General features: G+C 37.9%; 44 protein-coding genes (1 of these 44 running past the window's edge). 26 read left to right on the forward strand and 18 right to left on the reverse strand.

From position 1 onward, the window contains the following. Positions 1–599: 599 nt before the first annotated feature. The 7 genes from J4051_RS08640 (at position 600) to J4051_RS08670 (ending at position 10,858) form a co-directional block, all read left to right on the forward strand. Positions 600–1,622, forward strand: coding sequence for a type IV toxin-antitoxin system AbiEi family antitoxin (locus J4051_RS08640; RefSeq protein WP_208233476.1), 1,023 nt, complete (start codon positions 600–602; stop codon positions 1,620–1,622). Next, on the forward strand, positions 1,573–2,424 hold the full coding sequence (locus tag J4051_RS08645) for a nucleotidyl transferase AbiEii/AbiGii toxin family protein (RefSeq protein WP_208233477.1): 852 nt from the start codon (positions 1,573–1,575) through the stop codon (positions 2,422–2,424). The genes J4051_RS08640 and J4051_RS08645 overlap by 50 nt, the downstream gene beginning before the upstream one ends. A gap of 501 nt (positions 2,425–2,925) precedes the next feature. Beyond that, positions 2,926–5,994, forward strand: coding sequence for a type I restriction endonuclease subunit R (locus J4051_RS08650; protein WP_208233478.1), 3,069 nt, complete (start codon positions 2,926–2,928; stop codon positions 5,992–5,994). Between the two features lie 36 nt (positions 5,995–6,030). Next, positions 6,031–7,020 (forward strand): virulence protein RhuM/Fic/DOC family protein, encoded by a 990-nt coding sequence (gene rhuM, locus J4051_RS08655; RefSeq protein ID WP_208233479.1) that lies wholly within the window; start codon positions 6,031–6,033, stop codon positions 7,018–7,020. A gap of 19 nt (positions 7,021–7,039) precedes the next feature. After that, positions 7,040–8,665 carry an HsdM family class I SAM-dependent methyltransferase gene (locus J4051_RS08660; protein ID WP_208233480.1) on the forward strand — a complete coding sequence of 542 codons (1,626 nt, stop codon included), beginning with the start codon at positions 7,040–7,042 and terminating at the stop codon, positions 8,663–8,665. Next, positions 8,658–9,992: a restriction endonuclease subunit S gene (locus J4051_RS08665; RefSeq protein WP_208233481.1), complete on the forward strand. Its 1,335-nt coding sequence runs from the start codon at positions 8,658–8,660 to the stop codon at positions 9,990–9,992. The genes J4051_RS08660 and J4051_RS08665 overlap by 8 nt, the downstream gene beginning before the upstream one ends. Positions 9,993–10,216: 224 nt before the next feature. After that, the gene (locus J4051_RS08670) at positions 10,217–10,858 is read left to right on the forward strand and encodes a YczE/YyaS/YitT family protein (protein WP_208233482.1); all 642 of its coding nucleotides are present in this window, start codon (positions 10,217–10,219) and stop codon (positions 10,856–10,858) included. 261 nt (positions 10,859–11,119) lie between these two features. Here J4051_RS08670 and J4051_RS08675 read toward each other — a convergent pair whose 3' ends face one another. Both J4051_RS08675 and J4051_RS08680 read right to left on the reverse strand, forming a co-directional pair. Continuing rightward, entirely contained in the window at positions 11,120–12,262 is a 1,143-nt protein-coding gene (locus J4051_RS08675) for a PepSY-associated TM helix domain-containing protein (protein ID WP_208233483.1), read from the reverse strand. A gap of 60 nt (positions 12,263–12,322) precedes the next feature. After that, positions 12,323–14,677 carry a TonB-dependent siderophore receptor gene (locus tag J4051_RS08680; RefSeq protein ID WP_317192706.1) on the reverse strand — a complete coding sequence of 785 codons (2,355 nt, stop codon included), beginning with the start codon at positions 14,675–14,677 and terminating at the stop codon, positions 12,323–12,325. Positions 14,678–15,006: 329 nt separating this feature from the next. Here J4051_RS08680 and J4051_RS08685 point away from each other — a divergent pair, with 329 nt between their 5' ends. Beyond that, on the forward strand, positions 15,007–16,005 hold the full coding sequence (locus J4051_RS08685) for a helix-turn-helix transcriptional regulator (protein WP_208233485.1): 999 nt from the start codon (positions 15,007–15,009) through the stop codon (positions 16,003–16,005). Positions 16,006–16,143: 138 nt separating this feature from the next. Here J4051_RS08685 and J4051_RS08690 read toward each other — a convergent pair whose 3' ends face one another. From J4051_RS08690 to J4051_RS08705, 4 genes are all read right to left on the reverse strand, one after another. Next, entirely contained in the window at positions 16,144–16,911 is a 768-nt protein-coding gene (locus J4051_RS08690; protein WP_208233486.1) for a LytR/AlgR family response regulator transcription factor, read from the reverse strand. Beyond that, positions 16,908–18,056, reverse strand: coding sequence for a sensor histidine kinase (locus J4051_RS08695; RefSeq protein ID WP_208233487.1), 1,149 nt, complete (start codon positions 18,054–18,056; stop codon positions 16,908–16,910). The genes J4051_RS08690 and J4051_RS08695 overlap by 4 nt, the downstream gene beginning before the upstream one ends. Beyond that, complete coding sequence (locus tag J4051_RS08700; protein WP_208233488.1) at positions 18,013–18,651, reverse strand: hypothetical protein; 639 nt, start codon at positions 18,649–18,651, stop codon at positions 18,013–18,015. Before J4051_RS08700 ends, J4051_RS08695 begins: the two co-directional genes overlap by 44 nt. 163 nt (positions 18,652–18,814) lie before the next feature. Then, complete coding sequence (locus J4051_RS08705; RefSeq protein WP_208233489.1) at positions 18,815–19,609, reverse strand: endonuclease/exonuclease/phosphatase family protein; 795 nt, start codon at positions 19,607–19,609, stop codon at positions 18,815–18,817. 360 nt (positions 19,610–19,969) lie between these two features. Here J4051_RS08705 and J4051_RS08710 point away from each other — a divergent pair, with 360 nt between their 5' ends. The 5 genes from J4051_RS08710 to J4051_RS08730 all read left to right on the forward strand — a co-directional run bounded on the left by J4051_RS08710 (position 19,970) and on the right by J4051_RS08730 (position 26,050). Then, on the forward strand, positions 19,970–20,362 hold the full coding sequence (locus tag J4051_RS08710) for a hypothetical protein (protein WP_208233490.1): 393 nt from the start codon (positions 19,970–19,972) through the stop codon (positions 20,360–20,362). Positions 20,363–20,454: 92 nt separating this feature from the next. After that, on the forward strand, positions 20,455–21,132 hold the full coding sequence (locus tag J4051_RS08715) for a class I SAM-dependent methyltransferase (RefSeq protein WP_208233491.1): 678 nt from the start codon (positions 20,455–20,457) through the stop codon (positions 21,130–21,132). A gap of 553 nt (positions 21,133–21,685) precedes the next feature. Next, entirely contained in the window at positions 21,686–23,359 is a 1,674-nt protein-coding gene (locus J4051_RS08720; protein ID WP_208233492.1) for a trypsin-like peptidase domain-containing protein, read from the forward strand. Positions 23,360–23,513: 154 nt separating this feature from the next. Continuing rightward, positions 23,514–24,323, forward strand: coding sequence for a PP2C family protein-serine/threonine phosphatase (locus J4051_RS08725; RefSeq protein ID WP_208233493.1), 810 nt, complete (start codon positions 23,514–23,516; stop codon positions 24,321–24,323). Continuing rightward, positions 24,323–26,050, forward strand: coding sequence for a serine/threonine protein kinase (locus tag J4051_RS08730; RefSeq protein ID WP_208233494.1), 1,728 nt, complete (start codon positions 24,323–24,325; stop codon positions 26,048–26,050). The genes J4051_RS08725 and J4051_RS08730 overlap by 1 nt, the downstream gene beginning before the upstream one ends. A gap of 352 nt (positions 26,051–26,402) precedes the next feature. Here the strand turns inward: J4051_RS08730 and J4051_RS08735 are convergent, their stop codons facing one another. From J4051_RS08735 to J4051_RS08745, 3 genes are all read right to left on the reverse strand, one after another. Continuing rightward, entirely contained in the window at positions 26,403–27,146 is a 744-nt protein-coding gene (locus J4051_RS08735) for an outer membrane beta-barrel protein (protein WP_208233495.1), read from the reverse strand. Positions 27,147–27,310: 164 nt separating this feature from the next. Further along, positions 27,311–28,018: an FISUMP domain-containing protein gene (locus J4051_RS08740; RefSeq protein WP_208233496.1), complete on the reverse strand. Its 708-nt coding sequence runs from the start codon at positions 28,016–28,018 to the stop codon at positions 27,311–27,313. Between the two features lie 202 nt (positions 28,019–28,220). Then, positions 28,221–29,435, reverse strand: coding sequence for a hypothetical protein (locus J4051_RS08745; protein WP_208233497.1), 1,215 nt, complete (start codon positions 29,433–29,435; stop codon positions 28,221–28,223). A 344-nt stretch (positions 29,436–29,779) separates the two neighbouring features. On the opposite strand from J4051_RS08745, the gene J4051_RS08750 reads away from it, so the two are divergent. Next, positions 29,780–31,447, forward strand: a complete 1,668-nt coding sequence (locus J4051_RS08750; protein ID WP_208233498.1) for a formate--tetrahydrofolate ligase — start codon at positions 29,780–29,782, stop codon at positions 31,445–31,447. A 73-nt stretch (positions 31,448–31,520) separates the two neighbouring features. Here the strand turns inward: J4051_RS08750 and J4051_RS08755 are convergent, their stop codons facing one another. The 3 genes from J4051_RS08755 to J4051_RS08765 all read right to left on the reverse strand — a co-directional run bounded on the left by J4051_RS08755 (position 31,521) and on the right by J4051_RS08765 (position 33,593). Then, positions 31,521–32,648: a serine hydrolase domain-containing protein gene (locus tag J4051_RS08755; RefSeq protein ID WP_208233499.1), complete on the reverse strand. Its 1,128-nt coding sequence runs from the start codon at positions 32,646–32,648 to the stop codon at positions 31,521–31,523. Between the two features lie 132 nt (positions 32,649–32,780). After that, complete coding sequence (locus tag J4051_RS08760; RefSeq protein WP_208233500.1) at positions 32,781–32,936, reverse strand: hypothetical protein; 156 nt, start codon at positions 32,934–32,936, stop codon at positions 32,781–32,783. A 105-nt stretch (positions 32,937–33,041) separates the two neighbouring features. Then, positions 33,042–33,593 carry a hypothetical protein gene (locus J4051_RS08765; RefSeq protein WP_208233501.1) on the reverse strand — a complete coding sequence of 184 codons (552 nt, stop codon included), beginning with the start codon at positions 33,591–33,593 and terminating at the stop codon, positions 33,042–33,044. Positions 33,594–34,171: 578 nt separating this feature from the next. Between J4051_RS08765 and J4051_RS08770 the strand changes: the two genes are divergently transcribed. The 8 genes from J4051_RS08770 to J4051_RS08805 all read left to right on the forward strand — a co-directional run bounded on the left by J4051_RS08770 (position 34,172) and on the right by J4051_RS08805 (position 46,232). Beyond that, positions 34,172–34,825 (forward strand): TetR/AcrR family transcriptional regulator, encoded by a 654-nt coding sequence (locus tag J4051_RS08770; RefSeq protein WP_208233502.1) that lies wholly within the window; start codon positions 34,172–34,174, stop codon positions 34,823–34,825. Beyond that, positions 34,826–36,034: a cytochrome c peroxidase gene (locus J4051_RS08775; RefSeq protein ID WP_208233503.1), complete on the forward strand. Its 1,209-nt coding sequence runs from the start codon at positions 34,826–34,828 to the stop codon at positions 36,032–36,034. A gap of 4 nt (positions 36,035–36,038) precedes the next feature. Further along, entirely contained in the window at positions 36,039–37,541 is a 1,503-nt protein-coding gene (locus J4051_RS08780) for a parallel beta-helix domain-containing protein (RefSeq protein WP_208233504.1), read from the forward strand. Positions 37,542–37,575: 34 nt separating this feature from the next. Beyond that, a complete protein-coding gene (locus J4051_RS08785; protein WP_208233505.1) occupies positions 37,576–40,656 on the forward strand; it encodes a SusC/RagA family TonB-linked outer membrane protein in 3,081 nt (1,026 codons plus the stop codon). 32 nt (positions 40,657–40,688) lie between these two features. Continuing rightward, positions 40,689–42,140, forward strand: coding sequence for a SusD/RagB family nutrient-binding outer membrane lipoprotein (locus tag J4051_RS08790; RefSeq protein WP_208233506.1), 1,452 nt, complete (start codon positions 40,689–40,691; stop codon positions 42,138–42,140). Positions 42,141–42,184: 44 nt separating this feature from the next. Beyond that, the gene (locus J4051_RS08795) at positions 42,185–43,075 is read left to right on the forward strand and encodes a PKD domain-containing protein (protein ID WP_208233507.1); all 891 of its coding nucleotides are present in this window, start codon (positions 42,185–42,187) and stop codon (positions 43,073–43,075) included. A gap of 169 nt (positions 43,076–43,244) precedes the next feature. Next, on the forward strand, positions 43,245–44,615 hold the full coding sequence (locus tag J4051_RS08800) for an aldehyde dehydrogenase (RefSeq protein ID WP_208233508.1): 1,371 nt from the start codon (positions 43,245–43,247) through the stop codon (positions 44,613–44,615). A 36-nt stretch (positions 44,616–44,651) separates the two neighbouring features. Further along, positions 44,652–46,232 (forward strand): cellulase family glycosylhydrolase, encoded by a 1,581-nt coding sequence (locus J4051_RS08805; RefSeq protein ID WP_208233509.1) that lies wholly within the window; start codon positions 44,652–44,654, stop codon positions 46,230–46,232. Positions 46,233–46,815: 583 nt separating this feature from the next. On the opposite strand, the gene J4051_RS08810 is transcribed toward J4051_RS08805, so the two are convergent. From J4051_RS08810 to J4051_RS08820, 3 genes are all read right to left on the reverse strand, one after another. Beyond that, a complete protein-coding gene (locus tag J4051_RS08810; RefSeq protein WP_208233510.1) occupies positions 46,816–47,640 on the reverse strand; it encodes a 3-keto-disaccharide hydrolase in 825 nt (274 codons plus the stop codon). Between the two features lie 77 nt (positions 47,641–47,717). Continuing rightward, complete coding sequence (locus J4051_RS08815) at positions 47,718–48,320, reverse strand: gluconate 2-dehydrogenase subunit 3 family protein (RefSeq protein ID WP_208233511.1); 603 nt, start codon at positions 48,318–48,320, stop codon at positions 47,718–47,720. A 2-nt stretch (positions 48,321–48,322) separates the two neighbouring features. Next, positions 48,323–50,014 (reverse strand): GMC oxidoreductase, encoded by a 1,692-nt coding sequence (locus tag J4051_RS08820; protein ID WP_208233512.1) that lies wholly within the window; start codon positions 50,012–50,014, stop codon positions 48,323–48,325. A gap of 178 nt (positions 50,015–50,192) precedes the next feature. On the opposite strand from J4051_RS08820, the gene J4051_RS08825 reads away from it, so the two are divergent. The 4 genes from J4051_RS08825 to J4051_RS08840 all read left to right on the forward strand — a co-directional run bounded on the left by J4051_RS08825 (position 50,193) and on the right by J4051_RS08840 (position 54,841). After that, entirely contained in the window at positions 50,193–51,164 is a 972-nt protein-coding gene (locus J4051_RS08825) for a sugar phosphate isomerase/epimerase family protein (protein ID WP_208233513.1), read from the forward strand. Between the two features lie 33 nt (positions 51,165–51,197). Further along, positions 51,198–52,712 carry a Gfo/Idh/MocA family protein gene (locus J4051_RS08830; RefSeq protein ID WP_208233514.1) on the forward strand — a complete coding sequence of 505 codons (1,515 nt, stop codon included), beginning with the start codon at positions 51,198–51,200 and terminating at the stop codon, positions 52,710–52,712. 47 nt (positions 52,713–52,759) lie between these two features. After that, positions 52,760–53,524: a 3-keto-disaccharide hydrolase gene (locus J4051_RS08835; protein WP_208233515.1), complete on the forward strand. Its 765-nt coding sequence runs from the start codon at positions 52,760–52,762 to the stop codon at positions 53,522–53,524. A gap of 171 nt (positions 53,525–53,695) precedes the next feature. Next, positions 53,696–54,841, forward strand: coding sequence for a Gfo/Idh/MocA family protein (locus J4051_RS08840; protein ID WP_208233516.1), 1,146 nt, complete (start codon positions 53,696–53,698; stop codon positions 54,839–54,841). A gap of 86 nt (positions 54,842–54,927) precedes the next feature. Here J4051_RS08840 and J4051_RS08845 read toward each other — a convergent pair whose 3' ends face one another. From J4051_RS08845 to J4051_RS08855, 3 genes are all read right to left on the reverse strand, one after another. Continuing rightward, on the reverse strand, positions 54,928–55,320 hold the full coding sequence (locus tag J4051_RS08845; protein WP_208233517.1) for a hypothetical protein: 393 nt from the start codon (positions 55,318–55,320) through the stop codon (positions 54,928–54,930). Between the two features lie 101 nt (positions 55,321–55,421). Further along, positions 55,422–57,149 (reverse strand): thiamine pyrophosphate-binding protein, encoded by a 1,728-nt coding sequence (locus tag J4051_RS08850; protein ID WP_208233518.1) that lies wholly within the window; start codon positions 57,147–57,149, stop codon positions 55,422–55,424. A 15-nt stretch (positions 57,150–57,164) separates the two neighbouring features. Further along, positions 57,165–57,671, reverse strand: the end of a protein-coding gene (locus J4051_RS08855) for an FAD-binding protein (RefSeq protein WP_208233519.1). The gene runs 1,113 nt beyond the window's last position; only the last 507 of its 1,620 coding nucleotides appear in the window; its start codon lies off the right edge, out of view — the gene reads right to left on this strand; it ends in the stop codon at positions 57,165–57,167.

A 57,671-nucleotide genomic window follows, 5' to 3' on the forward strand; every position in this document is an offset into this window, starting at 1 on the left:
GGGTTGGACGATCAAGTTCAGGCCTTGGCATGTCATCCATGTAGAATTTTACACCACAAAAAAGGATGCTAAAAACCGAGAGGACTTTCTCAAGATCGGAAGAGGAAGGGAATGGATGGATCTTAACCTTGACATGGATGGTTAATGTGCGGGGCTCATATCCGCCGCGGCGGACACAGGTTCGAGTCCTGTTCCCGCTACTAAGCAAGACGCATCACTAGAAATAGTCGATGCGTTTTTTTTGGGCTCATATCCGCCGCGGCGGACACAGGTTCGAGTCTTCGCCTGGGCGAACTACTAACAAAGACAAGCCTTTCAAGAAATTGGGAGGCTTTTTTTATGGCCATGGGTACAGAATAGGTGCAGAATAATGATATTTTCAAAGAATGATGGATTTATTTTGAAAAAGGCAACGCATTGCAGAAAAATATTATAGAAAATTTCGAAAAATCTTAAAACCTGTTCATTATTAATTGATGTTCATGTAAACTGAACAGTTGTTTAAGTTGAACAAAAGGGAGATAATTCAGTAAAAATCAAAATATGTTCATTATATTTGATTGTTCATGTAGCATGAACAAAGTTAAAAATTGAACAAAATGGAATTTGTTAAGTTAAAAGATTGGTTTCAGAATTTGGATTTTGAGGTGGCTATCAAAAAGATCCAATCGCATGACGACGTTGTGGACTTAGTGATAAGCCTTAATGACGAAAAGGTATATGCCGAAGTGAAAAGGGAAGTACGGCCACAGCACCTTGCTGTTTTTGAAGGGATGGCCGAGCAGAGATCGCCTTTTTTGGTCGCTGCCGATTATATTACGCCCAATGCCAAATCACATTTAAAAGCTAAGAAAATCAATTATATTGATAGTTTTGGCAATGCCTATATCAACTTAACCCATCTTAAAGTATATATTGAAAAAGACAATGCAAGACCTATTGGCAGTGAGCACTCCAATGTTTTCACACCCACAGCAGGACAAGTCATTTTTCAGCTTCTTAAAAATCCAGAACGGATCAATGCCACCCAAAGACAGTTGTCACATATTAGCAATGTTTCCTTAGGTAGTGTCAGCAAATGTCTGCAAGGTTTGATTGATGAAGGCTATGTGGTAAAGTGGAGTCAAGATCAAAAATATCAGTTGGTAAGAAAAGAGGAATTATTGGACAAATGGATCATTTTATTGAATGAAAAGATTCTTCCAGCTCACAAAATCGGGACCTATAAGTTTTCTAAAAGCCATGCAGTACGTTGGAATGAACAGTTTATAAATAGCGACGTACTTTGGGCAGGAGAACCTGCCGCAGCATTATTGACCAACTATCTGAATCCTGAAAAGTTTTCATTATTCACTAACACCAGAAAACATAATATTACAAAGGATTTAAGGTTGCTTCCCGATGCCAATGGCGATATAAACATTTATAGACCTTTTTGGGTGGATGATGAAAAGATAGGGCAACCTAAAAATTATATGAGTCACGAAAACGTGGTCCATCCATTGATTATATATGCCCAATTAGTATACAGCGGTAATAACAGAAATATAGAAACAGCACAACTACTATTTAATGAGTACATCCAACCCAACTTACAAGGACTATTCCTTTCAAAACCATAGTGAAGTCTATAAACTTTTGGAGCAGATATTCTCCAATTACGGTATCACGTATTATCTCATTGGTGCCAACGCCAGAGATGTGCATTTGTATAAAAGCGGCATCAAACCTATACGCGCCACGGCGGATATAGATTTCGCAATCATGGTACCAGATTTTGTTAGTTACAGTGCCTTAATAACAGAATTGTGTACGATGGGGTTTAGTCACGTGGTCGAACCTTATCGGATCGTTTATGATAAAACAAACACCATATTGGATTTAATGCCTTATGGCGAAATTGAAGAGGCATATACTGTTAACTTCACGGAAAGAGCGGTGTCTCTATCGGTTTTGGGCTTTAAAGAAGTAGGGGAGTATATCCAGTATATTGACATCCCTGAAGAAGGTTATTCATTACCAGTAACACCTATTGAAGGCATGTTTATATTAAAATTATTGGCTTGGAACGATAAACCAAGTTTTAGGACAAAGGATCTTGATGATTTGTCTTTTTTATTAAAACATGCTTGGGATATCTATGAAGAGGAAGCTTATGCCGAACATTTGGGAGTTTTCGATGATGAACAGTTTGATACACAAACCGCAGCGGCAAAAATAATTGGCAAAAAAATGGGGCTTATATTAGCTGAAAATGAAATTTTAAACCAAACCATCGTAGCCATCCTTAAGGAAGCAATAAAAGACGATGACAAAGCCAAGAATCCAGAGTTGGCTGTGGCCCAATATTTAGATATCAGCATTGAAAAAGCTAAAAATATATTAACCTACCTACTTGCGGGTATCAATCAAAACAGAATATAATGCCGAAAAATCGGAAAATATATAAACTTAAAGACATCACATCCAAAATAAATAATGGCTCTACGCTAAGATGAGGGAAGTAAGCGTATCAACAATTAGGTATTTCATTAATTAGGAGTCAGAATGTATTGGATTTTAAATTTTAAGTGGACGGTCTTGCTTTTATTAACGATCAGGCAGCGAAGTTAAACAACGTTATTTTAGAAGAAAATGATATTTTGCTGAAAATTACAGGAGCCACGATCTCAAAAAAGCCTTTATTGAGAAATAAGAAGATCAAATCCATTTAATTATCAATATTAATTAAGATCTGAAATATTAATTAAGATCTGAAATTTGATGTTTTTTCGAATCACGAATAACTTGGTTATAGTTTTGAGTGGTCGAGTTGTTTATTGATGCGGTCTGAAAAGAAACAATTGAATTCTATTATTATCATACAAAGTTGCTATATTTAAACTCTCCTATAATAGCTAAACTTTAACCGCTTAATAATTGTTCATGGTATTCAACGAGGACTCGAGAGTTAAAATACCCACCATATTGCATTTAATTCAATTGGGGTATACTTATCTTTCGTTGAAAGATGGTGAGTGGGATGAGCACACGAATATATTTACTTCAATATTCAAAGAACAACTTCAAAAAATAAATCCGCAGTTATCTGACAAGGATATTCAAAAAGTTTATGATGATGTTTTAATTTCATTAGAAAACGAAGACTTAGGGCGTGCCTTTTACAATAAGCTGATAGATCAATCTGGGGTAAAGCTTATTGACTTTGAGAATTTTGATGCCAATTCATTTCATATCGTCACTGAGTTACCCTATAAAAAGGATGATGAAACCTTTAGACCAGATATTATTCTTCTGATTAACGGAATGCCTTTAGTGTTTATTGAAGTTAAGAAGCCTAATAATCGAAACGGTGTTCAAGACGAGCACAGACGGATGCAACGGCGTTTTCAGAATAAGAAATTCCGTAAGTTCATTAATCTGACTCAGCTCATGGTGTTTTCTAACAATATGGAATACAATGAGGAGGATACTCAAATGTTGGAAGGCGCTTTTTACAGCACAACAAATTATAAAAAACCAATTTTCAATTATTTTAGAGAAGAGGAAACTTTCGATCTGAATAGGATTTTAAAACCATTATCCAGTGAGATTGAAAATTTTGTTCTGAAGGACACCAATCTTCTCAGTATAAAAAACTCTCAAGAATATCTATCCAATAAGAATCCGAACACCCCTACCAATGCCATTTCGACCTCTCTGTTTCAAAGAGACCGACTTAAGTTTATTTTGCGTTATGCCTTCGCCTATGTTGAAGAAGAACAAGGATTAGAGAAGCATATTATGCGCTATCCACAACTATTTGCAACTAAAGCAATAGAAAACAAGTTGGAAAGCGGTATTAAGAAAGGCATTATTTGGCATACACAAGGTTCAGGTAAAACAGCTTTGGCATTCTTTAATGTAAAGTATCTCACGCATTATTTTCAGAAAAATAATATAATTCCTAAATTTTACTTTATTGTAGACCGTATTGATTTATTAAATCAAGCAGCGAAGGAATTTACCGCTCGTGGTTTGGTGGTTCATAAAGTAGATTCTAAAGAGGCGTTTAGCAAGGATATAAAATCAACTCGGGTTATTCATAACGACTCTGGCAAGGCTGAAATTACAGTTGTTAATATTCAGAAGTTCAAAGATGATCCTGATGTTATAAAAAACAACGACTATAATTTGAGCGTTCAACGTGTTTTCTTTTTGGATGAAGTACATCGTAGTTATAATCCTAAAGGTAGTTTTTTGGCCAATTTGGAGTTAGCTGATAAACATTCCATAAAAATAGGATTGACCGGAACGCCTTTGTTGGGATCAGAATATAATTCCAAAACCTTGTTCGGAGATTACATTCATAAATACTACTACAATTTATCTATTAAGGATGGCTATACCTTAAGATTAATAAGGGAGGAAATTGAAACCAATTATAAATTGGCGTTGCAAGAAGCTCTTAAAAATATCAAGGTATTACAAGGAAACATGGAGAAAAAGAAACTCTATGCTGATCATCGCTTTGTAGAGCCCATGCTGGACTATATTGTTAAAGACATGGAGCAAGCTCGAATCTCTATGAATGACAACAGCATTGGAGGTATGGTGGTTTGTGATTCGTCTGACCAAGCTAAAATGATGCATGAGATCTTTCAAAATAAGTATGCCGATCAATCAGATAGTTCTTATGCTCAAGTAGCTGAAGCGCCATTAAGTTATGGCGCAAAGAAAAGAAGCGAAAGCAAAGTAAATACAGCCCAAGTTATTTTGCACGATATTGGCACAAAGCAAGACCGAAGAGATTGGGTTTCTGACTTTAAAGTTGGAAAACTCGATTTTCTATTTGTATATAATATGTTGTTGACTGGTTTTGATGCCAAACGTCTTAAAAAACTATATATCGGTAGAAAAATAAAATCACATAACTTATTACAAACACTTACTCGTGTCAATAGAACCTATAGGAACCATCGCTATGGATATGTTGTCGATTTTGCAGATATTCAAAAGGAGTTTGACAAAACCAATCAGGATTACTTTAACGAGTTGCAAGGGGAGTATGGCGATGAAATGCAACATTACTCTAATCTTTTTAAGAAACCAGCGGAGATATTAGAAGAAATTGAAGACATAAAGGACATTCTTTTTAGGTACAATACTGAAAATGCCACTGTTTTTGGAGAGCAAATTTCTGAAATCAATGAGCGGTCTGAAATTCGTGATATCGCCCGAGCCTTAAACAATTCGAAGGAATTATATAATCTTATTCGCTTCTCAGGTAATTTTGAATTGCTTGAGAAATTGGATTTTAGAAAACTCACTGTTTTAGCACGATTAACTAACGATAGACTATCGCTTATTAATACCAGAATTGCATTAGAAAATAATGTAGACACCGATAATATATTAAATACAGCCTTAGAAGATGTTATTTTTGCGTTCACGAAAGTGAAGGAGGAAGAAATGGTTTTGGCTGATGAGCTCAAAGATGTTTTGGGCAAAACACGGGAACTATTAGCGGGTAATTTTGATCAGAAGGATCCCATTTTTATATCGCTTAAAGAAGAGTTGGAACGTTTATTTAAAAAGAAGAATCTAACCGAGGTTACGAAAGAAGAAATGGAAGCGAATATTAAAGCTTTAGATGCCATTTACGATAAAGCGAAAACCTTAGAACGTGAAAACGAATTGTTGAAAGCGAAATACGATTACGATGCTAAATATGCGCGTATACATAAACGTTTAATGGAAAAGGATCCGTTAACCGAAAGTGAACGCAAACTATTTGAAGCTTTAAAAGGATTGAAAACGGCAGTAGATAAAGAGATATTGCAAAACTCGAAAATGTTAGAGAATGAGAGTTATGTAGAGCGAATGATGATGCGATTGGTAGTTAACCAATTTAAAAAAGAACAAAACATCCCTATTAACACCACCGATGTTAAGCGTATTAATAGCCTGATTGTAAAAGAATATATGAATGAATACAACGGATACGTTGCATAATGATTTTAAAGAAAATTCTTGATTGTTTAAAAATAAATGGAAGTAAATAATAAAATAGAAATCTATCAAGATGAAGAAACTGGTATTACCATAGATGTGCAACTAGATGGAGAAACAGTTTGGTTGGATCAATATCAACTTGAAGCTCTTTTTGATACAGACAGAACTTCTATTAGCCGTCATTTAAGAAATATTTATAAATCTAATGAATTAGATGAAAAAGCAACTAGTGCAAAAATTGCACAAGTTCAACAAGAAGGAAATAGAGAAGTTAAAAGAAATATTAATGTTTATAATCTTGATGCAATCCTATCGGTAGGTTATAGAGTAAATTCTAAAAAAGGAACTGCTTTTAGAATATGGGCAAATGGTATTTTAAAGGACTATTTAGTAAAAGGCCATGCTATTAATCAAAAACGTTTAGAGCAAAAAGAACAAGAAGTAAAGTTGCTAAAAGACGGAATTCATATTTTAACCCGAACGGTAACTAAAGCTATTGAAGAAAAAGCTTCAGACAATACCATCTTGGAAACCTTTGCTAAAGGTTTAAGCTTATTGGATGATTACGATCACGAGCAATTGGACGTTAAAGGATTAACGGTAAAAGAAGCTCATTACCCAAGTTTAGATGATTATCAGGAGCTTATTAACCAAATGCTCTCCGAATTTGATTCGGATGTTTTTGGGAAAGAGAAAGATAAAAGTTTTCAAAGTTCTATTGCACAAATAGGAAAAGGGTTTGGAGCGGATGATTTTTACCCATCCATAGAAGAAAAAGCAACCATGCTTTTATATCTTGTGGTAAAAAACCATTCGTTTGTAGATGGTAATAAACGTATTGCAGCAGCCTGTTTCCTTAAGTTTTTACAACAAAACAAGATGCTGTTTAATAGCCAACAACAACCTATTATCAGCAATGATTCATTAGCGAGTTTAACGCTTTTTATAGCGTCAAGTAAACCGGAAGAAATGCAAACCGTAACACGTTTGGTGATTAGTGTATTGAATAGAAATAAAATCAATTAAAAAAACGGAGTTAAATATAATGACAAGTACAGCACAATTTGAAACCCAAACCAAGGCACTTATAGACGACCTAAAAAGCGTATGTGCCAATTATGGTTTAGGGAATGACGGAAACGAATTTAAGATAATCACTCAAGTCTTTTTGTATAAATTCTTAAACGATAAATACGTTTATGAATTAAAACAATTAGAACCCGATTTAGCAAAAGCAGAAAACTTTGATGAGGCGCTTAAAAAGTACTCAGAAGATGATTTGGAAATGCTCACCATGCAAATAAGTGAAAATACGGCACGAATTGCACCTAAAAATTTATTATCCCGATTATTCGAACAACAAAACAAAGACCAATTTGCCGATATTTTTGATGAAACTTTAGTAAGTGTCGCCAAGGATAATATTGATATTTTCTCGGTGTTGACCCAAGGGGGCGAAAAAGTGGTTTTGTTTGAAAACCTTAGTAAATACGTCACCGATAATAGAGATGCCTTTTGTAAAGCCTTAGTGAATAAGTTGGTCGGTTTTAGTTTTGAGCATATTTTCACCCAGAAGTTTGACTTCTTCGCCACTATTTTTGAGTATTTAATTAAAGATTATAATACCAACTCTGGAGGTAAATATGCGGAGTATTTCACACCACATGCCGTAGCTAAAATTATGGCTGCTTGTTTGGTCACGGGAGATGATGTCAATAATGTGACTTGTTATGATCCAAGTGCGGGTTCTGGGACGCTGTTAATGAATTTGGCACATGCCATTGGCGAAGATAAGTGTACCATTTACTCACAAGACATTTCCCAAAAGTCATCATCCTTATTACGGTTAAACCTTATTTTAAATAATCTGGTTCATTCTATACAAAACATTATTCAAGGGAATACTATTTTAAGTCCCTACCACAAGCAAGAGAATGGGCAGTTAGAACAGTTTGACTATATCGTGTCCAATCCACCGTTTAAGTTGGATTTTTCCGACTACAGTGCCGATTTAGATAGTAAAGCCAATAAAGAACGCTTTTTTGCAGGGATCCCCAATATCCCTAAAAGCAAGAAAGATTCCATGGCTATTTATTTGTTGTTTATACAGCATATCATGCACAGCTTAACAGCAAAAGGTAAAGCTGCTATCGTTGTGCCTACTGGTTTTATTACCGCACAGTCTGGAATTGATAAAAAAATTAGAGAAAAACTCGTCAAAAGTAAAATGCTGGCAGGTGTGGTCAGTATGCCTTCCAATATTTTTGCAACCACAGGAACCAACGTCAGTATTTTATTTTTAGATAAAACCAATACCCAAGATGTGGTATTAGTAGATGCTTCTAATTTAGGCACCAAAGTAAAAGAAGGTAAAAACCAAAAAACAGTCTTAAGTGGAGCTGAAGAGCAACAAATTATAGACGTGTTTAATGCCAAAGAAGCCAAAGATGATTTCTCGGTTGTGGTATCCTATGATGAGATAAAAGAAAAGAACTATAGCTTAAGTGCAGGGCAGTATTTTGAAGTTAAGATTGACTATGTTGATATTACTGCGGAAGAGTTTGCTGCTAAAATGAAGAATTTCGAAAGCAATTTAGAAAGTTTGTTTTCCGAATCTAAAGGTTTAGAAAAGGAAATTCAAAAGAATTTGAAAAGTTTGAAGCATGAGTAACTGGAACAAGAGTACTCTAGGCGAATTAGCTAAGAAAAGGAATGGGTTTATACAGACTGGACCTTTTGGAAGTCAGCTACATGTATCAGATTATGTTGATGAAGGAATACCTATAATAATGCCAGTCAATTTGAAAGAGAATAAAATTGATATTTCTAAAGTTTCTTTTATCTCTGAAAAGGACTTAAATAGGCTCTCTAAACATATTGTTAAATCTGGTGATATAATTTATAGTAGAAGAGGTGATGTAACTCAAAAAGCATTGATAACTCAAAAAGAAGAGGGTTATTTTTGTGGTACTGGTTGTTTATTAGTAAGAGTCGGAGAAAGTATAAATCCAAACTTTCTTGTTTATTTTCTTAGTACTGCTAGAAGTAAATCATGGATTTTAAATCATGCAGTTGGAATTACAATGCCTAATTTAAATACTAAAATCCTCGCTCGATTTCCTATCTCTTTTCCAGAAAAAAGTATACAAACCCAAATAGCTAAAGTCCTTACCGATTTAGACGCCAAAATAGAAGTCAACAACAAAATCAATCAAGAATTAGAAGCGATGGCAAAAACGCTTTATGATTATTGGTTTGTACAGTTTGATTTCCCTACAAGTGAGGCCCAAGCGAAACAGATAGGGAATCTCTCCTTGGTTGGTAAACCTTATAAATCGTCCGGGGGTAAGATGGTTTTTAATGAAGAGTTGAAACGGGAGATTCCTGAGGGGTGGGGTGTGGATATTATAGAAAATCTTTTAGCAAAAGATGTAGGAACAAAAAAAATACCTTCTAGTGAATATTTAGAAAAAGGAAAAATTCCAATTATTGATCAAAGCACAAAATTTATTTGCGGTTATACAAATGAAGAAAGCTCTTTAATTAAAACCTCCAAACCTAGAATAGTCTTTGGAGATCACACCAGAATTGTTAAACTTATAAACTTTGATTTCGCCAGAGGATCAGATGGAACGCAAGTTCTACTAAGTAATAACGAAAGAATGCCACAACATCTGTTTTATCATGCTTTACTGAATGTTGACTTGTCAAATTACGGTTATGCGCGACATTTTAAGTTTTTAAAGGATACAAAACTTATTATTCCTCATTTAGAGATAGCACAAATATTTGAAATCCAAACTCAAAGCTTTTTTAGAAAGATAAAACATAACATATTTGAAAACCAAAAACTCTCAGAGCTTAGAGATTGGTTGTTGCCTATGTTAATGAATGGTCAGGTGACCGTAGGGAGTCCCGTTAAAAACCGGGATCTTGGTGAGTTAGAGCAAGAGTTGGGGATGGTTGCGGAGGATAGTGAAAAATATGGAAAGGTATGAGTTAATGCGATTGGTTAGAGAAGAAGTACAACAAAGTCAAGAACATAGTGTGCAATTAATGCAAAGTTATTTGTATGCGTTTTTTAAGCAGAACTGTGTTCTAATAACAAACATATTTTTAGGGCAGGTTTCCGAAAATTATTTTCTTTTAGAAACATAAAATAGATGTCATCAATCCCTCTCATTTTTTGTAGTTTGCACGTTTAATTTTCCAATGCTGTTATATGGAAGTCCATACTTTAAAAGCCTTACAATCTAATGTTATTCGTTATACATTTTACTTTACTGGTCTGATATGTTTTGGATTGGGAGTAGCTTTTTCTGTTAAGGTTAAGTATTTAGGTTTACATCCATGGGATGTTTTGAACGTCGCATTATTTGAACATTTTGGTTTTAGTATCGGTACCTGGAGTATTATCGTGGGTTTGATGCTTATTGGGATCTCATTGCTCGTCAGTAAGAAATATATAAATATCGGAACATTTCTAAATGCCTTACTCATAGGTCCGATTATGGATTTTTTTTTATGGTTAGATATATTGCCCGATGCCAGTAATAATTGGACAGACTATCTTTTATTGCTTCTGGGAATTTCGCTGACTGGATTAGGAGGAGGCTTATATGTTTCTGGAGGTGTAGGCGCTGGTCCACGCGACGGATTTATGCTTTCCATGTCAGAACGATTCAGGTTATCGGTAGTTAAAGCAAGAATCATGGTCGAACTTATCGTGCTGATCATTGGATTTCTTCTTGGCGGTCCGGTCTTTTGGGTAACATTTATCTATACGTTAATATTGAGTCCTATTTTTCAATTTTCGCTTAAGTTTTTTACTCGTATGCGTTCAAAGTTAGAGACAAGTTATTGAACTTTGACTAGCGTCTATTATCTGATCAAGACAAAAACTTATCGATGTTAGTATGATGTTAACTTGTTGTCAGTCTATTTAGGAAGAATTCTACGTTCCTATCACCCCTGAACTGTGCTCTAAAGTTTTTATTTTGGCGTTGAAAGATTCTGATGATGTATGTGTGGGTCTGTTGTCAAAGTAGGTCATTTTGTTTTGATAATCGATCGACATTGTCCTATATATGGTAGTGAAGCTATTAAATGCCGCCTGCCTGACTTTTTACTTAACTGTTTTCTCTTTTTTTTTCTTTTTTTTCAGCTTATTCCACCAAATTAAAGTACCTGTCACCGGTAAACTTGTTGCAATCAAGCAGGCCAAGAAATAGACAATTTTTGAAAATGTCCCAAAAATATCGCCAGTGTGCAGTGGTTTTATTACTGCTGCTAATTTTTGATTTAAAGGTTTTTCATCAAAATATTCTACTTTTAAAACTGTTCCTGTAGTATCCAAAAACAGCTTATCTGAAGTAGAAGGCGACCAATTGTTGTCGTTGTACTTTCTAAAGCTATAATAATTGTTTTTTTGGTTTGGAAATGTCACCGCAAGTTCCCCAGGATAATTTAAAGTTTGATTAGCCAATTGGATAGCCTCATCATAAGATATAGTAGTAGCGTCAGAATTATGTTCCAACAGAAATTCCGGGCTCGACCTATCAAATATTTTAGTTCCCATGATATACCCTAAACCTTCTCTATACGATTCAAAAGACCAACATAAACCTGTTACGGCCATAACAAGTAAAAATATGCAAGCGTAAAAACCTAAGGTATTATGCAAATCATGATTAACGCGCTTCCAATTTGCCTTGGTTTTGATCTTAAACCCTTGTTTAACGGTCTTCCATTTGACTCTTTTAGGAAACCAAAGTACAATTCCCGAAATAGCTAAGATCAAGAAAATAATCGTTGCCACACCCACAATAGGTCTTCCGATAGTAGTATCCAATAATAGCCATCTGTGCAGTTTAAACATGGTGAACATAAATGCGTCTGCTTTTGTTTTCTCTGCTTTGTGAATGGCTTTAGTGTATGGATTTACAAGCACCTTTGTCCCACGGGGTTGTTTTAAATCTTCTTTGACCAAAAAAGTATAGGCTGCGTTTTCGTTGTTTGGGAGGGTTACGCCTGTTACATAAAAACCGTTTGAAGCCTTTAATTCTTCTGCTAAACTGGTCACCGTTTGTTTTTCAACTTGAGCTTCAACAATAAAATCTTCCGCAAAGAATTCCTTTATTTCCAGTTCAAACACCAAAACGGTTCCCGTAAAACAAACGATAAATAATATGATTCCGCTTGCTAGTCCAAGCCATAAATGCACATCATTTATAAATTTTCTAAAAGTGTATTTTTTCTTATTTCTCATAAAGCATCGGGAGTTAAATAGAAGGTGCAATTGGAAGGATTGCACTTTCTGGTTGATGGATTAAAATGAATAACTCAATACTCCTGCGAAGTTTCGAGGATCAGTTTGGTTGATATAACGTGTTCTATATGCGTTGTAACCTATCTCATTAAAAACATTATTGAGTAAAAATCTGAAGTTCCAATGCGAATTTATCCTGTATGCGACCTGTGCATTCACTTGAGTATAGGCATCAACATCAAAAGGTTTTTGGTTGGGTACAATGCCTTCGTGCGTGACCGCTCCCGAACTCCAGTCATTTATTGGTCGCTCACCGGTGAAATAGATGCCTGCTCCAACTGACAGACCATCCAGTTTTTCCTTGAAACTATAATTGGCATAAGCATTAAAAGTATGTTTTGGTGTGTTTAATGGGGCGGAACCATACACATAGGAAGTGTGTTCCTTATACTGCGCATCGATATAAGAGTAACCGGTAATAACCTCCAGATTATCCAATAGTCGCCCGGTGAGCTCTACTTCAATACCTTTGCGCTCATCATTTCCTCCCTTTTGATAGTATCCTGTGGCCACCCAGTTCTCATCGTACACGGGTAAATTGATGTCCTTATTGTTAATCTTAAAGAAGGTGAGATTGAAACGTAATCTATTGTTCAGCCAATTGGTTTTAATTCCAGTTTCCAGTTGATCGAAACGTTCATTCCCCAATTCATTTCCGTTGACGTCCAATCGCGTCGCCGTTCTTGGGTAGGAGCTATTTGTGTATGATGCAAATACGTTTAGATTCTTAAAAGGCGTAATGATCACGCCTCCCAGCGGATTAAACGCATCACTTTGTGTTGTTTCGGTAGCAGTTATGGTTTGGGTTTTACTGTAACGGGCGCCTATAAATGTTTTTAAGTATGGATTGAAGGTGATCACATCTTGGGCGACAAATCCAATGGCTTTCGACTTAGCTCCTAAAACTGTTGCCTCAGGAAAATTTAGATTGTCGGGTAAACCATGAGGATTGGAAGTAAACACATCTATAATATCGACATTGGAAATACTCATTGATGATGTGCTATAATCTGTAGTACGATAATCGAAACCTACCTGGAACGTATGCGAAATTCCACCAGTTTCAATTTTGTCACCTATTAAATCAAATTGTAATACGTTATTATTATCCTTCCGGGTCGAAAAAGAATAGCCTCGATTTCTTTGGTTATAGATGGGTTCGCCTGAAGTGTCTTTAACAACATTCCCCATGCTGGCACCTTTGTCATCCAAATCTAAATTGGATTTATAAAAAGCACCATTCAAACTCAGCTTATCGCTTAGCTTTCTTTTAAATCTTATAGCGTAAGTGGTATTGGAGGTTAAGGATTTATCATTCTCGAAACCTAAAAACCGATCATGAGGCAGGTCGTAAATCTTGTTTTCGTCATTTTCTCCATTATTTACGGTTCCAAGGTCGGGAGTTCGGCTGTCTTCAAAATAATCCATTTCCAAAGTGAATGTGGTATTATCATCTGGTTTCCATTCTAAGGAAGGGTTGATATAAAATCGGTCTGAAGACACCATGGATCTATAACTGTCTGAGCGTTCAAGCGCAGTGTTTACTCGGAAGGCAACTTTTTGGCTCTCTACCAATGGACCGTAAACATCAAAGGTAGATCTCGCCTGGCCATAACTCCCAAGTCTTATCCCTGCATTTCCGCCAAAGACATATTTCGGTGTTTTGGTCACCAGATTGATAACACCGCCGGGACTTCCCAGATCGGTGGCCACACCTTGCGTAATTGAAGCGGCACCTTTTAACACCTGGATATTATCCACACCTTGCATATCGGTTAAAATACCAGTTCCTCTAAAATCGGAGTGCACACGAACCCCATTTTTTAGGATTGGTATCCCTCTAAAGCCGCGGGAAGACATACTTTCTCTTTTATTACCATAGGTTGCAAAAGTGTAAACACCGGGAACATTTTTGGTTGCATCTGAAATGGTCAGATTTCCCTGTTGCTGAATTAGCTTGTCTGAAATAATGGAAATGCTCTGTATTTGTTCATAAGGTGCCAAAGGCAATCGGGTCAAGGCCTCTATTTTGTCTGGATTTTTGAATCGACTGCCAAAAATTTCTACTTCTCCCAATTGAGAATCATCAATTAATTGGAACGGCAATCTTATGTGTTCGTTAGCATTAATGGTCACTGTTTTAACAACAGATTTATACCCAACAAATGATACTCTAATGGTATAGTCGCCAGGTGCCAAATTATTCAGCTCATAATGGCCGTTTTCATCGGCAGATGTTCCCTTAGCTGTGTTTTCAATAAGTACAGAAGCAAACGGAATATTTTCTTGGTTTTGGGTAGTAATATTGCCAGTGATTTTTGATTGTGAAAAGGACAATTGTATTGTCAGTAGCATGAAAAGACTAATGTATTTGATCATAGTTATTTAGAATTGTTGATGAAATTGAAAGGATTAAATGATAGAGTGATTTGAGACCCCGATGTGATAGTATTTTTGTTATACGGAATCAAAATGTCCCGTTTTGATAACATTGAATGCGATATTTTCATGTGGTTTGATATTTAGAATTTGTATTGTTTATTAAGAATGAAACTTTTTACATCTCTTATTTTTATTTAGATTAATTATAAATAGATTTGACAAAAATATAAATAGCTTCCCCATTAAATATCGGAATTGGGACTAAAACTATCGGAAACAGTATTATGTATGTTAAGTCAAAATTGATTGAACTTGATCGAATCGTTTATAACGTTGATCTCTATGGCAATAAGGTGATTGAGGACAGAATGAGTACTCTGTCCGTACAAAAGGAATTAAATAATGAGTCGGAGATATCAAGTCATCTTATTTATACAAAAGGGCTATGTCTCATAGACACTTCCATAAAGCCACAACAACAGTTGACCGATCAAATTACTGTTACAGAAGATTACGTACAAATTTTCTGTATGATGGATGGATGTTCGGTAGGAAAACAATCATGTAATGAAAAATGTCAATTCAATTTGGGAATCATGCATTTGGTCTATTGTAAAGGATTAGAAAACACCTTAGAGATCGCATCACAAAAAAAATCAAGATATCTATCGGTGGTTATGAGTCGGAGCTACTATTTGATTTTGTTTTTTCATGAACCCTGGATCCAACATTCTAAATTTTACAGATCAGTCATGGAGCAAAAGACTGTGGGACACGGTGAGATTACCTTCCCATTAGATAGCTTGTTAAAGCGTGTTTTAAATGAACTGATGTTGCAGGCATTCCCTAAAAGACACGCCAAACACTTGACCGATTTAAAACTAAAGGAACTGTTTTTGCACATCCTGATCAAATTTTCTGAGGCCATGACCAATAAAACGGCCATAAACAAAGATGAATATGAAAAATTAGAGGCTGCCAAGGCGTATCTTACATTGCATTTTGACCATCCGCCGACCGCAAAACAACTCTCAAGAATCGTTTTTTTAAATGAATTAAAATTAAAACAGGGATTCAAACAATTATATAACACCTCAATATATGCTTATGTGATCAAACTAAAAATGGAGAAAGCAGAAATCATGTTGGCAGAAAAACACACCGTTCAGGAGATGGCGGAAATATTAGGTTATAAAAGTGTATCTCATTTTATAAGTACTTTCAAGAAAACTTTCGGATATACTCCAAAACAGGGATTAATGGAACGAAATGAGAAATTGACCAGTAGAAATGAGACTTAAAATGGCTGTTTTCTTTGACACTATCCCGTTAAGTGTGTAACAAATCAAGCCCTTAAAACCTATTTAGGGGCTTTTTTCATGAATCAAGTCAAAACCTGTATTACGGAATCATATTTATCCTATGTTCCGCGCTCGCCTTTATCTTTCAACCCATTCGCGAAACGCTGCCGTATTGCTCTGACTGGTTTTAAGATGGTTTTTGTAACCTTTTAATTTTATGGCGAGCGTGTTTTTAGAATACCGTTCTATTTTTTCAATGTATGGCTTATTGACCAGTTCGCTACGGTTGATTCTGAAAAAATCCGACGGATTGAGATGTTCTTCGATTGCTTTCAACGTAGATTCCGTAAGCAGATGATGTTTGCCTGTAGTATCATAGGCAAAAATGACGCCTTCATGTGCTGCGAAAAAAATGATGTTTTCAGTATCTAAAAAATAAATTCCCTGTTGGGTATTTATGGAAAATCTTTTTTTATAGGATTTTTCAACGATGTTTTGATTGAGAAGAGTTTTAATGTTGGCCATCCAACGGTTTTCATCAGATTCTTGATTCCGAAACAGTAAAAACTTATCCCACGCCTTTTGGAAGCGATCTTTAGAAAAGGGTTTCAAGAGGTAGGCAATACCATTACTATCAAAAGCGTCCATCAAGAATTGGTCATAAGCCGTAGTGAAAATAATCGGACAGGAGACCGAAACCTGATGATAAATCTCAAACGCATTGCCATCCAATAGTTCAATGTCTGAAAAAATTAGGTCTACCTGATTATTTCTGAGAAAGTCGATAGCGCTTTTAACGGTGTCAATTTCCGCTGTAATCTGGATTGTAGCATCTAATTCCGCTATGAATCTCTTGAGTTTTTTTCGTGCGGGAATTTCGTCTTCTATAATGAGGAGTCGTATCATTTATGGGAGGGATGAATCAAGGGAATAGTGACCGAGAAAACATGGGCTGATTGATGAATCTCAATCGTCTTTTTGGTCAGTAATCTATATTGTTCTTTTAAATTGCTCAGTGCGCGTCCAGAAATTGTTTTGGTATTCTTTTTCAAATTGATAGTATTTGAAACAATGATGTTGTCGGCGACAATTACCTTGATGTGAATGGGGTGTTCTGCTGTTCCCAAATTATGTTTGACCGCATTTTCAATCAGCGATTGGAGGGTCAATGGTACGATATGACCAACACTGTTTCTATTTTCGATACTCAGTTGGTAAACGTTTCCGTACTTGTGCCGAATGAGGTTAAAATATTGCTCTGCAAAAACTAATTCTTCTTCAATACTGACGATTTCTCTATCCGATGCTTGCAACACATAGCGGTAAATTTCGGCAAATTCATTTAGAAAACCTGAAGCTTTGTCTTTGTCTTCTTCAATCAGTTGGTCTAAAACATTGAGATTGTTGAATAGAAAATGTGGGTTGAGCTGTGTTTTAAGTTGGTTGATTCGGCTTTCGGAAAGCGCTTGATGGTAGGTTGCCAATTGCTCTTGGTGCTTTTTGTTTTTCTGGTAATAATAATAGGCCAGAAAAAAACTGCCATAGATTAAAGCATCCAGCAAGTTTTTAAGGATATCAAGGGGAAGCCGTCTCCCTCCGTAATTTCTTTCCACGCCGCTATAAACAAGGGCTATTGCTAATCCTAATAGTAGCATTATCAGGATGAACGATACAATAGACGACGCGAAAATTTTCAAAAGCTCTCTGGTGCTGAAAACATCAGATTTTTGCCATCGTTTGATAAAAATTAAGATGATAGGAAACAAAATACCTACGTTAATCAAGCTGAAAATGAAAGCTTCTGGTGTAAACGTGTAGAGATCCAATTTTCCTGAAGAATTAATTCGAACATAAATGGAGTCTACATAAGCAAACAGCATAATGAACAGCAGAAAATATCGATTCGCGTATATTTGGTTAAGGTATTTTGTCATTGCAAATTTGTCGTACAATTTATAAAAATAGTCCTGCATTTCTACAGGACTATTTAATCTTTTAAAGGAGTTTTTATTTTTCTGGAAAAGAAGAAATAACAGTCCCTTTATCATCATAGAAGTCGAGTTTGGCGTTATTGTCTTTATCCACATAAAACATGGCTCTTGGACTTCCATCATCGGCCAAAATAAAAAGACCGTTACTTCCTGCACCTGTTTTACCGAGCATCATCCGTGGCACCATTTGCGACGATGTCTTACCGGTCTGATCGTTGAACACCAGATTACTGGTGACATATCTCTTATCATCTTTCATATAATCTTGGGTAATTAATTGCATCACCTGGTCGCCATCATATTGGTCGTAGGTCAAGGATAATCCGGCGCTGTGGCCATTTTCATTTTTCCGTCCGTCATAAATAAAACCGCCACATTCAATTCCGTCTTCGTTGAAAAATAGCATTCCGGAACGTTTCTTTCTACTTTCATTTGTAGGTTTACCGTTGATGAGGTCTTTTCCGTTAGGAAATCGATCGACGTTGGTAATGATCATTTTTACGGTGCCATCTTTTTCAATGATGTTAATGCGTTCCACATCAATCTCACTGAATTTTTGATTTTCGGTTGATTTAAATGCCAAACTTGTAAAGGCAAGCATCCCGATAACTGTTGCGATAGCAAATGTTCTTAAAAATGTTAATTCTCTGTTCATGATAATATTTTGTTTTGAATTTTATATGTGTAAAACTACATCAGAGCTGCTTTGAGTTCAAGAACAAAACAATGAGTACAGGAAAGAATCGGGTGAGTTAAGGAATTTTTAAGATGAGTTAAAATTTACATACTGAAAGACGAGAGCAAATATATACCACTATTTAAAAAATCACTTCTAAGTCTACGATCAGCGGCCGATGGTCAGATATTACAGGTTCTTTTAATAATTGGACGTTTTTGGTCTTAAAGGTCACATGTTCGGAATTTCTGTGGATAAGATGGTCAATTTCAGATTGATCTTCTCCTTGAAAGCTTAAATTATCATCGCCTTTTTCTACAAAAACAAAACCTTGTTCAGCAAAGTATAGCATCGTTGGCGAATCGGGGGTGCAATTAAAATCGCCCGTAATAATCGCTGCCATGTTCAAACTATCTATATGGGTCACCAATGCTTTTGCTTGATTTAATCGGTTGCTGCTTCCTTCGCTACCGCCAATCCAATCAAAATGAACATTTGCAAATATAATATTGCAATTTTCGCTTAGAGCTACTTCATGAACGATTGAAGTTCTTGGTTCATATTTTCCATCAGGCAGATGCAACACTTTGGTCGTGACCAGTGGTTTCGTAGTTAAGGTGGCCATACCGTATTCGCCATTTTGATAATCCATGAATTTGCCAAAGGTGCCTTCCATATCAGTTTCTTGAGCTAAAAACTCTGTTTGATCCATGTTATTTGAACGCGAAATGTAATGATCAACTTCCTGCAACCCACATAAATCTGGGGCTTGAGATTTTATAAGAGCTGCGGCACGAGATAAATCCAAAATGGTGTCTAATCCTTTACCATGTCGGATGTTGTAAGACATGACTTTAAGATCAATAGTTTGCTTCTCGTTATCCTTGCAGGAACTAAAAATGCCGAAACAAATAAGGATATATACGATATTTTTCATCTTTCACTTACAATTATTTGAACAATACGCTTGGGCTAAAATTATACTAAAAGACTCTCGGATGCAAGAAATCAGGTCATATTAGTCAAGCCAGTAATTTATTCAGTCATTAATAGAGTTAAGAGAAATAGTTTATAAGAGCTTCTTAAACACGGTTGGAATACACGTTATTACCAAGATTTAGGTGGACGGCCCCAGATTGGATCTGCATTGTAGTCGTTTGTAGGTTGTGAGTTTGTTTGTGTACACGTTGAAAATAAATATGAAGTGGGTGTAACACTAACTTGGGGGTTGTTCGTTCATCAAATTATTAATATTACTTTTGAAACTTCAAAACAACCTATCATCAATCTTTAGTTTATGTCCTATCAAAATATTTTCGATCTTTTCTGGAATCAAGTTAATGCAAGTATTGAGGAGGGGAGCTTTGCGAAACTGACCATGGCGAAAACCATTGGCAAGCCTAACCTGAAGAATATTTTTGTCCGGCCGCTCAATTCAGAGGATGACTTTAAGGTGTTAGTAAAATCGCACTACCGGTCTAAAGAAACAGAAGATGAGGAACAGGAACTTAGCCTAGCAGAAACCTATGCTTTTTTAAAATCACATCTCCAAACGTCTTTTACATCAGTTCTTTTATTTACCACAAAAAAAGACGTCACTTTCAAAATCAACAAAAAGGGAGCGGGACGCATTACCGAAAACAATCCGACGTTTCGTGACGTTAAGCAAGCTAAGACGGATAAAGAGTAGTGAAATATTCAAGGTTGAATTGACCACTTTATTGTTGTCTCTTATGCACTAATTTCCTGTTTTGGGAAGCCTACAGTTCAAAAAGAGTGTTTGTGAAGAAAAAAGAAAACAGATCTAAAATAAAAAAGACACCTTGGCCTACTAAAGACGCTATGGAACAGGTGTATGCCATGAAGTTATGGGGCAATAATGATTCTGAGTTCTATTCGGGAATTGGATCACATCACCCAGAGATTGTGGAGCCATATCTAAAAGTTTTGACGACGTTTTTGATATCGTTTAAAAAGCCTCTTGTGTTGTGCGATCTGGGCTGTGGCGATTTTAATGTAGGTAAGGAATTGGTGAGATACACCGAAAAATATATCGCCGTCGATATCGTAGCAGATCTAATCGCTTATAATAAAGAAAAATTCAAGGAAGAAAATTTACAATTTCGTTGTTTGGATATTGCAATGGATGATTTGCCTTCTGGAGATTGTGCGCTATTAAGGCAAGTGCTTCAGCATTTATCTAATGCAGAAATACAAAAGATTGTTCAAAAGTTAGCCGATTTTAAATATGTTATTTTAACAGAGCATCTACCGAACGGGGACTTTATACCTAACAAGGATATCATCTCAGGACAGGGGATTCGATTAAAAAAGAACAGTGGTCTGGACTTGTTGGCGCCACCGTTTGATTTTAAGGTTAAGGATGAAAAGCAATTACTATCCATACCATTAAAAGAGGGGAAAGGCGTTATAATCACGACACTTTATCAAGTTTTTTAAACTTCTGCGATGTTGCTATGCTCGCTGAATTCGAACTTCAACCAATTCATAGGTTTTTTGGAATGTTATAGAATTTTCCTTCCCTGTTTTTTATGTCCCATTGAGCTTGAGCTTTAGAAAATTATATAGAAATCCTACTTGAACCCATATCTAACAATATGCTTTCCTTCACATTTCAGTGTTAATGCCAATCAGTGTTAATGCCAATTAGATTTTATCACATAATTCACCAGCTTTCCTCGTCTTCACATAAGAGAAAAGACGCTCTTTTTTCGGTATTTGCAATTGTCTGAAAAATAAAAACACATCCCTCCAAAAAATAATTTTGCCCTCTTTCAATTCACTTGGTCTATTTCGCTGAACCTAATAAGAAAGGGACGTGGGATGAAAATTAGTGCTATGTATAACCAGAGCCAGGATCGTATAATTGGAAAAAACTTCAATTTGAATGATGACAATTTTTCAATTCTCCGATATCTAATTGTAAAGGGGAATGATTCAGCATTGTTACCAACTTTTCACTAATCTATTTTAACCAATAAAATCAAATACAATGAAAGAGCAAGAAATTTCTATGTTAATTCGCCACATTGCCGGCTCCAAAAAAGGACAGGTGGAAAAAATTTCAGTGGCAAGCACACCTGAAGTACGGATAGGTCGCGGAATGGAGAACAATGTGAGCTTTGATCCTGTTAAGGAAGATACCATCAGTCGTGATCATTGCCGAATTGTTCAAGACAGCAATAATCCTGAGCGTTTCTGGATCTTCGATTGCCAGAGCAAAAACGGGACTTTTGTAAATGATGTACCAACTACCAGTAAAACCGAGCTTTTTGCTGGTGATATTGTAAAACTTGGCAAAGAAGGCCCTTCGTTTGAATTTGATCTTGATCCACGTCCACAATCGCATATCAAAAAGACCCGTGTCATTGATGCAGTCGCGGCAAAGGAAACAAAAGTGCATACTGCTACAAATACGTCAAAGGCCACATCAGAAAAAACGCCACCGGTAAAAGAAGGCATCGGCAAGAATACCATGCAGCACATGATTCGCGAATCTGAAAAGAAAGGTAAAACCGGTCTGGTCATTACCATCATTGCGTTTTTGTTGTTGGCTGCAACGGGCGGTTATTTGTTGTATAAAAAACAGAGTGTAAAAGAAATTGTGCACGTAAGGGAGCCTAAAACGACATTCACTCCTACCGAAATAGCAAAGACAAATAATGATAAAGTCGTTTATGTGGAGTTAGCCTGGAAGCTTACAAGTACGGCATCAAGTGAAGAAATGTACCATGTTTATTATCCCATTATGAAGGATAAACAAATTATGGGACATAGAGGTGCCTATATTCAAAATCAGCAGGGACAAATTGAGCCATTATTAGTTACAAAAGGGGACTATCTCAGAGCGCTTGGGAATACTCAAGGCATAGAGTTAGACCTTATTGCGGGTAAAGGAACGGGCAGTGGTTTTGTTATAGACGAACGAGGTTTTATAGCAACCAATCGTCATGTCGCTACGAGTTGGTTTACTACCTTTCAATTTCAGCAATATGCTTTTCCCGGGGTGCTTGTGGAGCCAAATAAAAATGGCCAACTCGCACCGGCTTGGGAGAAAGAAGTCACCCAAGAAATGGTTGGTCGTTGGGTGCCTGGTAATAATGAAAAATACACCGGTGTCAATACTTATCTCGACGTAACCTTTGCCAATAATTCACAACGAACACCAGCTAAGATTGTCCGGGTCTCGCCTACGCACGACATAGCAATGATTAAAATTGATTTGCCTGAGTCGCTATCCAAAGTAGAGCTTTATGACAGCTACAATGAAATTCAGCCAGGCGATGCTGCCATTGTAATGGGGTATCCTGCGATGTCTCCGGGGCAACTTGTGCTTAAGCGTTCACAAGATTATTTTAATACCAATCCAAACATCACCAGCGTCCCGGTGCCGACCATTAGTACAGGAAACGTAGGACGGATGGTCCGTGGAAGCGAAAAAAATGATCGGATTGATGACTACCAATCTTCGTTTGGAGATTATTATCAACTTACGATCAATTCTTCTGGAGGCGGAAACAGCGGCGGACCTATGTTTGATGACAAGGGTCGTGCAGTTGGTGTGTACAGTGCCGGTACGACCGATGGAAGAGGGAATGCTATTAGTTTTGCTGTTCCAATTAAATACGTCATGGAGTTAATGGGACGTCAGCAGGTCATAAAATAGACGTTTTGCCAACTATCAGTTTTTAAATGATTACTGTCACTATTCCACCAGTTCCTAAATGTGACGCTGGTGGATGACTGTAACAAAGCAATTAACACTTATAACTATGAGGTTTTTATTTTCAAAAAGTAAGAATAAGACGGGCGATACAACAATGAGCGAACAAAGAAAGGAAGGGGGATTTTGTGAGGTTTATGCCGTTTCAGAAACAGGCCCGGTACGCGACCACAACGAAGACGCCATTGCTTTTTCTTTTCCAGAAAATAATAAGCAAAATCTTGTTGCTGTGGTTGCAGATGGTATGGGAGGGCACAATGCGGGGGAGGTGGCCAGTAAGATGGCTTGCGATCTTTTGCTTGACTACTGCTTGACCAACTGGAAACAGCACACTCCGGAAGAATTGCTTGAAAACGCATTTATAGAAGCGCACCAAAAGATCGTAGCGGCCGGAGAATCAAACACCGAGCAAAGAGGAATGGGGACCACGGCCACTTCGGTGATTATCCAGGAGGACGTTTGTTATATCGGACATATCGGTGATAGTCGTGCTTACCTGTTACGAAATGGCAGTCTAACACAATTGAGCACAGACCATACGCTGGTCAATCAAATGTTTGAAAGGGGTGAGATTACAGAAAAGCAACGGGACCATCATCCAATGAAAAATGTACTATTACAGGCATTGGGCACCACGCCAACAATACAGCCCCAGATTTCGTCTGATGGATGGATGCTAAGTGAAGGTGATCGATTATTGCTCTGTTCGGATGGGGTGTATGATGTGCTCAGCGTAGAGGATATCAAAGATTTACTTTTAATGAAACAACCTGAATTTGTATTGGAATGTCTCAGTGTGATGGCCACAGCCCGTAAGGTGTCTGATAACTTTTCCGCTTTAATGATAGATATTTCGTCGGGCGTCCAAGCGATGCCTTCGGTAACAAAAGAACAAAATATAATATAATGAGCAGACAAGGTAGCCAATATGAAATTATCCAAAAGCTTGGCGAAGGCGGCATGGGAACGGTGTATCTCGCAAAAGATACCCTGATTAACCGATTGGTCGCCATAAAACAACTTCACAGAAATACAGGATCGGAAGAAGAGAGCTTAGGGGAACGTTTTCAGGCAGAAGCACTTGCATTAGCGCGACTGAACCATCCCAATATCACTCATCTTTATTCGTTTATTCCTCAGGAGGATACGTATTGGATGATCATGGAATATGTGGAAGGAAAGACGCTCGAAGACTGGCTTTTGGTTCATAAAAAAATCACACATCAGCTCGCTGCCAGCATTGCAGTACAAATACTTGATGGTTTGCACCATGCCCATCGTAAAGGCATCATTCACCGTGATATCAAACCGGCCAATGTCATGATCAATGAAGAGGGGGAGGTAAAGGTTATGGACTTTGGTATTGCGAGAATGCGTAACGCCCAGCGTATTACCAGCCACGGTAAATCAGTAGGGACGTTAGAGTATATGGCGCCAGAACAAATTCAAGGTCAGGAGGGTGACGAGCGAACAGATGTCTATGCTGTGGGCAATATTTTGTACGAAATGCTTTGTGGCACGACACCTTTTCATAGTGATACTGATTATCGATTGATGAAGGACAAGTTGGAGAAACAGCCGGACTCCATTTTACAGGAAAACCCCACGGTTCCTAAGGCATTTGAGAAGATCATCTTTAAAGCTCTTCAGCGCAATCCGAATAAGCGATATCAGTCAGCTTTGGACTTAAAAAAAGCCATTGAGAGATGCCTAGATGGAGCGCTGCTCGATCAGTCCTCTCTCGCTAATGTGCTTAGAGCATCTCAGGTTTTTACAGAGCCGCAAAAAGGAAATGAAATCATCTCTGTCAGCAAAATTTTATCTCAGGCAAAATCGATTTCGGGAAGGTTTAAAGTACCCACTGTTAGTAAAGTGAATTGGTCGTTCGTAATTCTTGGCGCCTCAGTATTATTATCGGCAATCCTCTTGATTTGGAGTGGAGGCGCAGATACCCCCATAACAGAAGAAATACCTGAATCTCCCATCGTAGTGACATGGGAAGAGCCTATGGAGGTGCCACAACAGCATGTCGTCAATCAGCCTACAACTGGTGGTTTTAATGAAACACCAGGCGATATGTACCGCCGTATTACTGAGCAGCCGGCGGAAAAATCAAAGCCTAAAGTGCAAAAGAATGCCAACATAATCAAACCAACTATTAACGACCGATCGGATAGTAAGCCAGTAAAATCATCTGAAAAAAAGACATCTGAAGAAAGTGAGGAAAGTGGAAAAACAGATAAAAATCGGACGGTTCCACGCGAACCTGTGGCCGTTCCTGCTGGCGAAACTATTCTTGTGACGCTAAGAGAAGATCTCAGTTCGGAGGAACTCGAACGTGATGGAAAGACAATTCGTCTGACTTGTAACGAGAATGTGGTTGCTGACGGCAGGATTATCATTCGTAAAGGAGCGGCAGTCACGGGGAAGATTGTGGACGTCATACCATCGTCGCACAAGAGAAGGAAAGCCCTGATTGGCTTTGTCATTCAGCAGGTGGAAGCGGTGGACGGTAGCACGGTTAAATTGCGTTCAAAACGGTTTCAGTTGTTTTCTGAAGCTCAGGGAAAGCCCATAAGTTATCGTTCTGGAGAGACTTTTGAAGCAAAACTGCGAAGAGGCACGGTCGAATGAAGGGCTTGTTGCTTGATAGAGAGGTTTTAAAGCTACTTTTTAATTTTCTTTGGAATTTGAATACCTCGTGGGCTATAGCTTTAGTTGGTATTAAACTTGCTCAAACTCCGATTTGTTTTTTTGTGTCTTTCTTTAGGTTTTCTTGTTAGCACAAAATAGAAATCATGATATGATGCGCTGTATGAGGAGTAGCGTGGTTCGTCACGGACAATTGCAAACAGGTTCTTGCCATTGGAAAACCCATCCTGCAACGCTTTCGGGCGTTGAGGAATTTCCAAGTAGGCGAGGACAAGCCACCCGCCAGAACGATTCTTTCGGGCTGGTTGCTTATACACATCTTAGTTAGCATACGTTATAATATTATTCCAATTCCTAAATTTACTGTTGTAGGTTCTTTTTCATTTTTAAAGTCAATATATTGGCTCAAATTAGAATCGGAATCGTTATTTTTTATAGAATTTAAATATTGATTAATTCTTATAAATATAAATCCTTTTTTGTCTGATGAAAAGGAAATACTTTTCTTTAATTGAATAAATACTCCAAAACTAACTGAATTATATTTGTACTTTATATCATTGTCAAAATTTTGAGATAAGCTTGTTATAACCGGATCGGTAATTGGTGTATCTCCACCTGTATCAAAACCTGTAGAGTTAATTCGCGATTCACCTTTCTCTTTTGCAGATAGCAAAAAATTACTAAATCCACCAATACCAAATAAGTAAGAATTATTATTTCCAAAATGGAAATTTAAATTAATCGGGGTTTGAATTTGACTAACACTTCTATTTCCTTCACTTGTTACGTTTCCATTAATTTCTTTAATAGTAAACCTGTCCATATAAAAGCCTAACCCAAAGTCCAGTGAAATCTTTTCATTCATTTTATAATTTAAATTTGGTAAAATAAATGCTCCTATGTTTGTCGAGGATTTAATTTCAGGACTTCCGTCAACATTAGTGTTTGTCAATTCACTCGTTTTTGGGATTGATAATGTTGTTCCAGCAGATAGTTGAAAATCAATTTTTTTATCTTGTGAATAGATTTCCGTTAAAAAACCAATCATAAAAATTAATAGGATTCTTTTTTGCATTGTTTAATTTGAGTTTCGTGGTTGATGTATGCTAACGTTTATAAGAATAGTTGCGGGTTTGTATGCGAGGATTTTCCGGTGGAAAATCAGAGTTGGCAAACACACAATAACCTTTGTTTAGCACTAAACCGCAATTATTTTTATACGGTGTTACCCAACGTATTTTAATCTTTAACGCAACGAGCGGATAATCCATGTCTTTTTCCAGTCTGAATTCTTAATATAGCTTGATCAGTATAGGCAAGAGACCTTCTATAAGCTTCATAGTTTTCATTATACATAGTATATGTAGTTGAAGTCCAAAAATGTCCAGCAATAGACAAATTAATAAAATCTCCATCAGAATCGCGATAACCACCTCCTAAAGCTGTAAAACCACTTTCATTGGTTACTTCAGCATTTGTTCCGTACCAATGTTCAGTTCCAATTTCTTTTAGTTTATTTCCGGCCATATACTCATCTCCTAAATTATTAATTAATTCACTCCATTCGTTATCGGTCATTAAATGCCAACCGTTTGGACATGCTAATTTAGCTGCTTCCCATTGATATAGTATACCGTAAGATTTTCCTATATCCAAATTATTTCTATAAAATGACCAACCATCATAGTCATTGTTGTTTTTCCATTCTGTTATATCTGTAATTTCTTTTTCAGGTATTTGATATTTTAAATTTTCTGCAAATAAAATTTGATTTCCAATCTTTATTACTTTATAAGTTTGATTATCACGAGGGTCTGTAAAAGTTCCGTTTTTATCATCAGTCCAGACTATTGAGTTGTCTGTAATGTTATCTTTTATCTGGCAACCTAATGTTATTAATGTAGAAATTAATAATAACAATAATAATTTTAAATTAAAATTTTTCATTTTCGAATTTGTGTATTATATGATGGTAACGTCGTGTTTGTGTATGATTAGTTGCGTGTTTCAGCAACTAATTTAGTAAACAAAAACGAACGCAATAAAATTCCGAAGGAATTTTCCAAATAAGCAACGACCAAAGCAATTAATTATACACGTCTGTTGTTGGGGCCTTCCGACCACACGAATGCTTAGCTATTGGCAATAGTTATTTTACTTTCTGTTCAAATTTAAAAGACTGTTTTTCATTTGTAACTACAATTTCATAAACTCCCTTTTTCAATCCGAGATTACAATTATCTTTTTTACTTTCAACTTCTGTAATATCAATTGGAACAGCTAAATTTATATCTTCCCCTTTTTTAAAAGCTAAAACCATAATTGGAAAATCAATTTGAATATCAGTTAGTGGAATTGAAACGTTTTTATTTCCATTTTCGAATAACCAATTAGGTCTATTATCAATATATTTTGTATTTGGATGAAGAACAGCTATATCAGACCAAGCCTTTCCACGTTGATAGCTTAATGGTTTATTATCTTTGTCAATAATTACTGACGATTCTTTAATATCTAAGGCTTTCAATAGAGGATGATTGTATTCAGGTTTACTTTTTTCACTATAAACTACTTGATTAATTGTCAAAGGATTTATGTTTGTATATTCAGTTAATCTTCCAGCCATTGCTTTTTCCCAAGAGCTATGATTTCCCTCTAAGGCGTGGTCATAACCGCAATGGATTAAGAATTTTTCATTTGGTTTGGAATTGATTACATTCTCAATATTTTTTGCTTGTTCAATCTCTCTTGGTTTCCCACTTCCTTTCTCCATATTTTCATAAGCAAATAGTTCATATCCAATTTCAAGAGCATCTCTAACTAAATTGCCAAATTGAGGGTCTTTGATATACAAACCCGTTTGTTGAATTGGGTATTTTCTTTGATTAAGAGCTGAAATTAAACTATCATTATTTTTTAATGCCTCAAGTCCTAAATTTTTATACCCATTTTCAAATAGCTTTTGAAGAAGTGATTTTGTAAATACGCGATGAAACGAATTGTGGTGAGCTTCATTGATAATTATTACTTGATTCTCCTTTGCTTTTTCTATAATATACTCACTGGCTTTAATTTTTGAATACTTCTGATTAATAGAATCTATTTGGGATTTTGAAAAGTTTTTTTCTCTTGCTCCCATTGCCAAATCCCATTGAATTAAAGCATTTTTATAATCTCCTTTTAAAGCATGGTTAGAAGCTGAAATTTGATACTTCCAAGGAACAGTATCTTTTTCAACATCATTCGCTATTTCAGATGAAAATTTATATTTTGGTTCAAAATCAATTTTTTCAATCACTTTTTTTTCTTCTTTACAAGAGGTGAATAAAATGATGATTGCAAATATGTAATATGTGTATTTCATAATTATTGCCAACAATTGTATAACGAACATTATGCTCATTATACAGCCAATTTAAGATATATTGAATTAATCCTTTATGTTTTCTCAAAAATTATGTGGAGTTTTATTAAAGTGGCAGTGAACGCAAGTTTCTAAATTTCTTTTGTTTGGAAAGTACTGTCAATTAGCTTTTTGTTTTTGCAAAAGGAACATGGACTTCCGTGATATGGTTACCTGTGATTGGCGCAGTTAACATATACTTCGCTCAGTGCCAACAGCGGCGTGTAAGAAGGGATGACAATAGTCATATTATTTTATTTCGTGAACCTCTACCTTTATCGCTCCTCTAAAAAAATATTGATCTTATGACTGAAATACAGATAGCACAAAGCGTTACGCCAAAACATATCAGAGAAATAGCTGAAAAATTAGCAATTCCTGAAGAGAAATTGGAATACTACGGAAACGACAAAGCGAAAATACCTTTGGATTTAATTGATGAAGAAAAAGTAAAATCCAACAATCTTATATTAGTGACAGCAATCACCCCTACACCTCCGGGTGAAGGTAAAACCACGACGTCCATAGGATTGGTTGATGCACTCAATATTTTAAATAAGAAAGCCGCTGTCGTGATTCGAGAGCCGAGCTTGGGTCCCGTGTTTGGCATCAAAGGGGGTGCTGCAGGTGGTGGGTGGAGCCAGGTCATTCCTATGGTAGACATTAACCTGCATTTTACGGGGGATTTTCACGCTATTGAAAAGGCTAATAATCTTCTTTCAGCACTAATAGAAAATAATATTCAAAGCAAATCAAGAAGCCTTGGAATTGATCATAGAACGGTAACCTGGAAACGATGTATGGATATGAATGATCGAGGATTGCGAAATATTGTCGCAGCACTTGGCGGAAAAGCAGGAGGTGTTCCGAGAGAAACGGGTTTTAATATTACAGCAGCTTCCGAGATTATGGCAATCCTATGTTTAGCAACTGATTTAGAAGACCTTAAAGAAAGATGTGGGAATATCTATGTGGGCGATACCTGGGAGGGTAAGCCTGTCTTCGCCAAAGACTTGAACGCCGAAGGTGCTATGGCGGTGCTGCTTAAAGATGCCATAAAACCTAATTTGGTTCAAACCTTGGAAGGAAGCCCGGCAATTATCCACGGTGGACCCTTTGCCAATATTGCTCAAGGCACCAATTCTATTGTAGCGACAAAAATGGGGATGGCCTTAAGTGATTATACCATCACCGAAGCAGGATTCGGATCTGATTTAGGCGCGGAAAAATTCATGAATATTAAGTGCCGTGCCGCTGGTATTTCTCCTAAAACCATTGTTTTGGTTGCAACAATTAGAGCTTTGAAATATCACGGCGGTAAATCTTTAAAAGAAATAACTCAAGAAGATGTAGAGGCATTGAGAAATGGACTTCCCAATTTGGATGGGCATATCGCTGGTTTAAAAAGCTTTGGAATCCCAATTGTCGTTTCAATAAACGCATTTAAATCTGATACTGAAGCCGAAATGAAAGTTGTGGAAGAGCATTGCAAAAAATCGGGTATTCCCGTGGCGTTGAGTTATGGCTGGGAGAAAGGGGGTAAGGGTTGTTTGGATTTGGCAGAAAAAGTGATTGCGTCCGCAAATTCTTGCGCTACTCAGTTTAACACTACCTATAATCTTGATGATAGTATACACGCCAAAATGGAAAAGATTTGCCAAACGGTTTACGGTGGGAAGAAGGTTGTATTAAGTGATATGGCAAAATCGCAATTACGTAGATTTGAAACCATGGGATTTGGAAATTTACCTGTCTGTATGGCTAAAACGGAAAAAAGCTTTAGTGATGATCAGAAGCGGATAGGGCGTCCTATGCACTTTGATATTCAGATAAGGGAGTTTGAAATAGCCACAGGTGCTGGATTCATTGTTCCAATTGCGGGTAATATGTTGCGTATGCCTGGATTGCCAGCTACGCCTGCTGCCGAGAGGATTAGCATTGACAAGAACGGTGTTGTTGAAGGTTTATTTTAAAGGATGCGATATAAATACGGCTTTATGAAGAGCTTCTACTAAACCATATCTTATATTTTGTTGGTGCCCGTATTTATTGTTGTTTCTCGAGTTCTTTTAAAATATTGAGATTCCAAAATTCGGGAATCGATAGGTTTGATAAAAGAATAATGCTTAGGTCCTTATCAGGACACCGCGTCATTCTACTACTATAGCCAGGATGTCCTCCCGAATGCGATTGTACACTTCCGAAATTTTCTGAGTTGTATAAAAACCAGCCCAATCCATATGAGGTACCCCATGCATCGGCTAGTTTTCCGTCATTAAGTGTTGTCGGTGTCATGGCTTTCTTTAGACTTTCTGGGTGGATTATGTTACCTTGATATAGAGCCTTGTCCCACTTTAATAAGTCTGCAACGGTACTCACTATAGACCCATCCCCATAGAACCCTCCCAACCAATATATAAAACTATTCGATGGCGATTCATAAGCAATTAATCTTTTGTTATTTGTGGAATCATAAATATAACCGATGGCTAATTCCGGATCATTAATGGCCCGATAATCTGTAGAGAACTCTGCGGATGTATTGGTCATTTCTGCAGGTTTAAAAATGCTTTCATTCATAAATTCCTTAAAATTCATTCCACTCGCTTTTTCAATAACACTAGCCAACGTACAATATCCAATATCACTATATTCCCACCTAGATCCAGGGGGCCACTGTAAGGGATATTTGTTAGATTCCAGCATCAATAACATCTCTTTATTGCCATTGACTATGGTTGTATCAAGGTCTTTCCACATGGTCCCAACAAAATTGGGAAGTCCCGAAGTGTGGTTCATCAGATGTTTGATTTTAATCTCTTTAAAAGGGAATTTTGGCAGATAATGGTAAACATAATCCTCTGTTTTAAGCTTGTTTTCTTGCTCTAATATTAAAACACCAAATGCAGTAAATTGTTTCGATAATGAAGCAATCTGAAATTTAGTCGCTAAGTTAAAAGGCATTTTCAGCTCATTGTTTGCATATCCATAAGTCTTGCTGAAAAGGATTGAATCTTTATAGGCAACTAAAGCAATGCCATCAAATTGATTCTGCTCGTGATATTTGCCTAAATACTGACTCAATTGTGCCGTGTCAATTTTGAAATTTTGACCATAGGTGTGAAAACCAACTAGGCTAAGTAGCCAAGCGAAACTAAGAATGTGCTTTACCATTATTTGGGTTATAAGGTTACTGACGGTTTTGCCGTTGAACCGTCGTGTGTTTTAACATCTAAGTTGTTAAATATGAAACGCTCGAAATTTTCAATTGAAATTCAGAAAAAATTAAAAATTCTGATTTCTGATCTATTTTTTCGATTTGATCTGTCCGGTTATTAACAGTGCACCACCACCGCCAATTAAAAGACCTTTTAGAAAATCGGCCCCGCCATTGTCAAATGAAAAGTGCAAAACAACACCAATAATCAATAGTACTAAACCAATAATTCTTATTCTATTCATAATTTATATTTAAAAATGAGAGTATTCTGCAATAAAGGTTACATGCTGATGCCCATATTCCGTTCTAAGATTTGAGTTCTATATCCAAACAATAAGTCTGGCGATTTACTCAAATTTCCTTTCATTCATATCATTCAACTCGGGTTGAAACCATTGGTAGTAATCAAAAACATTTTTTTTCAAATAATACATCAGATAAATTCCAATGAGTAATATTGCGGTATAAATAATAGTAATATTCCTTAAGAATTCAAAATCGGGATCAAATTCATAGCCATTATACGTGTCGCGAAACGAATTAATTATAGTCAGGAAAAACCAAATGATCCCAGGCAATAAAAAACGACCGTCAAATTTCCATATATTGATTGTAATATAAATTGTTACTATAATTGAAATCAAATATTTAAGGTCGAAATTGGCTATTAACTCTACAGTTCCTAATAACTCAAGACCAGCGAACAATCCCCAAATAATGGAAATTAGAAGTTGTACTGTTTTGAATGCGTTCTTTTGGTCAATGGTGGGGCGGGAAGCAATAATCTTTCTTAGTGTGTCATCATCTCCTAAACCTTTTAATTGGTCGTAAATATCAAGTTTTGAAACACCTTGATTAAGTTTTAATACAACCTCGGTTTTAATTTCCTTCTCTGTCATTTGTTATGGATGGTTATGAGGGAAGACTAAAATGAAGTGTTCTTTTTATCTCCATAATTGGTTTAATTAATTTATGCGTCTAAATAGAGTCACAAATAAAGACATAATTTCAATACTTCACTTTTGAATTGTCATTTATTCTTCCAGTTTCGGGGTTCCTTCCTTATACTACTTGGTTCTTGTTCGTCTTCCAGGCAATAATTGCTTCTGTCCAGACAAAGCACATCGGTTTGAGGTTTGGCTATTCAATTCGTTTTTTTTAGATTCAAATCCTGATTATAATACACGAATATATTTCAATTTTTGGCTTTAAATTGGAACTAATATTCTATTGATAGAATTTATTTCATAGCGATTAAATCAATGCTAAGGCCAACATTGCGCTAATAAGTATCATTGGATCTAATATCCTGAAATATTCATTGGACTCCGATTTTCCCCCGTATTTTTTGTTTGTTATGCTTAGTTTCTATAGACATCTATTTGGCAAGGTATTAGGATGTTGTCAATTTTTTTATATATTTACAAACCGACCCGTCGGTTTTTATTGAATAATGCAACTATTTCAGAATATATTTATGAATAAGACAATAGATCAAGAAGGTGTTGAAAAAAAGATTCCCAATAAGGAAGTGATCTTAAGAAAAGCTTACGGACTTTTTCTGAAAAAAGGATACCAATCGGTTTCTATAAAAGACATTATGGAGGCCAGTAATTTATCAAAAGGAGGTATTTATCATCACTTTGAGAATAAAGAAGGTATTCTATTTGAAGTTTTGGATCGCTACTTTTTCACGACATTGAGCATAGATAAATCCATTTTTGAAGGATTGTCATTTAAAGATCGCATAGAAAAAGTCTATATGTTAGGTGTTAGTCTGTTTGCCATGGTTGAATCGATGGGCAAGAACGGTATTAAATATCCAATACAGCGTTTATTTCATTTTCAATTGGAATGTGAAAATTTTCCTGAAATCAGAAAGCAGTTCAGAAAAACTTCAATAGCCTATGGCAAGTTTGTACAGGAGATTGTGTTTGAAGGGATCCAAAATGGAGAGGTTAAGGAGGAATTGGATCCTGAGGTTGTGAGTTGTCAAATTGTTGGCATGATTGAGGGTATTGCCATTCATAATTCCACAGTTAAACAGGATATCGAGACTATGCTCACTGAAAAATATAAAAAGGTTTTTGCCAGTTATTTCAACTTTATCTGTCCCGTTAGTAAATCATAAATGAAAAGTAAAAGTACAATCCTGATATTAAGTATCGTCGGCCTCCTAATAAGTGGCCTTTTGTTGTTCTTCTTTGCTTCAAAGAAATCAGAGACTTATACTGATTTGGCAGTGTTGAATTGTCATTGCCCACCGGGCTTCAAGCTTAATGAGGATAATAAATGTATTGCCAAAAATCTTTATCAACAATATGATTCTCCAAATAACTTAGGGGTGGGCGGACTTCAAACGGGACTCCCAGAAGGAAGGGATGGATTTACGCCCCAAGAGATCGATTTAGGACGCTATTTGTTTTTTGACCCGATATTGTCTATTGACGGCTCCATGTCTTGTGCTACCTGCCACGAGCCTAATAAAGGGTTTAGCGATGGCTTGCCAACCAGTATTGGAAAGGATAATTTGAAGCTGGATCGAGCAGCACCAACACTTTGGAATGTAGGTTATTTAAACCGTCTTTTTTGGGATGGCCGTGCCAACAGTTTGGAGGAACAAATGGCAATCACCTTGTTTTCAGAAGTGGAAATGGCCAACACTCCGGAAAACTTACTGCATACCTTGAACAATATTGATAATTATCGAAAATTATTTGCCGAGGCCTATCCTGAAAGAGGAAAGAAAGAAGACATAGAGTTACCTGAAATCTACAAGGCCCTCGCGGCATTTCAGACCTCTTTGGTTTCGTTGAACAGTAAATACGACCAATATGCCCATGGCTATCACGAGGCTTTAAACGAGAAGGAGATTGAAGGCTTGAACGTCTTTCGTTCGTTTGTTGCCCGATGTGCAGAATGTCATACCCCACCACTTTTTACCAACCAACAGTTTGCAGTCATAGGAACTCCAGAGCCAGATGGCTTGCCATTGGATCCAGGGGCTGAAATTCCTTTTGATGACAAATCGATGCGCGGTGCCTTTAAAGTGCCCACGCTTAGAAATATAGATCTTACCGCACCTTATATGCACTCCGGAAAATTTGAAACCTTAAGGGAAGCTGTGGAGTTCTATACAAAAGGGCGTGGCCATGCTGTGCCTAAAGATGAGAAACTCTATATCCATTGGCATATTTGGGAGCCTGAATTGTCGGATTATGAGTTGGACCGACTCGTCGATTTTCTTAAAACACTGAACGACGAATCCTTTACCCCTAAAATACCTGAAGCATTGCCTTCTGGACTAAACGTAACTATTCAACAAACCTTAATACCATAAAACCATGAAATCAACCTTGTTTAAAATTATTGGTGGACTTCTATTGCTCGCCCTCGGGGTGTTTATAGGAAGAACACTACTGTCATCTTCTGGCGAAAGTACGGTGCCCATGCCCTCCACAATGCAATATCGAAATGTGGGCCACTCAGGTGACACCACTCAAGTGGCACAGCGAAAACAGTTTACAGGACAAATTATCGAAGTAAAAAAAGGAGGCTCGATTCAAGAGGCTGTAAAATCTGCAAACCCGGGTGACCTAATTCGCGTTTTTCCAGGTACCTATTCAGAAAACGTGTATATCGACAAGGATGATATTAGTTTACAAGGTGTTGTTATTAAAGGTGAATGGCCAACTTTGGACGGCAATCATAAAATAAACGATGCCTTTTTATATTCTGGTAATGGTATTTTAATAGAAAACTTCAAAATCATCAATTATAAAGGCAACGGCATTATGGGCCAGGCGGGAAATAATTTTATCATCCGAAACAACTGGATTATTGATACGGGCGTCTACGGCATCTTCCCTCAGTTTGGTAAAAACGGATTAATAGAACATAATGTGTTGAGCAAAATCGCCGATGCTGCCATTTATGTTGGAATGTGCGACAATATTGATGTCCTTCATAATGAAGTATTTGATAGTGTTGCGGGTATCGAAATTGAAAACTCCAGACATTGCTTGGTCGAAAATAATTACGTCCATAATAATACGGGAGGGCTGTTGGCTTTCATTACACCGGGTCTTCCAATTAAAACAGCCTTTAACATCATCTTCAGAAATAACTTTGTGGTCAACAATAACCATCCAAATTTCGGAGCGCCTGGATCTACGGTGGCCAGCATCCCGCCAGGGACTGGGATTCTTATCATGGCTGCAGACGACGTGATCGTTGAGAATAATATCATCACAGGAAATAAGAATACAGGAATCACTATCGTGGATTTAGCTACGGGCGATCCTAAAGCCAACGATCCAAACTCCGAAGGAAACCCTGACCGCGTTGTTATTTTGGACAATATCATGTTTGACAATGGTAATGACCCAACGGGAGAAATTAAGGCGATTATGCTTACCCAATTGGAAACAAAAGGGCCAGATATTTTTGCCTATGGCGGTGGAACTGGAAGTACGATTAGAGATAAAAACAGATATCGAACCTTTGGTTTAGGTGATTATGGTCCAGCGCAAATAGAGGATACAAAAGACATCAAAACGATGATGTTGGGAGCTCCAGTACCACCACGATCTGTGACGGACAAAGAATTGGGTGAAATAACCTACTATGGTGTTTGTGCTGGATGTCATGCTTTAGGAACCACATTAATTGGCGTGGACACCCAAATTATCAAGGACATTTATGTTGATAATCCACAGGGAATTGTGAATTATATCACCAAACCTCTCAACCTTAGAGACGATTATCCTGAAATGCCACCTCAAGATTATTTATCTGAAGAGGCTAAAATGGCGGTTGCCAAATATATTTTAGAAATGACTAATTAACAGAATGAATGCTAACTAATCAAATCAAAACTACATGAACAAATTCTTATTAATCGTAATGATGGTGGGGTTTTCAATCACATCATTTGCACAAAAAACTGTTTCTGGTCAAGTGCTGGAAAAAGAAACAAACATGCCGCTCATTGGTGTTACTATCTTAGTGAAAAACAGTACTAAAGGTGCTACAACAGACTTTGACGGTAATTATATCATTAATGGCGTTACGGATGCTGATATTTTAGTTTTTTCCTATTTGGGTTACAAAACACAAGAGGTTTTAGTAGGTGGTCAAAACACCATCATTGTTTCCCTCGAAACTGATGCCGAAGAAATGGATGAGGTGGTCATTACCGCTTTAAATATTCAAAGAGACAAAGAATCACTCGGGTATTCTGTGTCGCAAGTTTCTGCCGAAGAGGTGAATGTCGCCAAAGAAAACAACGTCATGAACTCGCTTTCTGGAAAAGTCTCCGGACTCCAAATTACTCAAGCCAATACTGGGGTCGATGGATCCAGTCGCATTTTACTCAGAGGTGTGACCACTATTAACGGATCAAACCGCCCGTTGGTAGTTGTTGACGGAATTCCAATCACCGGCGATGCTGGTGGTGGTTCACAATGGGGTGGGGTTGATCGTGGTGATGCGCTCTCAGATATTAATCCGGATGATGTGGAATCCATCAGTGTCTTAAAAGGTGCCGGTGCAGCTGCGGCTTACGGATCATTGGGGATGCATGGCGTCATTTTGGTGACCACCAAGTCAGGCGGTAAGAAGAAAGGCATTGGTGTCTCACTGAACTCGTCGTTCACTTTTACGGAAGTTGCTTTAACCCCCGATTTACAAAACGAATATGGTACGGGAGCCTTTGGCGATTTTTCACCCGTTGGAGGCGATGGCAGACCTATATTGGATTATCCTTTTTCATGGAGCTGGGGCCCTAAAATGGAAGGACAGGCATATACCAATTGGTTAGGAAAGTCTGATAGTTTTACATCACATGGCAATCCGTACGAACAATTTTATCAAAATGGATATTCTGCTTCCAATTCTGTCGCTTTTGAAGGCCAATCAGAAAAAGGATCGTTTAGAATCTCAATAACCGACGAAAACGCTCGAGGTATTAATGCAGACAACACCTTGGCCAAACAGACTTTCAATATTAGAGGAAAATCATATTTAACTGATAATTTCAGCATTGATGGTAAAATGACCTACCTCACTTCTAAAGTCAAAAACAGACCGGCTTTGGCGGAGGATGGTGCTAATACCGCTTTGCAATTGTCATTGATGCCAAGGGATATCCGATTGACCGATGTAAAAAATAATACGATCAATGCCAATGGCGAAGAAATTAAATGGAATTTAGATAACACATTTAATAACCCCTATTGGTCACAGGACAATGTCAAAAATATTGACGAGAAAGACCGTTTTCAAGGTATAATTTCTGCAAACTGGGATATTGCCCACAACTTCAAAGTAACCGGGAAAACGGGTATGGACTATATCCTCTATGATTATATAAACTATGCGGCAAGAGGATCGCAGTTCCAAAGTAATGGTCTAGGCAATTTCGGACACGACAGTGGCAAAAGTCGCGTTTGGAATTCAGACGTCCTTGCTACCTACAACACTAATATTTCAGATGTTAGAATGACCCTTAGCTTAGGATCAAGCTACAGAAATGAATACAGTAGTTATGTGAATATCTCAGGGAATGATGCCAAAGTGCCAAATTTACATCGTATTAGTAACTATAAAAACTCGTATAGCTCAGAAGGCACTTCAGAAAAGGGCGTGTATTCTTTTTATGGTTTGGGACAGTTCAGCTATAGAGGATTTCTCTATTTTGATGCGACCTTAAGAAATGATAACTCATCAGCCTTACCTAAAGAAAATAATTCCTATTGGTACCACTCTGAAAATATGAGTTTATTGTTCTCCAAATTGTTTGGTATAGAGTCCAACACGTTTAATAAAGGTAAATTGAGAGGTTCTTATGCTGTGGTCGGTAATGATACGAGTCCGTATAGAACGCAAGCCGTTTACAATGTGGATCAAACCGTTACCTTGCCCTATACCGTGGGGTCTATTCCATCGAGTTTGCCTTCTTTTGATTTAAGACCTGAAACTTCAGAATCATGGGAAGTGGGCGCAGAACTCGGATTTTTTAATAACCGTCTGCAACTGGATTTTACCTATTATGAAACCAAAACAAAAGATCAGATTATGGCGGTGCCTATTTCAGGAGCCTCAGGTTATGCATCTAAAGTCATCAACGCTGGTGTTATTGCCAACAAAGGTTACGAGTTTCAATTGAACGCTGTTCCTTTAGAATTTGATGGTTTTTCGTGGGATCTCGGATTTAACTTCACCAAGAGCAATTCTACAGTAGAATCCTTAAATGATGGTTTGGAAAGTATCACCTTGAATTCGCTCAATGCGGTTTCCGTTGAAGCAAGGCCAGGCGAAGAGTTTGGTAGTATTTATGGCTATGATTTTTTACGTGATAATTTTGGTAGAAAATTAATCACCAATGATGGTTTTGCACAAAAAGGCGAGCGTGTCAAGTTGGGGAGTATCACCCCAGATTGGTATGGAGGCATTACCAACAAGTTTAGATATAAGAATTTTTCAATAAGTACATTGATTACGATCCAAGAAGGCGGTGAATTTTATTCTTACGGACGTGCCTACAGAATGTTCTTTGGTACCGATGCCCGTAGTTTGGAAGGCAGAGAAACAGGAATCGTGGTTGATGGAATAAATGAACACACTGGGTTTGTTAACGAAACGCCAGCACCGGCCATGTTGACACACTATTCAGATATTTTAACCAATGAAGTGGCTACCAATCAAATCTTGGATGCGAGCAACGTCAAGTTCAAGGAGCTCGTTTTAACTTATGACTTCCCAAGTTCATTGGTTAAAAACTCATTTATCCAATCTGGAAGCATCTCGGCCATCGGAAGAAACTTATTCTACTTTTATAATGCCGCTGGAGATATTGATCCAGAAGCAGGTTATAGCAGTGGCCCAACCGGTACGGCACTTGAACATTCTTCGTTGCCATCCACCAGAAGTTACGGCCTTAATTTAAAAATCAACTTTTAATCCTGATGAATATGAAAAATATACAAAACACAATGAAAAAAATATTAGTCCTAATGGTTATGTTGGCAATATCTTTTTCATGCCAGGATCATTTAGACGATTTGAGGGATAACCCAAACGCAGTAACCTCTATTGATGATGCGGCCTTATTTACAAAAGCAGTGAGAAGCCTATTTCAAGGAACAACCGATGCCTCAGTATCTCGATTTGCCGGGCATTATGGCCATTACTTTGTGGCAGGAAGTACAGCACGACTTCCAGATCAATATGGCGATGGTTTTGATGTCCTTTACAACAGCATGTTTTCGGAAATGTATGGAGGCGTCATCCGACATATAGAGGAGGTTTTGGAAATCACTTCTGCTGAAGATACCAAAAATGAGGTCCGTCATTCCATAGCCGATGTGATCGCTGTGTTAGGATATGCTAAACTTACAGATGCCTTTGGAGAAATACCATATTTAGAAGGTGGCAAAGGAAAAACACAAGGCATTATTCATCCTAAATATGATCCACAAGAATTGATTTATGAAGATATGATTGCACGTTTGACTTCAAGCATCGCCATTTTGAAAAATGCTGATCCTTCTATGGCCTACCCTAATTCTGATCCTATCTTTAATAACGATTTGAACAAATGGGTGCGTTTTGCGAATAGTTTGCGTCTACGATTGGCCATGCGATTACGAGATGCCAATAATACTTTGTCTCGACAAACTGTTGCTCAGTGCTTATCGGAGCCTTTAATGGAAACTAATGACCATAATGCTTCTATGATTGAAACAGAAGGCAACGGTAACGCATGGTATACGATGCGTACAGGTTTTCCATCCATTAAAATGTCAACCTTGCTTATCGATCAATTACAAGGTACAGATGATCCTCGATTATCAGTATATGTGAGTAAAGATGGTAATGGAGACTATAATGGAATGACCAACGGATTGGATGATACCGCATTTGGAAACTCCAATTTTGCAGCAAGATCAGATATGGGCCTTGCGCTTTCTTCAAAAGAAAGTAAGCTCTATGTGATGACGGCATCAGAAATTTGGTTGTTAAGAGCCGAAGCGGCATTGGCTTATGACAATGATCCTGCTCAAGCGAATATTTTGTATAGAAACGGCATTGAAACCTCTTTGAATCAGTGGGAAGTTGACGCTTCTGATCGTGATGACTTTATGAATAGTCCAGCAGCTTCATTGGCGGGGGTTAATGACGAATTACAGATCGGTACTCAAATGTGGGTAGCACTTGTACCAAACTATTTTGAAGGCTGGTCTCACATCAGACGTACGGGATATCCAATTATCGCCGACAGAACAGAAGCCAATTTAGCTCAAGGCGCCACTAATGGTGTTTTGCCAAAACGATTTTTATATTCAAGTTTTGAATTGAGTTCGAATAATGACAATGTTTTGGAAGCCATTTCAAGACAGGGCGCAAATAAAATTGACACCCCGGTGTGGTGGGATAAAAATTAAATTTTCAAAGAATATATCCTATTTAAAACAATAAATATACCCATATGAAAAATATAAAAATATTGAGCGTCTTAATGCTCACCATGTTATTTTTGACCTGTAGCTCTGATGATGATAACAATAGTTCCTTAGCCGATTTTCAGTTTTTAGTTGAAGGCACACAAGTTACTTTCAATGGAACTGTAGAAAATGCCACCTCAATAACTTGGGATTTTGGCGACGGCTCCACAAGCTCTGAAGAAGATCCAGTATATGCCTATGCCGCGGCAGGCGATTATACGGTAGTGATGACGGTTACAGGGCCTAACGGATCATTTTCTGAAACAAAGACTGTGACCATCCAAGAGTCCTTAGAGATTTTATTGACTGGAGGTCAAGCCAAGCCAGACGGAAAATCCTGGCGACTTAAAAAAGCCTACACTTCTGGGAAAGAAGGTGCCGGACCTGTAGATAATAAATTGAATCTTTTCCTTCCTGCGTTTGATAATCTTTTGGATGCCGTCGGATTGGGAGCTTCTTACGAGGATACCTTTACGTTTGTGCATGATGGCACCTATAAAGTGGACAACAAGGATGGTCAAAGTCTTATGGGTCTAGTCTATGCAAGTGTTATGCACGGCGAAAATATTACTGCGGTTTCCTATGATCCACAGAGCGTTCCGTTAGCTAACGTAATTTATACGCCGGCAACAGATGCGACTTGGGAGCTTTTTGAAGGTGATTTTACTGTAGACGCCGCTGAAGGTCCGGTTAATTTTACAAATAAAAAACGACTGATTTTAGGCGAATATCTCGGATTCAAGGATATGGAAGTCTTGGTGATTTTAAAAGAAATTACTGCCAAAAGCATGAACATAGCTATAGGCATTCATACGGAACCTTCTGTTTATGACAAACCGACATTATTGTTCCATTTGTCATTGGAAGCACAGTAAATTCTAACAATAGAAGTATAGTTTTTTTAAGAATAATAGGTTTAATAATTAAATCCCCTGAGGTCCAGTGGTTTTCGATTGCCCCAATTATTCGGGAATGTCGGGAGCCACTTTCTTAAAATAAACAATTAAGATCATAACATTATAAATCAAAATAAACGAGTGTAAAATGGTCAAGGAAATAATACAACAACAAGACGATTTTTTTCAAACCCAACAAACAAAGGATGTTGCCTTTCGGAAAAAAGCATTAAGACGCTTACAAAAGGAAATTGTAAGTCGTGAAGATGCTATTTGCGACGCCTTATATGCTGATTTTAAAAAGCCAAAGTTTGAAACCTTGGCCGCTGAAACGCAATTTGTATTGGCGGAAATAAAACATGTTCTCAAAAATATTGATAGTTGGGCAAGTCCAGAAAGAGTGTCTGGAAGTTGGATGAACTGGCCATCATCAGATTATATTTACAAGGAACCCTATGGGGCGGTATTGGTTATTGCACCATGGAATTATCCATTTCAGTTGGCCATCGCGCCTCTCATCGGTGCTGTAGCTGCCGGAAATACGGTGGTCGTGAAACCATCGGAAATCACCACGCATACCGCTGCTCTTATTTCAGAAATCATCAAAGCTGTTTTTGAGCCCGCCCATGTTACGGTTGTCGAAGGTGGTGTAGAAGTATCTCAAGAACTCTTGGCTGAAAAATGGGATTATATCTTTTTCACTGGAAGTCCTGGTGTCGGAAAAATAGTTTACCAGAGTGCGGGCAAACACTTGACCCCAGTGACTTTAGAATTGGGAGGAAAAAATCCGTGTATTGTAGATGATACAGCATCCATAGCCCTGGCAGCAAAGCGGATTGTTTGGGGCAAATTTCTAAATGCCGGTCAAACCTGTATTGCTTCCGATTATATTTTGGTGCATGAAAAGGTCAAAGACAAATTGATTGCCGCATTGAAAGAACATATCATAAAGTCGTATGGAGAAAACATGGAAGCTTCACCAGATTTCTCCAGAACGGTGAGCCAAAAACATTATAGGGGTTTAAAGGACATGTTAGTTGGGGAAGAGATTCTTTTTGGAGGTCAAAGCAATGATGAAGACCATTACCTATCGCCAACATTGGTTAACGAACCACAATTGGATAGCAAGCTAATGGCAGGGGAAATTTTCGGACCAATTCTACCAATTATCTCCTATCAATCGGAGGCTGATATCGATAAATATATTATGAATTATGGAAAGCCCTTGGCAACGTATGTGTTTTCCAACAACAAGAAGTTTCAGAATAAAATCATCGATACCTATAGTTTTGGAGGTGGTGCCATCAATGATACCGTTATCCAAATTACCAACAAAAGATTGCCGTTTGGCGGCGTAGGGCAAAGTGGGATAGGCGCATACCACGGTAAATTATCCTTTGATATTTTTTCACATCATAAAGCGATTATTAAGAAAGCCAATTGGTTTGAAGCGCCTTTACGTTATCCACCTTATAATGTACCGATGAATTTCGTAAAAAAAATCAAACACCTTTTTTAAAAGGACAATTTTAATCAAATAATAAGAATCAGATAAATGATCAAATTTCAAAAAGGATTAGTGTTATTATTGATCGCGGCATTATTTTTAAGTTGCGAAAACAATAAGGAAAAAACAGTCAAAAATGATGCTTTGCCAAATACAATCACTGTACAGGGTGATCGGTTTGTTGATGATCTTGGAAGACAAGTGATTTTAAACGGTGTTAATGTAGGCAGTAAGAATAAAGAGGAAGGTTATATTTTTCAAAGTGGCCCAGAGCTTTACGCCAACTTAAAAAAACATGGCGTCAATACCATTCGATTCCTCATCATTTGGGATGGTTTGGAGCCTGAACCGGGAGTTTATAATGAAGAGTACCTCAAAGAAATCGACCAAAGAATTCAATGGGCGGCAGACAACAATATTTTTGTGGTATTGGATATGCACCAAGATCTTTACAGTGTGAAATACAGTGATGGTGCCCCAGAATGGGCAACATTGGATGAAGGGAAACCGCATACCACTGGAGCTATATGGAGTGATGCTTATTTGTTGAGCGAAGCCGTTCAAACGTCTTTTGATAATTTCTGGCTCAATAAACCTGCCGCAGATGGTGTTGGCATTCAAGACCGTTATATCGCATTATGGCAGCATATTGCAAAACGTTATGCCAATAACAAAACTGTCATTGGTTATGACCTTATGAACGAACCTTTTCCTGGATCTTCAGGAGTGCAATCCACAATGATCTTATTGGGGGCCTATGGTCAATTGCATTATAAATTGACCGGTGAAGTTCTAACAGAAGAACAATTGGGTGCCATGTGGTCTGAAGAAGAGAGCAGAATGGAAGCGCTTGAAGTGATTTCTACAAAAGAGAATTATGATTTTGTGATTAGTCAGCTTTTTGATTTGGTTAAGGAATTTGAATCAAAACACTTGCAAGAAATGTATCAAAAGGTGAGCAATGCCATTCGAGAAGTGGATTCCAACCACATTATATTTTTAGAGCATAGTTATTATGGCAATACAGGTGTTGCCAGTAGTATTGAACGTGTGTCGTTGACAGATGGCAGTCCAGATCCTTTGGTGGCTTACGCTGCACACGGCTACGACTTAGTAGTAGATACCAAAGCCGCTGCATTAGCCGCAGATGCACGGGTGGGCTATATATTTAATCAAATCAAGAAAAAGGGCGAACAGTTAAAGATGCCGGTTTGGGTTGGTGAATGGGGGGCTTATTATGACAATTCAGAAACGGTCATCCCAACCGCCATAAGCACTGTTAGCTTAATTGAAGACTATTTATTTGGCAATGCCTATTGGTCGTATACCAATGATCTTGAAGATATGGAATACTTCAAAAAAATATTGGTGCGTGCCTATCCAGCATATACCAATGGTGAATTGTTAAGTTATAATAACGATTTTGAAGCCAACACCTTTACGATGGAGTGGGAAGAAAGCAATGACAATTCACCTACGGTGGTTTATATTCCTCATCTATCTAAATTAAACGAGGAAGCTATCAAAGATTTTACGGTGGATAAAATCGCAGATTCAGATGCGGGCTATCTCATTATTCCAGCGACTGAAGCAGGTACGAAACGAAAATTAAGCCTCATTTTTGAATAGTAAATCGGTTACGGCTTTTTTATGGATTATGATAGAATGCCGTTATAAAATGTAGAAATTAAAACAATGAACACTTTTAATTATAGCTCAGTAAGTTCACTCAAGCGTACGTATTTTAGATATTTGCGTTACTACTTAAAGGCTTTGAAATAATAGTGTTTTTGTAACAATAAACTCAGGATCCATCTTGCAAAACTGCATAATGGATTGGAGTCCAACCACGATCATTGAGAAACCCAGATGGAAGTCTGGGTTTTATTTTTTTTGGACTATTTATATGAGTCTTTTAATTACTGTCTTCCGAGAATGTTATATAGGACTCATTTTGAACTGCTATTTCTCGAGGAGGTTTTTTAGCTCCATTGGAGCGCCATATTGTTTCCGAGAATGTTATATAGGACTCTTTTTGAACTGCTATTTCTCCAGGAGGTTTTTTAGCTCCATAGGAGCGCCATATTTGTAGGATATTTGAATGACATGTAATAGAGCTCCATAGGAGCGGCATCTAACCAGACGACAATGCGTTAATTAGCTCCAAATAATAATAATAATAATAATAATAATAATAAATTCTACACAACCCCTACAGCTCCAACAATTTGATATTTCTAAATTCCGTCGGATGGCTTTCACTTTGCAAAGAAATATAACCTCCTTTGATAGTTTCGCCTATTTTAGCTTTGTATTCAACACTATAGTCATCCATATCTGCACCGCCGTATTGCGGTTTTGAATAGCGAAGCACTTCTTTGCCATTTATTTTATGGATGATTAACGAATCACTATAAACCTCAACTTCTAAATTCACCCACTCCTCGCCATAAAAAGTGTCAGAATTGGAATTGATACAATGTTCCGTTATCAATTCGCCATCCATCACTACATTGGTGCCGGGCGTGCATAGGTTTGCTGTTGATCGGCTTTCACCTTCGGTAATTCCGCCCAACATCTGTACCTCAATGCTCAATGGGAAATTTTGGTCTTTAGCCATATTTCTAGGATCTTCACAATGAATCATAACCCCACTGTTTCTAGTGGCCCACCCCGCGCCATCAGCAACTTGATCGCCAGTAAATCGGTATTCCATTTTCAATCTATAATTGGAAAATGGCGTTTTATAAAAAAGATGTCCAAAAGCATCATTGAACTTACCATCATATCCATCATAAGACACTTTGATTACGCCATCCTCTGCTCGAAAGGTGTTGTGTATATTGTCGCCAAAGTCGTAGCCTTTAATTTTTGGAGTCCATCCGTCTAAATCCTTACCGTTAAATAAGGAGATCCAATTTTCAGTAACTTTCTCTTCAGCTTCTATCTCGGTACTTTCAGAATCAGGTTTTGATTTACAACTTACGATGAGTAAAGCAATGAGAGCAATTGCAATTGGGTTAATCTTTTGGAACATCTTGATGTCTTTAAACTGTTTTTATTAAATAGTTGTTTACCTTTAAAAGGTTTGTTAGGATACAAATTCGTCAGGTTTTATAGGGACCAAGCTCTGCCGCCAGTTGCTTCTTCTACAGAAATACATCCTTTTTGTTGACCCGGAACTGGGTCGTAAACCAACACATTTGTACCAATTTCCTTACTGGTTCTATAGGCCCAAACCGATTGATCACGTATTCTTGATAAGGTCATAAAAACTATATCTTGTGCTTCGATATAGGCTATCCTTTGCGCTTTTGAAATTCTAAGGTATTTTGATAATATGGCGTCATAATCTTCATCTTTTAAAGTGATGGGTTGCTCGGGGTCAATAGCCTGGTTTAAAATGCCCAATTCTGACATGACCGCGCCAAAACCTAATCGGTAGATGTCTTTATCTTCATCCGTTAAAGCTTCGTGAACATATAGATCGATAAACTTTGGCACATGAACATCCAATGCGCCAGGAGTGTCTTTCGTTTTAGGTAAGATCAAGTCCACTAAGCGCTCTAATACATAGGCTTGATTTTCTGAGTGGAATAAGGGGGTCCACTTTTCTGCTTTCGTACTACAACTTTGTAGCATACCTAATAGGGTAGGCGTTGCAATGACGTAGCCCAAGGATAAACCCAAGCCCTTAAGTGCTTCTCTTCTATTCATAATTATGCTTTGTTTGATTTGAACTGTTCAATAGCATGGTTTGCCGCCCTTGCAGTCAATGCCATATAGGTCAGGGATGGATTTTGACACCCTGCTGAGGTCATGCAAGCGCCATCGGTAACATACACATTGGGCACGCCGTGTACTTGATTATTGGCATTAAGCACGGAAGTCTTTGGGTCTCTGCCCATGCGCGCCGTGCCCATTTCATGAATGCCTATACCTGGCGCATGTCTCACATCATAAGTCGTGATATCTTTAAAACCTGCTTTTTCGAGCATTTCTGCGGCTTGCTGTTTAATATCTTCACGCATGGCCAATTCGTTTTCTTTCCATTCGGCATCAAAGGTAATTGTAGGTAAACCCCAATCATCCAATTTATCATAGTCCAAGGTCATTTTATTGTCATGATAAGGTAAGCACTCACCAAAGCCCATAATTCCCATGGTCCATTCTCCCGGATTTAAAATAGCTTCTTTGAATTTTTCACCATAGCCTATTTCGGCAACGTGTTCAGAGATTCCGCCTCTGCCACCGCCACCTTGATAACCATAGCCTCTAACAAAATCTTTTCGCTCTGTGGCTTCATCCCCTAAATTCCTAAACCTCGGAATGTAGACCCCGTTTGGTCGTCTTCCTGTATAGTACTGATCCTCGTAGCCTTCTACTCTGGCGTTGGCACCGGCACCTAAATGGTGATCCATAATATTATGCCCTAACTCGCCTGAATCGTTGCCCAATCCATTTGGAAAACGTTCTGATTTTGATTGCATTAATATGGATGCTGATGGTATTGCAGAGGCACAGCAAAAGATAATATCCGCATTAAAAACAAAAGTTTCTTTGGTTTCCGCATCGATTACCTTAACACCGGTTGCCTTTTTGAGTTGGTCGTCATAAATGATCTCATGTACAATGGAATTTGGTCTTAAGGTCATATTCCCAGTGTCTTCGGCAGCTGGCAATGTGGATGCATTACTACTGAAATAAGCACCATAAGGACATCCTCGTATACATCTATTTCTGTACTGACAATTGCTTCTGCCCTTATGTTTGTGGTCGCCAGTAAGATGGGCGACTCTTCCGATGGTCAGTAACCGATCCTCATAATTACTCGCAAGTTTAGCTTTGAATTCTGCCTCAACACAAGTTAATTCCATTGGAGGCGTGAAGATGCTGTCTGGCAGATGAGGAAGTCCGAGAGCCTCACCACTGACGCCTACATGTTTTTCTACATAATCATACCATGGTGCAAGGTCATTATAACGTATGGGCCAATCCACGCCATGGCCATCTTTAATATTTGCAGTTAAATCCAAATCGCTCAACCGGTAACTCTGACGCCCCCAAGTTAGAGAACGCCCACCAACGTGATAGCCGCGCATCCAATCAAAACGCTTGGTTTCGTTATAAGGATGCTTAATATCATCAACAAACCAATGTTTGCTTTCTGCAGCAGTCGTGTAGCCGGTTCTGGCCTGTTTTTCCTGTCTTTTTTTATCCTCTGCTGTAGTGCCGCCACGTAATTCCAAATCCCAAGGATCGTCGTGCATGGTTGGATAATCGCCATGTTTCACCATACGTCCTCTTTCAAGGACTAAGGTTTTTAGGCCGCCTTCACACAGCTCTTTGGCTGCCCAACCGCCGCTAATTCCTGTCCCAATGACTATAGCGTCGTAATGTTTATTAATCATACTGTACTTTTATATTTAAACTATCAATGCCTATTATATTAGGCGAAATAATAACAATCAGTTAGGTGTCGAATACTTTTAAAGCCTAAACTTAATCAAATTAGCCAAATTCTGATGAAACTTTAGTATTTTCATCACTCTTTATTTTTTAAATAATTAATACTAAACCAAAATCACTATGATCAGAAAGTTTTTTATCCCTTTATGTTTATTGTTTTTTGTCACGACTATGTTTGTGGGCTGTAAAGAAAGTGCCTCTAAATCTGAAGAAAAGCAAGTGTTGACAGAAGACAAGGCTCCGTTTTTTAAGCTGTCGTTAGCGCAATGGTCACTGCACCGAGCCATTGGAAGTGGAGCATTAGATCCGTTGGATTTTGCCAAAAAAGCCAAAGACATGGGATTTGAAGGCATTGAATATGTATCTGGGTTATATTCTGAAAACTTGGAATCTATGGGAATGGAAGCGCTTTTGGATACATTAAAGGCAAAAAGTGAAGCGCACGAAATTGAGAATGTTTTGATTATGATTGACGGTGAAGGAGATTTGGCGGCTTCCGATGAAAATGAAAGAAATCAAGCCGTTGAAAACCACAAAAAATGGGTAGATGCTGCTGATTTTTTAGGCTGCCATTCCATTAGAGTCAATTTATTCGGTTCTAATAATGAGGACGATTGGATTGCGAATGCTACTGTCGGTTTAAAGCAATTGGCGGAATACGGTCAATCAAAAGGCATTAATGTAATTGTCGAAAATCACGGCGGATTTTCTTCCAATGCGGATCTTTTAACGCGCGTCATAAAGAATGTCGACATGGATAATTGTGGCACCTTGCCTGACTTTGGTAATTTTTGTGTGAAACGTGATAGTGGTGAAAATTGGGGAGGAAACTGTATTGAAGAGTACGATAAATATAAAGGAACCGAAGAAATGATGCCTTTTGCCAAAGGCGTTAGTGCCAAATCCTATGAATTTGATGATGAAGGCAATGAAACGACACTTGATTTTCCTCGATTTTTGAAAATTGTAAAAGACGCCGGATATACTGGTTATGTGGGCGTAGAATTTGAGGGAAGCAATGTGAGTGAAGAAAAGGGAATTGAATTGACAAGAGATCTCTTATTGAAAATTGGAAAGGACCTCTCTAAATAAACATATTTTAATCCACTCAAAATCGAATAAATTATGAGCAAAACTAATAAAGACCATACAATTTCCAGACGAAAGTTTGTAGGCATGTCGATGGCAGCCACGGCGGCTTTTTCCATAATACCTTCCTTTGCGGTAAGTGGTATGGGGCATGTTGCGCCGAGTGACAAGTTGAATATTGCCGGTATTGGCGTTGGTGGTATGGGGCTTGCTAACCTTAAAAACTTAGCCTCACAAAATATCGTAGCACTTTGTGATGTGGATTGGAAATATGCTGCAAGCGCAGCGAACACATTCCCAAATGCAAAAAAATATTGGGATTGGCGCAAAATGTTTGACGAAATGGGCAAAGACATAGATGCTGTTGTGATTGCAACAGCTGATCATACCCATGCTATTATTGCTGCACATGCCATGACTATGGGCAAACACGTCTTTCTTCAAAAACCTCTAACACACTCAGTTTATGAGTCACGGTTGTTGACAAAACTGGCGGAAAAACACAAAGTCGCTACGCAAATGGGTAATCAGGGTGCTTCTGGAGAAGGGGTTGCTAAAACTTGCGAAATACTCTGGAGCGGTGCTATTGGCGATGTGAAAAGAGTGGAATCGTTTACCGATCGTCCAATCTGGCCACAGGGACTAAATACTCCTGAGCGAGGCGATTGGGTTCCGGAAACTTTAGATTGGGACTTATTTACAGGTCCTGCCAAGATGAGACCTTATAATGAAGTGTATCATCCATGGAACTGGCGTGGCTGGTGGGATTATGGAACTGGCGCCTTGGGTGATATGGCATGCCATGTTTTGCATCCTGTCTTTGAAGGTCTTCAATTAGAATATCCAAATAAAGTGCAAGCAAGTTCGTCGTTATTATTAAATGATTCTGCGCCGGTATCCCAAGCAGTTAAGTACACATTTCCTTCCCGTAAAGCGAGAAAAGGTAAATTAAATCTGGATGAGGTGGATGTGCATTGGTATGACGGAGGCATCCAGCCGATGTTGCCAAATAATTGGCCCGCAGGTAAAAATCCAAATAAATCTGGCGGTGGTACGTTTTTCTATGGCACTAAGGATATCCTCCACGTGGGCTGTTACGGAATTGAGCCAGAATTGATGTCTGGCAAAATAATAACTCCACCTAAAACAGAAAGGCGAGTAGAAGAGGAATTAGGTTTGTCCTGGAAAAGCGGGGCGCACGAAATGGATTGGGTACGGGCTTGTAAGGAAAATCCGGAAAGCAGAAATCCTACAGTTTCTGATTTTGCCGAGGCTGGACCTTTTAATGAAATGGTAGTTATGGGCGTCCTTGCCGTAAGACTTCAGGCATTGAATAAGGTTTTGGAATGGGATGGGCCAAATATGAAGTTCACAAATATTGGCGCCAACGAAAAAATTAGGACGGTCATAAAGGACGGCTTTAAGATTCATGATGGGCATCCAACATTTAATAAAGATTGGACAGAGCCTATGAATGCCGTTGCATACTCTGAAGAGCTTATTAAACATACGTATAGAGAGGGGTGGACCTTACCGGAGATGCCTTCTTAGTAAATAGGATTTCAATAAATAACATATAAATTTAAAAAAGTAAACCAATGAAAAAATTAAGTGTGATTATAATTTTTAGCTTAGTACTAATGCCTTTCTTATCGAGCTGTAAAGAAAAAGCCAAAGAAACAACCGAAACAGAAACCATGAATGAAACTATTGAAAGTGATCAAAGTGATGATTGGATCGTTCTTTTTGACGGTACTTCTTCAGACGGATGGCGAGGATACAAAAAGGACCACTTTCCTGAAGCTTGGAAAATTGTAGACGGTACAATCCACTGTATAGGTTCAGGTCGAGGTGAAGCAGGCCATAAAGACGGTGGCGACATCATCTATGATAAAAAATTCAAGAATTTCACTTTGAGTTTGGAATGGAAAATCTCTGAAGGCGGTAATTCCGGTATCTTCTATCTTGGACAGGAGGATTTAGATTATGTCTGGAAAACTGCTCCCGAAATGCAAGTATTGGACAATGACAAACATCCTGATGCCCAATTAGGTAAAGACGGCAACAGACAAGCAGGCTCATTATACGATTTGATTCCAGCAAAACCACAAAACGCCAAACCTGTAGGCGAGTGGAATCAAGTGGAAATCACCGTTTATAATGGTACGGTTGTTCACAAGCAGAATGGTGTCAACGTTGTGGAGTACCACTTATGGACTCCAGAATGGAACGCATTGGTTGCTGGAAGTAAATTTCCAGAACTAAATGAGGATTGGGCAGACGTAGCCAACGAAGGCTATATCGGTTTACAAGATCATGGAGATGATGTTTGGTTTAGAAATATTAAGATAAAAGAATTATAAGTAAAGATTTATCGAAAACCTAAGCTCAACGTATTGAAATTCCTCGTGGTCCTGAATGGTTTTGATAGGTAACCCATGTTACTCCATCAGATTCATCATTCTAGCGCACAAGGAATTTCTATTTAAATGATTTTAAATTCAAAGTAAAATATCAAAATAGAGTATTGAAACATGAGAAAATTAAGAATGGGAATGATCGGTGGAGGCATCGGCTCTTTTATTGGAGATGTCCACAGGAAAGCGTCAGGTCTTGATGGAATGATTGAATTGGTCTGTGGCGCTTTTAGCAGCACTGCAGAAAAATCAGAAGCATCGGGTAAGGCACTGTTACTTCCTGAAGATCGCTGTTATGGTAGTTTTGAAGAAATGATTCTTAAAGAAAAGGAATTACCGGAAGACATCCGTATGGATTTTGTAAGCATTGTGACACCCAACCACATGCATTTTGCACCTGCAAAATTAGCCTTGGAAAATGGGTTCCATGTAGTGTGCGATAAGCCTATGACCTTAACAGTAGATGAAGCGAAAGTTTTAGAAAGCCTGGTGAAATCCACTGGATTATATTTTGCATTGACTCATAATTATCCAGGAAGTCCAATGGTGAAACAGGCCAAAGCCATGGTTGAAAATGGTGATATTGGAACGATCAGAAAAGTACAAGTCCACTATTTGCAAGGATGGATGGCAACTGCCGTTGAAGATTCAGGCAATAAACAAGCCTCTTGGCGCGTCGATCCGTCAAAATCTGGGGTTGGTGGTGCCTTGGGAGATATCGGAACCCACGCTCATAATTTGATAGAGTATGTCACTGGGTTAAAAGTTAAGGAGCTGGCGGCAGATTTGGGCAAATTTGGTAAAGGCCGCGTCTTGGACGATGATGGCAATATCTTACTGCGCTTAGAAAATGGAGCAAAAGGGACGATGTCTTTTTCTCAAATTGCGGTGGGAGAAGAAAATAATTTCTCGATTAGAGTTTATGGTGAGAAAGGCAGTTTGGAATGGCATCAGGAAAATCCAAATGAATTAACGACGAGGTGGATAGATAAGCCAAAAATGATTTTAACACCTAACGGACATGAGCTTTATCCATTGGCTTTAGCAGCCTCTCGCATTCCTGCTGGTCATCCGGAAGGCTATTTGGAAGCCTTTGCCAATGTTTATAAGAACTTTGCCACACATGTAAATGCATCCCTTACGGATACGAAAATTGAAACACCCGATTATCCTACCGTGTACGACGGCATTAGAGGCGTACAGTTTATTTATGCGGCCGTTGAAAGTGACAAACAGAATGCGGCTTGGGTGGCCTTGGGGTAAAGTTTATGAATGTGAAAAGTAGAACGTAATTACCAACCTCATCTTTAATCCAAGCCACAGTTAACAGTATTTTTTGATGGATATTTTTATTGTTTGGTCAAAGTGTACTTATCACCAATCGGATTAATCATTGTTAGTGAGTTTTCACCTAAACGAAACGTCCATTCACCGTTTAAAATCAACGACCAATCAAACTCGGCGGTCCAAGGGCACTCATTAAAAAAGCTTATTGTGTTTCCGGAAACTGAATAGGTTCCATGGCAAATTGCTGGAAATTTAGCGATTTCACTCTGTCCATTAAATGACCGATTGTCAAAACGCAATTCAACCTTGGAAGTATTTTCATTACGTTCAAAAATCCCGATATAATCCCCATTTATTTCAGAATGGAAACTGTCATCATCATTTTTGCAAGAAGAAATGATCATTAAAAGCCCGATTAGAATTAAGATTTTTGGTTTCATAATGGTGTTTTTCATAAGATGGGATTTGTGTTGAAAGGTTGCGTTATATAAACTACAACTTCAAAATAAAACGACTCTTATTTTCAAAAAGCCATGAAACCTTGTTAAATAATTTCTTATCCCAAAATCTTTCTCTTCACCGCTCTGCCAATAAATCGAACTTTATCGCTCAATGGAAAATTTCCTAAAACGGATTTCACAACACCTTGCGTAAATCGCGTGCGTTTTTTATAATCGATATGTACATCAACTAAGACCGTTTTATTTGACTGCGCCGCTTTGAGAGCCTTACTGATAACGGCGTCAATTTGATCGTCATTTTCTATAACTAAATAGTCGGCGCCAACCGCATGTGCAATGCCATCGATATTGAAATCGCCCAATACAGTAGCTGTTTTTCTATTGTAAGGGATTTCTTGACCTTGGGATATTTGGGAAAGTTCGCCATCGTGGAAAACGAAAATTGCAATTCCAAGTTCATTTCGTTTTGCGGTCAACAATTCGAGTCCGGTCATCAAAAATGCACCATCGCCAACAATGCCGACCACTTGTTTGTTGGGATTGGCAAATTTAGCACCAATGGCCGCCGGCACACAATAACCCATACAATTGAAATCGGTGGGACTAATTAAATGTTTGCTTTTCAAATTTTGAAATAACTCGACTGTCAAAAAAGTGTGGTTGCCATCATCTAAAACAGTAATGGCATCGTCGTCGAGATGCGCTCTTAAACTCTTGAAAAAGTTATAAGGATTGACCCGATCGAATTTAAAATCCGACCATTCTTTGTAATAGGCCTGTCTGTCTTTTGATATGGAACTAATTAAATCAGGATTGGACTTTTGGATATTCTTGTTGATGAGTTCTGCCAACAAACTGTCTAAAACCAGTTTCGCATCGCCTTGAATGGCCAATTTGCTCTTATAATTTTTATCAAATACATTTTCGTCGATATCGATATGGATTAGATTTTCGGGAACTTTTGCTCCGAAACTGCCCGTTGGAATTTCGGCAAATCGTGTGCCTACCGCAATTAAACAATCCACATCCTTAAAAGCGTTTTCCGAAGCGGGAACAGATGCGGGGCCAAAGCCCATTCCCGTAAATAATTCATGATCGCCAGGAAATACGCTAAATCCTTGCAATGTCGTGGATACCGGAGCATTTAATCTCTCGGCAATTTGGATACTTGTTGCTGTTGCCTCTTTAGCGCCCCATCCTAAAAACATTCCTACTTTTTTAGATTTAGAAATGATCTTGATTGCTTCGTCCAATTGAGCGGTTGTGACTGTTGGTTTAATTTCTGGTTTTTTAAACGATAGAATCTCCGAAACATCGCCTTTAAACATTTGAATATTCGTGGGTATTTCTATAAAAACAGGGCCAGGATTTCCAGAAACTGCGATGGTATAAGCCTCAAAAACACTGGACATAATGTCCTCATGCTTTTTTATATGATAGGTTTTTTTGGTGATGCCGCTCAATACTGAATGCATATCCCATTCGTGAAGCTGATAGCTTTTATTGAGATCAGTCCGAATCCCACCCGAGATAATAAGCATGGGAATCCCATCCAAAAAAGCTTCGCCTATTCCGCTTAAGGCATGTGTAATTCCAGCCGCTGGCACAATGACCATGGTGCCGATAGTCTCAGAGGTGCGACTGACCGCATCGGCCATAAAGGCACCACCACCTTCATGGGTTACCAGAATAGGTTTGATTTTTGAAGACTTGTTTAACTCATCATAAATTTCGGTATTGTGCACTCCTGGAATGCCAAAGGTGTGTGATATCGGTAATTGTTCTAATGCTTTGACAAGTAACCATGCGCCAGTTTTCTTCATAATAAAATGTTCGTTTTAAAGTTTTATTCCTGCTATATGTGCACCGGCAACTCTGCCTGTTAAGATACACGATCCTAAAAAAGTGCCTTCCAAGGATCTCGATCCATGAATGCCTCCACCTCCAAATCCGGCGGATTCGCCTACCGCGTATAATCCCGAGACCGTATCACCATTCTTATCAATCACTTGCGAGTTGAGGTTTGTTGGAATGCCTCCCAAGCTTTTTCTGCTTAATATGTATTGTTTTACAGCAATCAATGGTCCGGCTTTAGGATCTAAAATCTTTTGGAATTTTGAAGTTCTTATTTTATCAGCTTTGTATAATCTGAAGTTCACCAAGCGCCGTAATTGTTCATCGTTAAAGTATTTCTTGCCTCTATCGATCTCATCGTCATAAGCTTTTAAACCCTTCTCAAGAGTTTCGAAATCCACAACGATCTTTTCGTCTTGCTCATTCATTTTTTTTACCAAGTCAGCAAGATTGTCTGCCACTATAAAGTGATCAGATTCTTCAATCAATCT

The organism is Gelidibacter pelagius, assembly GCF_017581925.1.
Taxonomy (GTDB): Bacteria; Bacteroidota; Bacteroidia; order Flavobacteriales; family Flavobacteriaceae; genus Gelidibacter; species Gelidibacter pelagius.

Bases quoted from the DNA above. Each gene is read 5' to 3' on its own strand.
- rhuM (WP_208233479.1), top strand. From the start codon at position 6,031: ATGGAAGTAAATAATAAAATAGAAATCTATCAAGATGAAGAAACTGGT.
- J4051_RS08640 (WP_208233476.1), top strand. From the start codon at position 600: ATGGAATTTGTTAAGTTAAAAGATTGGTTTCAGAATTTGGATTTTGAG.
- J4051_RS08645 (WP_208233477.1), top strand. From the start codon at position 1,573: ATGAGTACATCCAACCCAACTTACAAGGACTATTCCTTTCAAAACCAT.
- J4051_RS08740 (WP_208233496.1), bottom strand. From the start codon at position 28,018: ATGAAAAATTTTAATTTAAAATTATTATTGTTATTATTAATTTCTACA.
- J4051_RS08650 (WP_208233478.1), top strand. From the start codon at position 2,926: ATGGTATTCAACGAGGACTCGAGAGTTAAAATACCCACCATATTGCAT.
- J4051_RS08840 (WP_208233516.1), top strand. From the start codon at position 53,696: ATGAGAAAATTAAGAATGGGAATGATCGGTGGAGGCATCGGCTCTTTT.
- J4051_RS08765 (WP_208233501.1), bottom strand. From the start codon at position 33,593: ATGACAGAGAAGGAAATTAAAACCGAGGTTGTATTAAAACTTAATCAA.
- J4051_RS08825 (WP_208233513.1), top strand. From the start codon at position 50,193: ATGATCAGAAAGTTTTTTATCCCTTTATGTTTATTGTTTTTTGTCACG.
- J4051_RS08850 (WP_208233518.1), bottom strand. From the start codon at position 57,149: ATGAAGAAAACTGGCGCATGGTTACTTGTCAAAGCATTAGAACAATTA.
- J4051_RS08795 (WP_208233507.1), top strand. From the start codon at position 42,185: ATGAAAAATATAAAAATATTGAGCGTCTTAATGCTCACCATGTTATTT.
- J4051_RS08730 (WP_208233494.1), top strand. From the start codon at position 24,323: ATGAGCAGACAAGGTAGCCAATATGAAATTATCCAAAAGCTTGGCGAA.
- J4051_RS08710 (WP_208233490.1), top strand. From the start codon at position 19,970: ATGTCCTATCAAAATATTTTCGATCTTTTCTGGAATCAAGTTAATGCA.
- J4051_RS08780 (WP_208233504.1), top strand. From the start codon at position 36,039: ATGAAATCAACCTTGTTTAAAATTATTGGTGGACTTCTATTGCTCGCC.
- J4051_RS08815 (WP_208233511.1), bottom strand. From the start codon at position 48,320: ATGAATAGAAGAGAAGCACTTAAGGGCTTGGGTTTATCCTTGGGCTAC.
- J4051_RS08830 (WP_208233514.1), top strand. From the start codon at position 51,198: ATGAGCAAAACTAATAAAGACCATACAATTTCCAGACGAAAGTTTGTA.
- J4051_RS08775 (WP_208233503.1), top strand. From the start codon at position 34,826: ATGAAAAGTAAAAGTACAATCCTGATATTAAGTATCGTCGGCCTCCTA.
- J4051_RS08745 (WP_208233497.1), bottom strand. From the start codon at position 29,435: ATGAAATACACATATTACATATTTGCAATCATCATTTTATTCACCTCT.
- J4051_RS08810 (WP_208233510.1), bottom strand. From the start codon at position 47,640: ATGTTCCAAAAGATTAACCCAATTGCAATTGCTCTCATTGCTTTACTC.
- J4051_RS08800 (WP_208233508.1), top strand. From the start codon at position 43,245: ATGGTCAAGGAAATAATACAACAACAAGACGATTTTTTTCAAACCCAA.
- J4051_RS08690 (WP_208233486.1), bottom strand. From the start codon at position 16,911: ATGATACGACTCCTCATTATAGAAGACGAAATTCCCGCACGAAAAAAA.
- J4051_RS08695 (WP_208233487.1), bottom strand. From the start codon at position 18,056: ATGATGATAAAGGGACTGTTATTTCTTCTTTTCCAGAAAAATAAAAAC.
- J4051_RS08785 (WP_208233505.1), top strand. From the start codon at position 37,576: ATGAACAAATTCTTATTAATCGTAATGATGGTGGGGTTTTCAATCACA.
- J4051_RS08725 (WP_208233493.1), top strand. From the start codon at position 23,514: ATGAGCGAACAAAGAAAGGAAGGGGGATTTTGTGAGGTTTATGCCGTT.
- J4051_RS08680 (WP_317192706.1), bottom strand. From the start codon at position 14,677: ATGCTACTGACAATACAATTGTCCTTTTCACAATCAAAAATCACTGGC.
- J4051_RS08760 (WP_208233500.1), bottom strand. From the start codon at position 32,936: ATGAATAGAATAAGAATTATTGGTTTAGTACTATTGATTATTGGTGTT.
- J4051_RS08805 (WP_208233509.1), top strand. From the start codon at position 44,652: ATGATCAAATTTCAAAAAGGATTAGTGTTATTATTGATCGCGGCATTA.
- J4051_RS08835 (WP_208233515.1), top strand. From the start codon at position 52,760: ATGAAAAAATTAAGTGTGATTATAATTTTTAGCTTAGTACTAATGCCT.
- J4051_RS08790 (WP_208233506.1), top strand. From the start codon at position 40,689: ATGAAAAAAATATTAGTCCTAATGGTTATGTTGGCAATATCTTTTTCA.
- J4051_RS08720 (WP_208233492.1), top strand. From the start codon at position 21,686: ATGAAAGAGCAAGAAATTTCTATGTTAATTCGCCACATTGCCGGCTCC.
- J4051_RS08845 (WP_208233517.1), bottom strand. From the start codon at position 55,320: ATGAAAAACACCATTATGAAACCAAAAATCTTAATTCTAATCGGGCTT.
- J4051_RS08735 (WP_208233495.1), bottom strand. From the start codon at position 27,146: ATGCAAAAAAGAATCCTATTAATTTTTATGATTGGTTTTTTAACGGAA.
- J4051_RS08660 (WP_208233480.1), top strand. From the start codon at position 7,040: ATGACAAGTACAGCACAATTTGAAACCCAAACCAAGGCACTTATAGAC.
- J4051_RS08670 (WP_208233482.1), top strand. From the start codon at position 10,217: ATGGAAGTCCATACTTTAAAAGCCTTACAATCTAATGTTATTCGTTAT.
- J4051_RS08820 (WP_208233512.1), bottom strand. From the start codon at position 50,014: ATGATTAATAAACATTACGACGCTATAGTCATTGGGACAGGAATTAGC.
- J4051_RS08675 (WP_208233483.1), bottom strand. From the start codon at position 12,262: ATGAGAAATAAGAAAAAATACACTTTTAGAAAATTTATAAATGATGTG.
- J4051_RS08755 (WP_208233499.1), bottom strand. From the start codon at position 32,648: ATGGTAAAGCACATTCTTAGTTTCGCTTGGCTACTTAGCCTAGTTGGT.
- J4051_RS08665 (WP_208233481.1), top strand. From the start codon at position 8,658: ATGAGTAACTGGAACAAGAGTACTCTAGGCGAATTAGCTAAGAAAAGG.
- J4051_RS08700 (WP_208233488.1), bottom strand. From the start codon at position 18,651: ATGAACAGAGAATTAACATTTTTAAGAACATTTGCTATCGCAACAGTT.
- J4051_RS08705 (WP_208233489.1), bottom strand. From the start codon at position 19,609: ATGAAAAATATCGTATATATCCTTATTTGTTTCGGCATTTTTAGTTCC.
- J4051_RS08750 (WP_208233498.1), top strand. From the start codon at position 29,780: ATGACTGAAATACAGATAGCACAAAGCGTTACGCCAAAACATATCAGA.
- J4051_RS08770 (WP_208233502.1), top strand. From the start codon at position 34,172: ATGAATAAGACAATAGATCAAGAAGGTGTTGAAAAAAAGATTCCCAAT.